Source organism: Faecalibacterium sp. i21-0019-B1, assembly GCF_042852915.1.
Lineage (GTDB): Bacteria > Bacillota > Clostridia > Oscillospirales > Ruminococcaceae > Faecalibacterium > Faecalibacterium taiwanense.
The window spans coordinates 1,134,616-1,192,286 of the sequence record NZ_AP031425.1 but is presented as its reverse complement, the minus strand read 5'-3'; the positions used below and the strand labels follow the sequence as shown (position 1 = coordinate 1,192,286).

49 protein-coding genes (2 of these 49 only partly in view) are annotated in these 57,671 nt (G+C 57.1%); 5 read left to right on the top strand and 44 right to left on the bottom strand.

All coding sequences use genetic code 11. The features are described from left to right. Together ACGHP1_RS05790 and ACGHP1_RS05785 are read right to left on the bottom strand one after the other, a co-directional pair. Positions 1-669, bottom strand: partial view of a cell envelope integrity protein TolA gene (locus ACGHP1_RS05790; RefSeq protein WP_390508288.1) — the 5' portion only. 75 nt of this gene lie to the left of the window's left edge; only the first 669 of its 744 coding nucleotides appear in the window; it begins with the start codon at positions 667-669; its stop codon lies off the left edge, out of view. A 25-nt stretch (positions 670-694) separates the two neighbouring features. Then, positions 695-895, bottom strand: a complete 201-nt coding sequence (locus ACGHP1_RS05785) for a helix-turn-helix transcriptional regulator (protein WP_156065480.1) — start codon at positions 893-895, stop codon at positions 695-697. A gap of 164 nt (positions 896-1,059) precedes the next feature. Here ACGHP1_RS05785 and ACGHP1_RS05780 point away from each other — a divergent pair, with 164 nt between their 5' ends. The 3 genes from ACGHP1_RS05780 (at position 1,060) to ACGHP1_RS05770 (ending at position 4,378) form a co-directional block, all read left to right on the top strand. Continuing rightward, positions 1,060-1,467, top strand: a complete 408-nt coding sequence (locus ACGHP1_RS05780; protein WP_390508286.1) for a helix-turn-helix domain-containing protein — start codon at positions 1,060-1,062, stop codon at positions 1,465-1,467. Between the two features lie 30 nt (positions 1,468-1,497). Beyond that, positions 1,498-2,394: a hypothetical protein gene (locus ACGHP1_RS05775; protein WP_390508284.1), complete on the top strand. Its 897-nt coding sequence runs from the start codon at positions 1,498-1,500 to the stop codon at positions 2,392-2,394. 895 nt (positions 2,395-3,289) lie between these two features. Further along, a complete protein-coding gene (locus ACGHP1_RS05770; protein ID WP_390508282.1) occupies positions 3,290-4,378 on the top strand; it encodes a site-specific integrase in 1,089 nt (362 codons plus the stop codon). A 154-nt stretch (positions 4,379-4,532) separates the two neighbouring features. On the opposite strand, the gene guaA is transcribed toward ACGHP1_RS05770, so the two are convergent. From guaA to coaD, 20 genes are all read right to left on the bottom strand, one after another. Further along, the gene (guaA, locus tag ACGHP1_RS05765; RefSeq protein ID WP_044953447.1) at positions 4,533-6,083 is read right to left on the bottom strand and encodes a glutamine-hydrolyzing GMP synthase; all 1,551 of its coding nucleotides are present in this window, start codon (positions 6,081-6,083) and stop codon (positions 4,533-4,535) included. Between the two features lie 102 nt (positions 6,084-6,185). Continuing rightward, a complete protein-coding gene (locus ACGHP1_RS05760; protein WP_120079525.1) occupies positions 6,186-6,818 on the bottom strand; it encodes a GyrI-like domain-containing protein in 633 nt (210 codons plus the stop codon). A gap of 265 nt (positions 6,819-7,083) precedes the next feature. Then, the gene (tuf, locus tag ACGHP1_RS05755; protein ID WP_005940209.1) at positions 7,084-8,289 is read right to left on the bottom strand and encodes an elongation factor Tu; all 1,206 of its coding nucleotides are present in this window, start codon (positions 8,287-8,289) and stop codon (positions 7,084-7,086) included. A 175-nt stretch (positions 8,290-8,464) separates the two neighbouring features. Beyond that, a complete protein-coding gene (fusA, locus tag ACGHP1_RS05750; protein WP_371287964.1) occupies positions 8,465-10,591 on the bottom strand; it encodes an elongation factor G in 2,127 nt (708 codons plus the stop codon). Between the two features lie 24 nt (positions 10,592-10,615). Further along, a complete protein-coding gene (gene rpsG / locus ACGHP1_RS05745) occupies positions 10,616-11,086 on the bottom strand; it encodes a 30S ribosomal protein S7 (RefSeq protein ID WP_005930552.1) in 471 nt (156 codons plus the stop codon). A 161-nt stretch (positions 11,087-11,247) separates the two neighbouring features. Then, positions 11,248-11,676, bottom strand: coding sequence for a 30S ribosomal protein S12 (gene rpsL / locus ACGHP1_RS05740; protein WP_005940205.1), 429 nt, complete (start codon positions 11,674-11,676; stop codon positions 11,248-11,250). 289 nt (positions 11,677-11,965) lie between these two features. Next, a complete protein-coding gene (gene rpoC / locus ACGHP1_RS05735; RefSeq protein ID WP_249235795.1) occupies positions 11,966-15,538 on the bottom strand; it encodes a DNA-directed RNA polymerase subunit beta' in 3,573 nt (1,190 codons plus the stop codon). A 128-nt stretch (positions 15,539-15,666) separates the two neighbouring features. After that, positions 15,667-19,509 (bottom strand): DNA-directed RNA polymerase subunit beta, encoded by a 3,843-nt coding sequence (locus ACGHP1_RS05730; protein WP_294648417.1) that lies wholly within the window; start codon positions 19,507-19,509, stop codon positions 15,667-15,669. Positions 19,510-20,007: 498 nt separating this feature from the next. Further along, a complete protein-coding gene (gene rpoD / locus ACGHP1_RS05725) occupies positions 20,008-21,087 on the bottom strand; it encodes an RNA polymerase sigma factor RpoD (protein WP_120079519.1) in 1,080 nt (359 codons plus the stop codon). Positions 21,088-21,137: 50 nt separating this feature from the next. Further along, positions 21,138-22,913, bottom strand: a complete 1,776-nt coding sequence (dnaG, locus tag ACGHP1_RS05720; RefSeq protein WP_005940187.1) for a DNA primase — start codon at positions 22,911-22,913, stop codon at positions 21,138-21,140. A 25-nt stretch (positions 22,914-22,938) separates the two neighbouring features. After that, on the bottom strand, positions 22,939-23,937 hold the full coding sequence (locus ACGHP1_RS05715; RefSeq protein WP_097774834.1) for a deoxyguanosinetriphosphate triphosphohydrolase: 999 nt from the start codon (positions 23,935-23,937) through the stop codon (positions 22,939-22,941). 167 nt (positions 23,938-24,104) lie between these two features. Next, on the bottom strand, positions 24,105-24,725 hold the full coding sequence (locus ACGHP1_RS05710; RefSeq protein WP_120019711.1) for a YigZ family protein: 621 nt from the start codon (positions 24,723-24,725) through the stop codon (positions 24,105-24,107). Positions 24,726-24,920: 195 nt separating this feature from the next. Beyond that, complete coding sequence (locus tag ACGHP1_RS05705) at positions 24,921-25,466, bottom strand: CAP domain-containing protein (RefSeq protein ID WP_390508275.1); 546 nt, start codon at positions 25,464-25,466, stop codon at positions 24,921-24,923. A gap of 617 nt (positions 25,467-26,083) precedes the next feature. Continuing rightward, positions 26,084-27,178, bottom strand: coding sequence for an acryloyl-CoA reductase electron transfer subunit beta (gene acrA / locus ACGHP1_RS05700; RefSeq protein WP_097774831.1), 1,095 nt, complete (start codon positions 27,176-27,178; stop codon positions 26,084-26,086). A 21-nt stretch (positions 27,179-27,199) separates the two neighbouring features. Continuing rightward, entirely contained in the window at positions 27,200-27,994 is a 795-nt protein-coding gene (gene acrB, locus ACGHP1_RS05695) for an acryloyl-CoA reductase electron transfer subunit gamma (RefSeq protein WP_005940175.1), read from the bottom strand. 17 nt (positions 27,995-28,011) lie between these two features. Next, positions 28,012-29,187, bottom strand: coding sequence for an acyl-CoA dehydrogenase family protein (locus ACGHP1_RS05690; RefSeq protein ID WP_005940174.1), 1,176 nt, complete (start codon positions 29,185-29,187; stop codon positions 28,012-28,014). A 104-nt stretch (positions 29,188-29,291) separates the two neighbouring features. After that, on the bottom strand, positions 29,292-30,164 hold the full coding sequence (locus ACGHP1_RS05685; protein ID WP_005940172.1) for a 3-hydroxyacyl-CoA dehydrogenase family protein: 873 nt from the start codon (positions 30,162-30,164) through the stop codon (positions 29,292-29,294). Between the two features lie 42 nt (positions 30,165-30,206). Continuing rightward, positions 30,207-30,992, bottom strand: a complete 786-nt coding sequence (locus ACGHP1_RS05680) for an enoyl-CoA hydratase-related protein (RefSeq protein ID WP_097774828.1) — start codon at positions 30,990-30,992, stop codon at positions 30,207-30,209. Positions 30,993-31,114: 122 nt separating this feature from the next. Beyond that, entirely contained in the window at positions 31,115-32,332 is a 1,218-nt protein-coding gene (locus ACGHP1_RS05675; RefSeq protein WP_097774827.1) for an acetyl-CoA C-acetyltransferase, read from the bottom strand. An 80-nt stretch (positions 32,333-32,412) separates the two neighbouring features. Beyond that, a complete protein-coding gene (gene coaD / locus ACGHP1_RS05670) occupies positions 32,413-32,919 on the bottom strand; it encodes a pantetheine-phosphate adenylyltransferase (RefSeq protein ID WP_044953444.1) in 507 nt (168 codons plus the stop codon). Between the two features lie 513 nt (positions 32,920-33,432). Here coaD and ACGHP1_RS05665 point away from each other — a divergent pair. Together ACGHP1_RS05665 and ACGHP1_RS05660 are read left to right on the top strand one after the other, a co-directional pair. Next, complete coding sequence (locus ACGHP1_RS05665; protein WP_097774826.1) at positions 33,433-34,779, top strand: butyryl-CoA:acetate CoA-transferase; 1,347 nt, start codon at positions 33,433-33,435, stop codon at positions 34,777-34,779. Positions 34,780-34,827: 48 nt separating this feature from the next. Continuing rightward, the gene (locus ACGHP1_RS05660; RefSeq protein WP_179860459.1) at positions 34,828-36,093 is read left to right on the top strand and encodes an AI-2E family transporter; all 1,266 of its coding nucleotides are present in this window, start codon (positions 34,828-34,830) and stop codon (positions 36,091-36,093) included. A gap of 354 nt (positions 36,094-36,447) precedes the next feature. Here the strand turns inward: ACGHP1_RS05660 and glmS are convergent, their stop codons facing one another. The 22 genes from glmS to cdaA all read right to left on the bottom strand — a co-directional run. Then, positions 36,448-38,268, bottom strand: coding sequence for a glutamine--fructose-6-phosphate transaminase (isomerizing) (glmS, locus tag ACGHP1_RS05655; protein WP_044953441.1), 1,821 nt, complete (start codon positions 38,266-38,268; stop codon positions 36,448-36,450). 301 nt (positions 38,269-38,569) lie between these two features. Next, positions 38,570-39,127 carry a hypothetical protein gene (locus ACGHP1_RS05650; protein WP_005940152.1) on the bottom strand — a complete coding sequence of 186 codons (558 nt, stop codon included), beginning with the start codon at positions 39,125-39,127 and terminating at the stop codon, positions 38,570-38,572. After that, positions 39,124-39,993 carry a DUF5685 family protein gene (locus tag ACGHP1_RS05645; protein ID WP_044953440.1) on the bottom strand — a complete coding sequence of 290 codons (870 nt, stop codon included), beginning with the start codon at positions 39,991-39,993 and terminating at the stop codon, positions 39,124-39,126. Before ACGHP1_RS05645 ends, ACGHP1_RS05650 begins: the two co-directional genes overlap by 4 nt. 270 nt (positions 39,994-40,263) lie before the next feature. Beyond that, complete coding sequence (locus ACGHP1_RS05640; protein ID WP_097774822.1) at positions 40,264-41,469, bottom strand: class I SAM-dependent RNA methyltransferase; 1,206 nt, start codon at positions 41,467-41,469, stop codon at positions 40,264-40,266. Between the two features lie 105 nt (positions 41,470-41,574). Continuing rightward, positions 41,575-42,144 (bottom strand): S1 RNA-binding domain-containing protein, encoded by a 570-nt coding sequence (locus ACGHP1_RS05635; protein ID WP_005940140.1) that lies wholly within the window; start codon positions 42,142-42,144, stop codon positions 41,575-41,577. Positions 42,145-42,183: 39 nt separating this feature from the next. Next, positions 42,184-42,489 carry a septum formation initiator family protein gene (locus ACGHP1_RS05630; protein WP_005940137.1) on the bottom strand — a complete coding sequence of 102 codons (306 nt, stop codon included), beginning with the start codon at positions 42,487-42,489 and terminating at the stop codon, positions 42,184-42,186. Positions 42,490-42,519: 30 nt separating this feature from the next. Then, positions 42,520-42,960 carry a hypothetical protein gene (locus tag ACGHP1_RS05625; protein ID WP_097774821.1) on the bottom strand — a complete coding sequence of 147 codons (441 nt, stop codon included), beginning with the start codon at positions 42,958-42,960 and terminating at the stop codon, positions 42,520-42,522. Beyond that, positions 42,957-43,241 (bottom strand): YabP/YqfC family sporulation protein, encoded by a 285-nt coding sequence (locus ACGHP1_RS05620; protein WP_005940132.1) that lies wholly within the window; start codon positions 43,239-43,241, stop codon positions 42,957-42,959. The genes ACGHP1_RS05625 and ACGHP1_RS05620 overlap by 4 nt, the downstream gene beginning before the upstream one ends. Before the next feature lie 48 nt (positions 43,242-43,289). Beyond that, entirely contained in the window at positions 43,290-43,547 is a 258-nt protein-coding gene (locus tag ACGHP1_RS05615) for an RNA-binding S4 domain-containing protein (RefSeq protein ID WP_005940129.1), read from the bottom strand. 70 nt (positions 43,548-43,617) lie between these two features. Beyond that, positions 43,618-43,887 (bottom strand): HU family DNA-binding protein, encoded by a 270-nt coding sequence (locus ACGHP1_RS05610; protein ID WP_005940126.1) that lies wholly within the window; start codon positions 43,885-43,887, stop codon positions 43,618-43,620. Positions 43,888-43,941: 54 nt separating this feature from the next. After that, positions 43,942-44,652 (bottom strand): MazG family protein, encoded by a 711-nt coding sequence (locus tag ACGHP1_RS05605; protein ID WP_044953479.1) that lies wholly within the window; start codon positions 44,650-44,652, stop codon positions 43,942-43,944. Positions 44,653-44,813: 161 nt separating this feature from the next. Continuing rightward, positions 44,814-45,221 carry a zinc ribbon domain-containing protein gene (locus ACGHP1_RS05600; RefSeq protein WP_097774820.1) on the bottom strand — a complete coding sequence of 136 codons (408 nt, stop codon included), beginning with the start codon at positions 45,219-45,221 and terminating at the stop codon, positions 44,814-44,816. Positions 45,222-45,390: 169 nt separating this feature from the next. Continuing rightward, positions 45,391-46,353 carry a nucleoside kinase gene (locus tag ACGHP1_RS05595; protein ID WP_338428588.1) on the bottom strand — a complete coding sequence of 321 codons (963 nt, stop codon included), beginning with the start codon at positions 46,351-46,353 and terminating at the stop codon, positions 45,391-45,393. Beyond that, a complete protein-coding gene (gene hemZ, locus ACGHP1_RS05590) occupies positions 46,319-47,788 on the bottom strand; it encodes a coproporphyrinogen dehydrogenase HemZ (protein ID WP_390508265.1) in 1,470 nt (489 codons plus the stop codon). Before hemZ ends, ACGHP1_RS05595 begins: the two co-directional genes overlap by 35 nt. Before the next feature lie 12 nt (positions 47,789-47,800). Beyond that, positions 47,801-48,418, bottom strand: a complete 618-nt coding sequence (locus ACGHP1_RS05585) for an MBL fold metallo-hydrolase (protein ID WP_097774817.1) — start codon at positions 48,416-48,418, stop codon at positions 47,801-47,803. Between the two features lie 5 nt (positions 48,419-48,423). Further along, on the bottom strand, positions 48,424-48,885 hold the full coding sequence (gene dtd, locus ACGHP1_RS05580) for a D-aminoacyl-tRNA deacylase (RefSeq protein ID WP_005940113.1): 462 nt from the start codon (positions 48,883-48,885) through the stop codon (positions 48,424-48,426). A 3-nt stretch (positions 48,886-48,888) separates the two neighbouring features. Further along, complete coding sequence (locus tag ACGHP1_RS05575) at positions 48,889-51,228, bottom strand: RelA/SpoT family protein (protein WP_390508262.1); 2,340 nt, start codon at positions 51,226-51,228, stop codon at positions 48,889-48,891. A gap of 1 nt (position 51,229) precedes the next feature. After that, positions 51,230-53,362 (bottom strand): single-stranded-DNA-specific exonuclease RecJ, encoded by a 2,133-nt coding sequence (gene recJ / locus ACGHP1_RS05570; protein ID WP_390508260.1) that lies wholly within the window; start codon positions 53,360-53,362, stop codon positions 51,230-51,232. Beyond that, positions 53,359-54,711: a 5-bromo-4-chloroindolyl phosphate hydrolysis family protein gene (locus ACGHP1_RS05565; protein WP_349137259.1), complete on the bottom strand. Its 1,353-nt coding sequence runs from the start codon at positions 54,709-54,711 to the stop codon at positions 53,359-53,361. Before ACGHP1_RS05565 ends, recJ begins: the two co-directional genes overlap by 4 nt. Positions 54,712-54,721: 10 nt before the next feature. Beyond that, positions 54,722-56,317, bottom strand: coding sequence for an NAD(P)/FAD-dependent oxidoreductase (locus ACGHP1_RS05560; protein WP_005940109.1), 1,596 nt, complete (start codon positions 56,315-56,317; stop codon positions 54,722-54,724). A 23-nt stretch (positions 56,318-56,340) separates the two neighbouring features. Next, positions 56,341-57,645, bottom strand: coding sequence for a YbbR-like domain-containing protein (locus ACGHP1_RS05555; RefSeq protein ID WP_097774813.1), 1,305 nt, complete (start codon positions 57,643-57,645; stop codon positions 56,341-56,343). Further along, positions 57,642-57,671 carry the 3' end of a diadenylate cyclase CdaA gene (gene cdaA / locus ACGHP1_RS05550; protein WP_005940107.1) on the bottom strand. It continues 870 nt past the right edge of the window, so only the last 30 of its 900 coding nucleotides appear in the window; its start codon lies off the right edge, out of view — the gene reads right to left on this strand; it ends in the stop codon at positions 57,642-57,644. Before cdaA ends, ACGHP1_RS05555 begins: the two co-directional genes overlap by 4 nt.

Genomic DNA, 57,671 nt, shown 5'->3' with positions numbered 1-57,671 from the left:
GTACTTGTGGAAGTTCTTTGCACTGTTGGACGCGCCAACGGGGACGGAGTTTTCAACCTCTGCCGCCATCCGGTCCGCGTAGTAAAGTGCTTCTTTGGCGGCTTCGTCGGCCTGCTTCCGCAGCATAATGGTAAGTTCTGCGGCAACGTTGTCCGGGAGGATCTTTCCCTTCGCCTTTTCCAGGGCAATTTTGTCCTCTGCGGCCTCTTTCCTGGCCTGGCCCTCCATCCGCCGGGCATTCTGCAATTCAGCTTCAAGCTCTGCAATGCGCTGGCCCTGGGCGTTCACCTTTTCGGTCAGGCTCTTGCGGGTATTCTCGTGGGCCTTGCGCTCAGACTGCAAACGGCCCTTCATGCTGACCGAGAAATCGCTGTCGATGTTCTTCTCGGCATCTGCAATACAGCCGTCAAAGGCCGTTGCGCAATAGCTGTCCGGGCCAAGGGCATCCAGAATGTTCTTGATTCGGCCCAAATACTCGCGTTCGGTGTCTTTGGAAACGCCTGCATTTGTCTGGATCTGCTGCACCGTGCAGTCATCCAGCTTTTCGGCTCCGTAGATTTTCCCCTGGATAAACGCTTCTTTGAAAGCAGCGTCCACGTTAATTTCGTAGACCTTCGACTTGTGTTTCACGCCGTTGGCGCCCTTCACGTTGATTTCGTACAGGTTCATTGTGTGTTCCTCCCTCCGTGTTTCGTTACGAAACACTAGAATCTAAAAAAATATCGTCGTTCTGGCAACCGACGGCCTTTTTGATTCTCACTGCTACATCGAACGAGGGATTTTTAACGCCCCTTTCGATGTTGGTGTAAGCCGAACGGCTGATACCCGCTTTCTGGGCCACTTCTTCCTGCGTCAGGTTGCGTTCGATCCGAGCGTTCAGCAGTGCCTTTCTCATTTTCTCGCCCTCCTTTCGTGTTTCGTTTGGAAACAATGCCATTATAGTTTCGTTTGGAAACATTGTCAAGTGGTTTTTGGGATTTTTGTTTCTTTTGGTGTCAATATGTTTACATAGGAAACATAGGGCGTTAAAATGTTTCTATACGAAAGAAGGAGGGCGTCATGTTCAGCGAACGACTAAAAAAGCTCCGCATGGAAAAAGGCATCACGCAAAAAGAACTCGCGGATCGACTGCACATTTCCAGGTCAACCATTGCGGGGTATGAATCGCTCGGAAAAGAACCAGACGGCGAAAAACTCTGCGCCCTGGCTGATTTTTTTGGGGTGTCCGTTGATTATCTTCTCGGCGGTACGGACAGCCGCGAACTTACAAGCCCAACGCCAGCGGCCGCCCAGCGCCCGGCGGAGGCCGCAATCGCCGGGGAGCTCAGTTCCCTGTCTGATCGGCAGCTCGACCGGCTCTTGGGGTATATTCAGGCGTTGAAGGAGCTGCCGGAAGGCGCCGCATCGCAGAACACGTCCATTGTGGAGAAGAACGCCTCAAGCGAGAACTCCTCCGCTGCGGGCTGATTTGGTTTTGGAAATGAAAGGGGGCTGCTCATGGCAGCGCATCGGTATCCGCACAAAATGAACGAACGTGAACGGCAGATGAAAGCCAGGCGGAGCAGGTTTGTTTCCCGTGGGTATCGCTCCGCCGGGCGGATGGTCACTTTCGGGCTGCTGCAAAGCCTTCACGGCTTTTCCCTGCTCGGCTTTCTAAAAAGCGTGGTCGTGGCAGCTCTCACCATTGCAGCCGTGTGCTTGTTCTTCGCCTATCTGCCAATGCTGGGCGTCCTCGCTCTGATCGCGGCCGTAGTGGTCGCCGTCGCACTCGTCCGGCGGCGCAAGCAGCAGGGCCCGGTGGAAGATCTTCCCGCCCAGGGCTCCCAGGCCGGGCCTGCGGCAGATGAAGCGCAGCGGCACGAACTTCTGCGGCACATGGAAATTTTGAAGGACTGCGAAGAACTGGTGAACTCCTCCAACAACTTTTCCACCGTGCTTTCCCGGTACGATCTCCTTTTGCAGGAGCTTTCCTACTTTGCCGCCTTTGAAGAAATCGGGCCGGATTATCTGCCCTCTTACGGTATCAACTTCAAAACGCCCGCCTCTGAACTCTGGAAGCGGTATTTTGATAACATGGCCGAATATCTGAATGCGGCCGTTGACAGAATCCTGGACGCAGAAATAGAAAAGGCCCTTGCGCTCAAAACCGCCGCCGGGCAAGAAAAGCACATGGCCGCATGGGTGGATAAGCTACAAGAACTGGAAGGTGTACCGGCCGGAACTCTGCAATACATCAACGGGCTGCCCGTGGCCGCTGCTCTCCGGGAGCCGAAGGTTTCCGTTTCCTGTCCCTGTGGCAATGAATTTCAGGGGCGGCCACACGCTCACAAGGGCTTCGTCCTCGTTTGCCCAAAGTGCGGCCAAAAGCTCCGCGCCAATACTTCAAAACCGTAACGCCTGCGATCCGCTTCAAAAAGGCAACGCCCACCAGACCGTCGGAAAGCGGCCTTGTGGGCGTTTTGTTTTTCTTTGTCTAGTTTTCCGCATCGGTTTGTAAAAGGCCACGACAGGGCTTCCCTGGGGCTTCTGGCGTCGCTCTGGCAAGTTACCGGCAAGTTAAACGGCCGCCCTGTGCGTTATTCGCGCGCCGCGCGCTTTTTCTCGCGCTGTTGCACGCTTTTAGCACGAATCGCACGTTTTGCGCGCATTCAATCACAAAATAGGCTATTTCCGCGCGTTTTCCGGCATCAAGTTCAACTTTTCGGATCGCACGGGTTGAACTCATTTTCCAAGCTTCTGTCAAGTTGTAAGCAACTGCCGGACCATTTTCGTCATGTCACGAAAAAGGTCTGCGCCATGTCTTCGTGGCGCCGCGCAAACGTCCGCCTCTCAATCTAACCCATAAGCTATATATTATATTATTAAGCTATATCTAAGATAATAATATCTAAGATTAAGTTAGATATTCTAGATATACATGGATGTAAGATAGGGGTTGTTAGGGGGAAGAATGCGGCAGCTTATGCCGTTGAAAACCGCGTTGAAAGCATCGTTTTTTGTCGTTGTTCCGTTTTATTTTGTCTGTTGAAAACTGCATTTTCTGGGTGGTAACGCGTTGGCAACGCGTTACCTGGTGCGAATGTTGAAAATTTGTTGAACCTTTTTCTTTCGTTTGTTCGTCGGTTTTTGATGTTCCATCCCTGTGAAGAAAATTCACTTTCAACATGAAATCTGTGTTTTCAACTTTTTAGCGGTAACGCGTTACCGCAAGCGTTACCAACGCGTTACCCGCGTTACTTGTTGAAAACTTTGTGGAAAGCTGTTGAAAAGCAGCAAATGGAGGGGTCTCATGCCTGCATATAAAAACCAGAAAACCGGTGAATGGTATTGCATCTTCCGCGTTACGGACTGGACCGGTAAGCGGAAGCAAATAAAGAAAAGCTGCTTTGCCCGCCGGGCGGATGCTCTGGCATACGAGCGCGAATACCTGGCGAAAAGCTCGCTCACCACAAAAATGAAATTCGGTTCCCTGGTGGAGCTCTACATGGCAGATGCAAAAACCAGGCTCCGGCCCACCACCTACGAAATGAAGCAATGGATCTTTGAAACGAAGATCCTCCCCTACTTCAAGGATCAGCTTGTGGATGAAGTATCGGTTTCGTCAATTCGCGCTTGGCAAAATCACCTGATCGACGCCAGGGACAAGAACGGGAAGCCGTATTCTGCCACCTACCTGAAAACCATCAACAACCAAATGAGCGCCCTGTTTCGGTTCGCCGGGAAATATTACGGCCTGAAAGAAAACCCCGTTTCCCTGGCCGGGTCCATGGGCAAAAGCAGCGCCGAAGAAATGCAGTTCTGGACGCTGGAAGAATTTCAGAAGTTCATTGCCGGGATGTCAGACCCTACGGCATACGCTGCGTTCAATATTCTGTTTTGGACCGGTATGCGGGAAGGTGAACTGCTGGCCCTCACCCTGGCCGATGTGGATTTTGAACGGAAGGGCATTTTTGTGCGGCACTCCTACGCCCGCCTGAATGGCGAGGACGTCATTTCAGACCCGAAAACCCGCCGTTCCAAGCGGTTCATTACAGTGCCGGACTTCTTGCTGGAAATCATTCGGGAATACGCTGCCAAGCTCTACGAATACCAGCCGGAAGAACGCCTGTTTGAATGCACCAAATACTGGCTAAAGGAGCAGCTGGAGCGCTGCTGCCAGCGCACCGGCGTGAAGGTCATTCGGGTGCACGATATACGGCACTCCCATGCCTCCCTGCTTATCAACATGGGCACGGACGCCCTTCTGGTGCAGCAGCGCCTTGGGCACGAAAAGGTTTCGACCACACTTGGCACCTACGCCCACCTGTACCCGGACCGTGCAAACAACGTCGCGGATCGTCTGGAAGCCCTGGCCTGCCCGGAGGAAAAGAAACCGTGATACCGGTTTGATTCTGCCCAGGGTGTTACTTTTCTGTTACTTCGGGCGCAAAAAAGCCCCGCCTTCAAGCGAAAATTCTTGAAAGCGGGGCTGTTTTTATACGCTGTTGTGTTCTATTTTTCGGGGGTCTAAAAAACCGGAAGGCAAATTTTCATTACTCGAGCTCAATGGTTGCCGGCGGCTTACCGGTGCAATCATAGAACACGCGGTTCACATGCTTGACCTCATTGACGATGCGGCTGGTGACAGTGCCCAGAACATCCCAGGGCATATTATAGCTCTCTGCAGTCATGAAGTCGGTGGTGGTCACAGCACGCAGGGCCACAGCGTAATCATAGGTACGCTCGTCGCCCATGACGCCCACACTGTGCATGTTGGTCAAGGCTGCATAGTACTGGCTGATCTCCTTATCCAGACCTGCCTTTGCGATCTCCTCACGCCAGATCGCGTCGGCATCCTGCACGATAGCCACCTTCTCCGGGGTCACTTCGCCGATGATGCGGATGCCAAGACCCGGGCCGGGGAACGGCTGACGGCTGACCAGATATTCGGGCAGGCCCAGCTCACGGCCAGCCTGACGCACCTCGTCTTTGAACAGGTTGCGCAGCGGCTCCACCAACTCCTTGAAGTCCACAGTGTCGGGCAGACCGCCGACGTTGTGGTGGCTCTTGATAACAGTGGACTCACCGCCCAGACCGCTCTCAACGACATCCGGGTAAATGGTACCCTGTGCCAGGAAATCCACCTTGCCGATCTTCTTGGCCTGCTCTTCAAACACACGGATGAACTCTTCGCCGATGATCTTGCGCTTGCGCTCCGGCTCGGTAACACCAGCCAGCTTTGCAAAGTAGCGTTCGCGGGCATCCACACAGATAAAGTTGATATCAAAGCCGTTGGCATTGCCCGGGCCGAATACAGAGCAGACCTCTTCCTTCTCGTTCTTACGCAGCAGACCGTGATCCACGAACACGCAGGTCAGCTGCTTGCCGATGGCCTTAGCCAGCATAGCTGCCAGAACGGAGGAATCCACGCCGCCGGACAAGGCGCACAGCACCTTGCCATCGCCGATGCGCTCACGCAGGGCCTTGACGTTGTTTTCCACAAAGGAGTCCATCTTCCAGTCGCCGGTGCAGCCGCAGACGTTGTACACGAAGTTGCGCAGCATCTTCTTGCCTTCCGCAGTGTGCAGCACTTCCGGATGGAACTGGACCGCGTACAGGCCCTTCTCGGCGTTCTCTGCCGCAGCTACCGGGCAGTTGACCGTGTGAGCAGTGATCTTAAAGCCGGGCGCTGCCTGCTCAATATAGTCGTTGTGGCTCATCCAGCAAATGGTGGAGGGCTGCACATCGGTGAACATCTTGCTGTTCGTGTCCACGAACACCTCAGTCTTGCCGTACTCGCGCTCCGGTGCGCGGCAGACATGGCCGCCCAGCAGATGCATCATCAGCTGGCTGCCGTAGCAGATGCCCAGCACAGGCACACCCCAGTTGAAGATTTCAGGGTCGATCGTGGGGGAATCCTCCAGATAAACGCTGTTGGGGCCACCGGTAAAGATGATACCCTTGGGGTTCTTTGCCTTGATAACCGACAGATCGGTTTTATAGGAATAGATTTCACAGTAGACATTGTTCTCGCGGACGCGGCGCGCGATCAGCTGATTGTACTGGCCGCCAAAGTCCAGCACGATGACAGTTTCATGCTGCATGAAGTTCTCTCCTCCCTTATCCATTCAATGTGTTTCTACAGATAAAATCAGTATAGCACATCTGCCAAATAAAAGCGACATCATTTGTGAATTTTCCTGTTTTTATTTTTCACGTATGGGATGCCGCAACACCGTTTTCAGTGTTCCCGGTGCAGCGCGGCGAGGATCACTCAGATAAATCTCGTGGTGGAAGCGTGTCTCTGAAAAATCAAGCCTATACCCCTGCTCTACGGCAAAGGCATCCATCTGCGCCAGCGTTTTCGGTTCTTCATCATAAGGGCCGATATGCAGGCACTGAACGCAAAGTCCCTCATCATAGGTCAGGAATTCCGCCTTGGAAAAATCCTTTTTCTTTTTTGCCGTTGCTTCCTGTACGGCCCAATCAAACGCTTCCGGCGTCACGAATTCTGGCAGTCGGATCATGGATGTCCACTCAAATGTTTCTTTATGTGCATAGTCAACGCCATCCACGCCCTTCTGATGCCACAAGCCCTCCAACGGTGGAACCACATATTCAAAATAGCCGTCCATCTTGTGGCTGCCCTTATAGCTCATTTTGATGGTGAAAGCAATGCCGTACAGCACTCCCATAGCCTCCTGATAGGCTCCACCCGGAGCATTCGGGTCGCCCTTGCCGTGCACTGCCACAAAATTCATACGCGGTATCGTAATCAGATGCGGTTTTTTCGGCGGGAGATAAAATTCCCTGTACTCTTTCTTATAATCAAACGGCATTACTCTTCACACCTTCCAGAAGTTCTCGCTGCTTCTTTTTGCTGAATTCCCTCAGCACCAGCCGATAGGACTTTTCCAGCATTTCCTTTTTCAGTATACCAGAACAACCTTGTTTTGTAAACAAAGAGTTGTGACATGCCGCAAAAAATCCCCTGCCCTTACGGACAGAGGATCTAAAGCAAAAAGAGACCTTCCCACTCTCCGGAATGGGAAGGTCTCTCGTAAGTTTAACCTTTAGCCTTAGGAAAGGCGCGAAGGGTCAAAATCACTCAATGATCTTGCCAACAACGCCAGAACCAACGGTACGGCCACCCTCACGGATAGCGAAACGCAGGCCCTCTTCCATAGCAACAGGGGTCAGCAGCTCAACGTGCATCATGACGTTATCGCCGGGCATGCACATCTCAGTGCCTTCGGGCAGAGTGATGATACCGGTCACGTCGGTGGTGCGGAAGTAGAACTGAGGACGATAGTTGGAGAAGAACGGGGTGTGACGGCCGCCTTCGTCCTTGGTCAGAACGTACACCTGAGACTCGAAGGTCTTGTGGGGGTGCACGGAACCGGGCTTAGCCAGAACCTGACCACGCTCGATCTGGGTACGATCAACACCACGCAGCAGAGCGCCGATGTTATCGCCAGCCTCAGCGAAGTCCAGAGACTTACGGAACATCTCCAGACCGGTGATGGTGGTGCTCAGACGATCGGGCTTGATGCCGACGATCTCCATAGCATCGCCAACCTTAGCAATACCACGCTCAACACGACCGGTTGCAACAGTACCACGGCCAGAAATGGTCATGACATCCTCGATGGGCATCAGGAAGGGCTTGTCTTCCTCACGATCGGGGTTGGGGATATAGGTGTCAACAGCGTCCATCAGCTCCTTGATGCAAGCATACTCGGGAGCATTGGGATCAGTGGAGGTAGACTCCAGAGCCTTCAGAGCGGAACCACGAATGATCGGGGTGTCGTCGCCGGGGAAGTCGTACTCGGTCAGCAGCTCACGGATCTCCATCTCAACCAGATCCAGCAGCTCTTCGTCGTCGACCATATCGCACTTGTTCATGAACACGACGATATAGGGCACGCCGACCTGACGAGCCAGCAGGATGTGCTCACGGGTCTGGGGCATGGGACCATCGGTAGCAGCAACGACCAGGATAGCGCCGTCCATCTGAGCAGCACCAGTGATCATGTTCTTGACGTAGTCAGCATGGCCCGGGCAGTCAACGTGAGCATAGTGACGAGCGTCGGTCTGATACTCAACGTGAGCGGAGTTGATCGTGATACCACGAGCACGCTCCTCAGGAGCCTTATCGATGTTGGCATAATCCATGAAGTCTGCGTCGCCCTTCAGAGCCAGGTACTTGGTGATAGCGGCGGTCAGAGTGGTCTTGCCGTGGTCAACGTGACCGATGGTGCCGATGTTCACATGCGGCTTAGAACGGTCGAACTTTGCCTTTTCAGCCATTGGAATATCCTCCCTTAATTTAGGTTTTGATATTTGGTTACAACAACCCTGCAAGATGCAGACATTGCATTGCAAGGCTATTCTACTAAATTTGCCCTGTAAAATCAAGTGCTTTTACAGGAAATTTTGCCGAGGTTACACTACCCCGGCAAAATCTTTATCCATTTTTCAGGAATCAGCCCTTGGTGCGGCCAGCGATGATCTGGTCAGCAATGTTCTTAGGCACCGGCTCGTAGTGAGACGGCTCCATGACATACTGGCCACGGCCCTGAGTCTTGGAGCGCAGGTCGGTAGCGTAGCCGAACATCTGAGCCAGAGGCACAAATGCATTGACGCGCTGAGTACCAGCCATAGCTTCCATGCCCTGGATCTGACCACGGCGTGCATTCAGGTCGCCGATAACATCGCCCAGATACTCATCGGGAACGATAACTGCAACCTTCATGATAGGCTCAGTGATGATAGGATCAGCCTTGCGCATAGCATCCTTGAACGCCATAGAACCAGCAATGGAGAAGGCCATTTCAGAGGAGTCGACCTCATGATAAGAACCATCCCACAGGGTAACCTTGACATCAACGACAGGATAGCCAGCCAGAACACCGGACTTCATAGCACCCTGGATACCGTTGTCGATAGCCGGGATGTATTCCTTCGGGATGGCACCGCCAACGATGGCGTTGACGAACTCGTAACCCTTGCCGGGCTCGTTGGGCTCGATCTTGATCTTAACATGACCGTACTGGCCCTTACCACCGGACTGACGTGCGTACTTGGTCTCCTGGTTGGCCTCTTTGCGGATGGTCTCACGGTAAGCAACCTGAGGTGCACCCACGTTTGCTTCAACCTTGAACTCACGCAGCAGACGGTCAACGATGATCTCCAGGTGCAGCTCGCCCATACCGGCGATGATGGTCTGACCGGTCTCTTCGTCAGTGTAGGTCTTGAAGGTCGGATCCTCTTCGGCCAGCTTTGCCAGCGCGATGCCCATCTTCTCGTTGCCGGCCTTGGTCTTGGGCTCGATGGCAACGCGGATAACAGGCTCGGGGAACTTCATGGACTCCAGAATGATGGGATGATTCTCATCACACAGAGTGTCACCGGTAGTGGTGTTCTTCAGACCGACAACAGCAGCGATATCACCTGCGTAGCAGCAGTCGATATCCTTGCGGTGGTTAGAATGCATCTGCAAGATGCGGCCCATACGCTCCTTGCTGTCCTTCACGGAGTTGTAGACAGTGGTACCTGCCTCAACCTTACCGGAGTAAACACGGAAGTATGCCAGCTTACCAACGAACGGGTCGGTAGCGATCTTGAAGGCCAGAGCTGCGAAGGGAGCGTCGTCGGAAGACGGACGGGTCTCCTGCTCTTCGGTCTCGGGATTCACACCCTTGATGTCCTCGACATCGGTAGGTGCGGGCATATAGTCAACGATAGCGTCCAGCAGCTTCTGCACGCCGCGGTTCTTGTAGGAAGAGCCGCAGGTCACAGGCACCAGAGTGTTGGCGATGGTTTCCTTGCGGATAGCCTTCTTCAGTTCCTCGCGGGTGATTTCCTCACCCTCGAGGTACTTCTCCATCAACTCTTCATCGTTCTCAGCAACAGCCTCGATCAGAATGTTGTGGTACTCCTCGGCCTGCTCACGCATATCCTCGGGGATGGGCTCAGTGCGCATGTCGTTGCCCATATCGTCGTAGTAGACCTCAGCGTTCATATCGACCAGGTCAACGATACCGCGGAAGGTATCCTCCTGACCGATAGGCAGCTGGATCGCCACGCCGTTTGCGTGCAGACGATCGTGCAGCATCTTGATGCAGCGGAAGAAGTCGGCACCCATGGTGTCCATCTTGTTAACGTACACCATACGGGGAACCTTGTACTCGTCAGCCTGACGCCAGACGGTCTCAGACTGCGGCTCAACACCGCCCTTTGCAGCCAGAACGGTCACAGAACCGTCCAGCACGCGCAGGGAACGCTGGACCTCAACAGTGAAGTCCACGTGGCCCGGGGTGTCGATGATGTTGATGCGGTGACGGTTCTTCTTGAATGCAACCGGATCCTTCTGGGTCTCAGAGTGGCTCCAGTAGCAGGTGGTAGCAGCGGAAGTGATGGTGATACCACGCTCCTGCTCCTGAACCATCCAGTCCATGGTAGCGCCGCCATCATGAACTTCGCCGATCTTGTGGTTGATACCGGTGTAGTACAGAATACGCTCGGTAGTAGTAGTCTTACCAGCATCAATGTGGGCCATAATGCCGATATTTCTCGTCATCTGAAGAGAAACTTCTCTGGGTGTAGCCATGAAATTAACCTCCTACAGAACAGATCAATAACGGAAATGAGCGAAAGCCTTGTTAGCCTCTGCCATCTTGTGAGTATCCTCACGCTTCTTCACGGCGTTACCAGTGTTGTTGGCAGCATCCATGATTTCAGCAGCCAGACGCTGAGCCATGGTCTTCTCACCACGGCTGCGGCTGTAGGCAGTCAGCCAGCGCAGACCCAGGGTCTCGCGGCGAGCCGGGCTGACTTCCAGAGGAACCTGGTAGTTAGCACCGCCAACGCGGCGGGTCTTGCACTCGAGGCTGGGCATGATGTTCTCCATCGCCTTCTCGAAAGTCTCCAGAGGATCGTTGCCGGTCTTCTCCTGAATCATGGAGAAAGCTTCGTAAACGATCTTCTGAGCGACGCCCTTCTTGCCATCCAGCATAACGCTGTTGACCAGACGAGTGACCATCTTGGAATTGTAAATAGGATCAGCTAAGACATCGCGCTTAGCAATGTTACCTCTTCTAGGCATCTTTCTTCCCTCCTTCACAGAATGATATCATCGGTACTCGAAAGTAATAAAACTCCCGTTGTGTCACAAAGAGCTGACCTTTACATAAACTGTTGCCCTCCGCTTTGCAAGCGGACTTGTTATTTATATAATGGAAAGCCGTTTATGGCGGTTGTCCTCAATTACTTCTTTGCAGCACCGGCCTTAGGACGCTTTGCGCCGTACTTGGAGCGGGCCTGATTACGGCCTGCCACACCCTGAGTATCCAGGGTACCACGGATGATGTGGTAACGCACACCGGGCAGATCCTTAACACGACCGCCACGGATCAGCACGACGGAGTGCTCCTGCAGGTTATGGCCGATACCGGGAATGTAAGAGGTGACCTCGATACCATTCGTGAGGCGGACACGAGCAACCTTACGCAGAGCAGAGTTGGGCTTTTTGGGGGTCATGGTACGAACAGCAGTGCAGACACCACGCTTCTGGGGGCTGTTCAGATCAGAATACTGTTTCTTCTGAGAATTGTAGCTCTTCAGCAGTGCGGGAGCGGTGCTCTTGGTAGCCAGAACCTGACGGCCCTTGCGTACAAGCTGGTTAAAAGTAGGCATTTTGTTTCTCCTTTCTTAATAATGCACATCGGACTTTTTTCCGACTTTTTTGCCGCACTATCCCCATGAGGGATGCGCAACAGTTATATAATACTCGCTTTACAGGCGGATGTCAACAGTTTTTGCAAAGTTTTTTGCATTTATTCCAGATTTTTTCTTTCAGTATTTTTTCGACGCAAAACGCACGGTTTTCTCCCCTGTTTCCGCTTTTCCGGGCATATAAAAACCGCCCTGCAGGCGGATGCCCACAGAGCGGTCCATTGTTTTATTTCAGAAGAAGGAACTTTGCTTACTGTACAGCAGCTGCCTGTTCGGCAGCGATCTCAGCATCGCGCTCAGCCTCACGGTTCTTCAGATCCTCACGGACTTCCGGCAGACCGGTACCTGCGGGGATCAGTTTACCAATGATGACGTTCTCCTTCAGGCCGGCCAGCGGGTCGACCTTGCCCTTGATGGCAGCTTCGGTCAGCACGCGGGTGGTCTCCTGGAAGGATGCAGCGGACAGGAAGGAGTCGTTTGCCAGAGCAGCCTTGGTGATGCCCAGCAGCACCTGCTGGTACTCAACCAGCTTCAGGCCCTCTTCACCAGCGTCGATGCGCTGCTGCAGATCGGCGTTGATGCTCTCCACTTCCAGACGGCTTGCCAGTGCACCGCCGATCAGGTTGGAAGAACCGGAATCAGTCACGCGCACCTTGCGGCACATCTGACGGACGATGACTTCGATATGCTTATCGTTGATTTCAACGCCCTGCAGACGGTAGACCTTCTGAACTTCGTTGATCAGGTAGTTCTGGACATCCTCCAGACCCTTGATTGCCAGAATATCCTGCGGATACAGAACACCTTCACGGGTGATGATGTCGCCCTTCTCCACACGGTCACCCGGCATCACGCGGGAATGCTGGGTGAACGGGATGGAGTAGCTCTTTACGACCTCGGCACCGTTCTCGTCCTTGCCGGTCACCTTGATAACGACATTCTTCTTGGTATCGTCCTGAGAAACGACACCAGAGATCTCGCTCATGATGGCCATGCTCTTGGGACGGCGGCTCTCGAACAGCTCTTCAACACGGGGAAGACCCTGCGTGATATCTTCAGCAGATGCGATACCGCCGGTATGGAAGGTACGCATGGTCAGCTGAGTACCAGGCTCGCCGATGGACTCTGCGGCGATAACGCCGACAGACTCGCCCAGACGGACCGGCTCGCCGTTTGCCATATCGGAACCGTAGCAGCGTGCGCAGACACCGGTCTTTGCACGGCAGGTCAGCAGGCTGCGGATCTTCAGCTTGGTAATACCAGCAGCCTCGATCTCGTTTGCATCGTACAGGTCGATCATCTTACCTTCCGGCACGATCACCTTGCCGGTGACGGGGTTGACCACATCGCCCACAGCGAAGCGGCCGATCAAGCGCTCGCGGAAGCTCTCGATCTTCTCCTTGCCCTCGTGGATCTCAGACACCCACAGGCCGTCGGTGGTGCCGCAGTCGATCTCGCGCACAATGACATCCTGAGAGACATCGACCATGCGGCGGGTCAGGTAACCGGAGTCAGCGGTACGCAGAGCGGTATCGGCCAGACCCTTACGGGCGCCACGGGCAGAAACGAAATATTCCAGAATATTCAGACCTTCACGGTAGTTGGCACGAATGGGCATCTCGATGGTGTGGCCAGCGGTGTTTGCCAGCAGGCCGCGCATGCCGGCCAGCTGCTTGATCTGGTTCATAGAACCACGAGCACCGGAGTCTGCCATCATATAGATCTCATTATCCTTGGGCAGGTTGTCTGCCAGAGCCTTGGAGACCTTATCGGTGGTAGCCTGCCAGATGGCGATGGTCTGGTTGTAACGCTCGTTGTCGGAGATCAGGCCGCGGTTGAACAGCCTGCCGACCTTTGCGATCTGCTGGTCAGCCTCAGCGATCAGTTCCTGCTTCTGCGGCGGGATCACAGCGTCGCACACAGCGACGGAGATTGCAGACAGAGTGGAGTACTTGTAGCCCTGCGCCTTGATGGCATCCAGCATCTTTGCACACTTGCGGGTGCCGTTGCGGGTCATGCAGCGGGAAATGATGTCGGGCAGAGTCTTCTTGGTCACGCGGAAGCTGACCTCGTACTCCAGCCAGTGCTCGGGATCAGTACGGTCGATATAACCCAGATTCTGAGGAACAGGGTTATTGAAGATGATGCGGCCGACGGTGGCTTCCACCAGACCGGTGCGCTCCACGCCGTCAATGGTCATGGTGCGGCGCACCTTGATGGGTGCGTGCAGGGTAACGATGTGCTCTGCATAAGCCATCAGGGCTTCGTTCTCATCGCGGAACACCTTGCCTGCGCCCTCGTCATTTTCACGAACGGTGGTCAGGTAGTAGCTGCCCAGGATCATATCCTGCGTAGGCACGGTAACAGGTGCGCCGTCAGAGGGCTTCAGCAGGTTGCCGGAAGCCAGCATCAGCATCTTGGCCTCACGGCAGGCATCCTCGCCCAGAGGCAGATGCACTGCCATCTGGTCACCGTCGAAGTCGGCGTTGAATGCGGTACATGCCAGCGGGTGCAGCTTGATGGCACGGCCCTCCACCAGCACCGGGTTGAAAGCCTGAATGCCCAGACGGTGCAGGGTAGGTGCACGGTTCAGCAGAACGGGGTGGCCCTTGATCACGGTCTCCAGGCTGTCCCACACTTCGGGCTTAGCGCGCTCCACCATCTTGCGGGCGGACTTGATGTTGTTGGCAATGCCCTTCTCCACCAGATCCTTCATGACAAAGGGCTTGAACAGCTCCAGAGCCATTTCCTTGGGCAGACCGCACTGATCCATCTTCAGCTCAGGGCCGACGACGATAACAGAACGACCGGAGTAGTCAACACGCTTGCCCAGCAGGTTCTGACGGAAGCGGCCCTGCTTGCCCTTCAGCATATCGGAAAGGCTCTTCAGTGCGCGGTTGTTGGGGCCGGTGACCGGACGGCCGCGGCGGCCGTTGTCGATCAGGCTGTCCACTGCTTCCTGCAGCATACGCTTCTCGTTGCGCACGATGATGTCGGGAGCGCCCAGCTCCAGCAGACGGCGCAGACGGTTGTTGCGGTTGATCACGCGGCGGTACAGGTCGTTCAGATCGGAGGTGGCAAAACGGCCACCGTCCAGCTGGACCATGGGGCGCAGGTCAGGCGGCAGAACAGGCAGCACATCCATGACCATCCATTCAGGACGGTTGCCGGAAATGCGGAATGCCTCAACTACTTCCAGACGCTTGAGGATGCGCACGCGCTTCTGGCCGGAGGACTTTTCCACCTCAGCAGTCAGCTCTTCACTCAGCTGATCCAGATCGATCTCCTTCAGCAGATCCTGAATGGCCTCAGCGCCCATAGCAGCCTCGAACTCATCACCGTAGTGGTCGCGCATCTCACGATACTCGCTCTCGGTGAGCAGCTGCTTCTTTTCCAGACGGGTAGCGCCCGGATCAGTGACGATATAGCTTGCAAAGTACAGCACCTTCTCCAGCAGGCGGGGGCTGATGTCCAGCATCAGGCCGATGCGGCTGGGGATGCCCTTGAAGTACCAGATGTGGCTGACGGGAGCGGCCAGCTCAATGTGGCCCATGCGCTCACGGCGGACCTTAGCCTTGGTCACTTCAACGCCGCAGCGGTCGCAGATCTTGCCCTTGTAGCGGATGCGCTTATACTTACCGCAGTGGCACTCCCAGTCCTTGGTAGGTCCAAAAATGCGCTCACAGTACAAGCCGTCGCGCTCCGGCTTCAGGGTACGGTAGTTGATGGTCTCAGGCTTTTTGACCTCGCCGTAGCTCCAGTTGCGGATCTGCTCCGGGGAGGCAAGGCCGATCTTGATGGAATCGAAAACGTTGTTTTCCATGAAACGAACCCTTTCTTAATCTCTAGTTGTCTCGATGATACAGGCGGCTTTCTTGTTCAGACCACAGGCCCCTCTCCCCTGCCGCAGCACGCGGAACAGGGGGCTTGAGGCTTGTGTTCTTTGTCTGATCAGAAATCTACTTCGTCAGAAGAAGCGGGAGCTTCGGCACCGGAGTTATTGTCCTCCAGCACAGAAGGATCATCGAAACCGGCATCGGCATCCTTAATATTATAATCGTTGAGCAGTTCGCTCTCCTGCACGACGTTCTCAGTGCCGGCAACATCGCGCATATCAAAGCCGGTCTCTTCGTCGTCGAAGTTCTGACGCATGTCGATCTCGTTGCCGTCCTTGTCCTGAACAACAACGTCCAGACCCAGAGACTGCAGTTCCTTCAGCATAACGCGGAAGGACTCGGGGATGCCGGGCTGCGGGATCGGCTCACCCTTAACGATGGCCTCGTAGGTCTTCACACGGCCCTCCACGTCGTCGGACTTGACGGTCAGGATCTCCTGCAGAGTGTAAGCAGCGCCGTAAGCTTCCAGTGCCCAGACTTCCATTTCGCCAAAGCGCTGGCCGCCGAACTGGGCCTTGCCGCCCAGAGGCTGCTGAGTGACCAGAGAGTAGGGGCCGGTGGAACGTGCATGGATCTTATCATCGACCAGGTGATGCAGCTTCAGGTAGTACATATAACCGACGGTAACGCGGTTATCGAACTTTTCGCCGGTGCGGCCATCGTAAACGGTGGTCTTGCCATCGCGGTCCAGCTCGATCTTGGAGAAGTCGATGATGTGTCCCTTCTCGCCCATGATCTTGGGGAGCTTCGTGGGATATGCAGGAGCATTCTCGCCATGCCACATCTCGCGGGCGGTATCAAAGGTATCGCCGATGTCGTTCTCACGAGCAGAGTCGAAGACGGGAGTCATGACCTTGATGCCGCATGCCTTGGCAGCGTAGCCCAGGTTGACTTCCAGCACCTGACCGATGTTCATACGGGAAGGCACGCCCAGAGGGTTCAGCACGATGTCCAGCGGGGTGCCGTCGGGCAGGTAGGGCATGTCCTCCTGCGGCAGAATGCGGGAAACGACACCCTTGTTGCCGTGACGGCCTGCCATCTTATCGCCAACGCTGATCTTGCGCTTCTGGGCAATATAGCAGCGGACGACCTCGCGCACGCCGGGCTGCAGTTCGTCGCTGTTCTCCGGGGTGAACACCTTGACATCCACAATGATGCCGTATGCACCATGGGGCACGCGCAGAGAAGTATCACGCACTTCGCGTGCCTTCTCGCCGAAGATGGCGCGCAGCAGGCGCTCTTCAGCGGTCAGCTCGGTCTCGCCCTTCGGGGTGACCTTACCAACCAGAATGTCGCCGCTCTTGACCTCGGCACCGATGCGGATGATGCCGCGCTCGTCCAGATCCTTCAGTGCATCCTCAGAAACGTTGGGGATATCACGGGTGATTTCTTCGGGTCCCAGCTTGGTATCGCGGCTCTCGGTCTCGTACTCTTCAATATGAATGGAGGTGTACACGTCCTCGCGCACGATCTTCTCGTTCAGCAGAACGGCATCCTCGTAGTTGTAGCCTTCCCAGGTCATGAAGCCGATCAGAGCGTTCTTACCCAGAGAAATTTCGCCGTTGCGCATTGCAGGGCCGTCGGCCAGCACCTGACCGGCCTTGACGCTCTCGCCGACCTCCACGATGGGACGCTGGTTGATGCAGGTGCCTGCGTTGGAGCGTGCGAACTTGACCAGAGGATAATCCTCCAGCTCGCCCTTGTTGTTGCGCACAACAACATGGTCGGCATCCATCTTCTCAACGATACCGTCATTCTTTGCCAGAACAGCGGTGCCGGAGTCGGTAGCAGCCTTGTACTCCATACCGGTAGCAACGATGGGCTGCTGGGTGACCATCAGAGGCACTGCCTGACGCTGCATGTTGGAACCCATCAGAGCACGGTTACAGTCATCGTTCTCCAGGAAGGGGATGCAGGCGGTAGCAACAGAGACCATCATTCGCGGAGAAACGTCCATGTAATCGACTTTCTCTGCATCAATTTCAAGGATCTCGTCGCGGCGGCGGGCAGACACACGGGGACGCACGAAGTGCTTGCCCTCATCCAGCGGCTCGTTGGCCTGTGCCACAACGTACTCGTCCTCGACATCAGCGGTCATATACTCGACCTCGTCGGTGACGACCTGTTCCTTCAGGTTGCCGTTCTCGTCATAGATCTTCTTGACCTTGCGGTACGGAGCTTCCACGAAGCCGTACTCGTTGATCTTGGCGTAAGATGCCAGATAGGAGATCAGACCGATGTTGGGGCCTTCAGGGGTCTCGATGGGGCACATACGGCCGTAGTGGCTGTAGTGAACGTCGCGGACCTCGAAACCTGCACGGTCACGGCTCAGACCGCCGGGGCCCAGAGCAGACAGGCGGCGCTTGTGGGTCAGCTCAGCCAGCGGGTTGTTCTGATCCATGAACTGGGACAGCGGAGAAGAACCGAAGAACTCCTTGATGGCTGCCACCACCGGACGGATATTGATGAGGGCCTGCGGAGTGATGACGCTCTGATCCTGGCTCTGCAGGGTCATGCGCTCACGGATGACGCGCTCCATGCGGGAGAAGCCGATGCGGAACTGGTTCTGCAGCAGCTCGCCCACGCTGCGGATGCGGCGGTTGCCCAGATGGTCGATATCATCGGTGGTGCCAATATTGTGGCCCAGACCGTTCAGGTAGTTGATGGAAGCCAGAATATCGGCGACCGTAACGGTGCGGCCGATCAGCTGGTCGTGGTTGCGGCGCAGCATCTCCTTCTGCTCTTCCACATCAGAGGTGGTGTCGAGGATCTTCTTGATCTCATCGAAGGAGCAGCGCTCGTTGATGCCGCACTCCTTCACGTCGAAGGAGAAGAAGCCCTGTGCATCCACACAGCCGTTGGTGATGACCTTGACCTTCCGGCTCTCTTCCTTCATGGGATCGTCGAGCTTCAGCACGACCAGATTCACACCGGCATTGTCAGCCTTCTCAGCCAGCTCGCGGGTGATCTTGGCACCAGCCTCGATCAGGATCTCGCCGGTCAGCGGAGCGACCACATTCTCAGCAGCCACCTGACCGGTGATGCGGCGTGCCAGAGACAGCTTCTTGTTCATCTTATAACGGCCGAAACGAGACAGGTCATAACGGCGCGGGTCGAAGAACAGCATGTTGATCTGGCTGGTAGCAGACTCCACCGTGGGAGGCTCGCCGGGGCGCAGCTTGCGGTAAACTTCCAGCAGGCCCTCTTCCTGATTCTTGGTGGTATCCTTTTCCAGAGTAGCGAGGATGCGCTCATCGTCGCCAAAGAAGTTCAGGATGTCCTCGTTGGTGGACAGGCCCAGTGCACGGCACAGCACGGTGACAGGCAGCTTGCGGTTCTTATCGATACGGACATAGAACACATCGGAAGCATCGGTCTCGTACTCCAGCCATGCACCGCGGTTGGGGTTCATGGTAGCGCTGTACAGGTCGTTGCCCACCTTATCCTTGGCATCGCCGTAGAACACGCCAGGAGAACGCACCAGCTGGCTGACGATAGCACGCTCTGCACCGTTGATCACAAAGGTGCCGGCATCGGTCATCAGCGGGAAATCGCCCATGAAGATCTCCTGATCCTTCACTTCGCCGGTCTCCTTGTTCAGCAGACGGGCGGTGACGCGCAGGGGTGCTGCATAGGTCACGTCGCGCTCCTTGCACTCCTTGATGCTGTACTTCGGCTCCTTATCCAGGCGGAAGTCCACAAAGCTCAGTGCCAGATTGCCGGTGTAGTCCTCAATGGTGCCGATATCGTGGAAGACCTCTTTCAGGCCCTCGTCCAGGAACCACTGATAAGAGTTCTTCTGGACCTCGATCAGGTTCGGCATACTGATGACTTCGTCGATGTGGGAGAAGCTCATGCGCTCGGTTTTGCCGAGCTTTACGGGCTTGACTTTCATCATAAAATCAACCACTCCTTACTTTTATACTCTACGGGATGTCGTATACACGGGTCAAATTTGAGCAGACACACATAATTCGACCCGCGTCGAAGGGAACCTTTCGGCGTTTTTCACAAACTTTTCGGTTTGACCCGTCCAGCCGCCGCCTGCGTATTCCCCTTTTTGGCGCACTAGTCCATTATGTGATACTAATGTAGTATACACCCTAAAAGCCTTGCTGTCAAGCCATTTTTCAGATTTTTGCCAAAACAAATTTATTTTTTCTTTCATTTTCGCACGCCCGGCAGCGTGTTGTGTTTTGCTGTTTTAGGGCTTGATTTTTTTATTTTGCACGTTCCTGTTCATAATCCCCTTGTGCAATTTGTCTATCTTTGCCCTTGCGGCCCTTTTTTGTGAAAAAGCAGCTCAGAAAAGCTCGCAGGCTTTTCTGAGCTGCAAATATAAAAATAATGTTTCCTCTAATATTGCCAGAGCGCAAGCGGCGGCAATTATAATCGTTCACTCATCCAGATAATCCCGCAGGCGTTTTGCACGGCTGGGATGCCGCAGCTTGCGCAGGGCCTTGGCTTCGATCTGCCGCACCCGCTCCCGGGTCACATTGAACTCCTTCCCCAGCTCTTCCAGCGTGTGCGCCCGGCCATCCTCCAGCCCGAAGCGCAGTGCGATCACCCGCTCTTCCCTCGGTGTCAGGCTTTTGAGCACGCTGAACAGTTCCCGCCGCAGCAGCTGCCGCCCGGCTTCATCCACCGGGACGCCTGCATCCTCGTCCTGAATAAAATCTTCAAGGTGGGCATCCTCTTCCTCGCCCACCGGCGTTTCCAAGCTGATAGGGTCCTGCGCCAGCTGCAGCAATTCCCGCACACGGTCCGGCTCCATGTCCAGCTGAACAGCGATCTCTTCCGCGGTAGGCTCCCGGCCATTTTTCCGCAGCAGGTCACCCGTCGTCTTTTTGACCCGGTTGATGCTCTCCACAAGGTGCACCGGGATGCGGATGGTCCTCCCCTGATCTGCAATGGCGCGGGTGATGGACTGACGGATCCACCACGTGGCATAGGTGGAAAATTTGAAGCCGCGCTCCGGCTCAAACTTTTCCGCCGCCTTCATCAGACCGAGATTGCCTTCCTGAATGAGATCCAGAAACGGCAGGCCCCGCCCTGCATAGCGCTTTGCCACCGACACCACCAGCCGCAGGTTCGCTTCGCTGAGCTTCCGCCGGGCATCCTCATCCCCGGCCTGCGCGGCACGGGCAAGCTCCGTTTCCTGTTCTGCCGTCAGCAGCGGCACCCGGCCGATCTCCTTCAAATAGGCCTTTACCGGGTCGTCCAGCGCCACCCCCTCTGCCGAAAGCTCATGTTCCAGCCTGCCGATCTGCGTTTCATCCAACGCAGGCAGGTCCGCTTCCTCTTCGGTCAGGTGCACGCCGCGGTCCTCCAGTGCCGTATACAGCTCGTCCAGCTGCGCCACATCGTAATCCTGTTCGTCCATGGCACGGCTGATCTGCTCCGGTGTCAGGGCATGGTGGCGTGCCCGCGCAGCCAATGTTCTGGCCAATTCCTCCGTTTGCGACAATTTCTGCATGGTTCCTGCTCCTTTCCTCTCCTGCTCCAGCCGGAGGGGAAAGCGGGGGATCATTCTTCTACAGGCACATTTCCCTGCTTCTTTTCGCGCATCGACTGGAGGTAATCACTCAGTTCCTCATTGGACATATGCGCCGCCTTGCCTGCCATGGGCATCCCCCGGGCAATGCGGTCCAGATACAGCCGGATATCATCCGGCGTACAATTCACATCGCTGTATTGTGCCGCAAGATGGCTCAGTTCATTCAGCGCTTCTTCGCTTACAAAAGCGCGCAGCGTGGTCAGGCTGATCTCAATGCCCTCCTGTCGGCAGCGCAGCATGGCTTCAAACAGCTCCTTCTGCTGCGGCAGCACGAACTGTTCTGCGGTCAGCTGCCCCTGCACCAGATCGATATAGTGCGGCTCCCGCAGCATGGCCGCCAGCAGTCGCTGCTGTGCGCTGGCAATGCCCAGCGCCTGACTGCCGCCCGCACTGTACGGCACGTTGATCTGATTCATCTCACCGGACTTGAGCGCCTGCTGCTTTTTCTCCCAGCGGTGCTTGCTGCCCGCCCTCTTCACGGCGGTCTCCAGCTGGGTCATGATAGCTGTTTTGGAGATGTTGGTCTCCTCAGCCAGACGCCCCGCATACACTTCCTGCTCGGTAGGGTTGGAGCGCTCTGCTAGCATATTCACAGCTTCCTTCACGTATTCCAGCCGCTGGGCATCCTGTGCCAGATCGTACTGGCTGCGCAGACGGCCCAGCCGGAAGTCCAGTGCATTGCCCACACCGTCCAGCAGGGCTTTGAATCGCTCTGCGCCATACTTTTTGATGTACTCGTCCGGGTCCTTTGCACCGGGGATCTGCAGCACGCCCACCTTTACCGGGCTGTTGCGGAACAGTTCCAGCGAGCGCAGCGTGGCCTTCTGGCCTGCTTCGTCCGAATCGTAGCTCAGGATCACCTCGTCAGCATACTCGCTGATGAGCCGCACCTGCTCCGGGGTCAGGGCCGTGCCGCAGGCGCACACTGCTGTGTCGATGCCTGCCTGATGCATACTGATCACGTCCATGTAGCCCTCGCACAGCACGAACCGGCGCACCGCGCTGCGCTTTGCGATCTGCAGCGCAAACACCGTCTCTGATTTGTGGTACACCAGCGTTTCCGGGCTGTTGACATATTTCGGTTTGGAATCGTCCAGCACGCGCCCACCAAACGCAATGATGTTGCCGCGCAGGTCAAAGATGGGGGTCATCACCCGCTTCCAGAACAGGCAGTAGATGCGGCCGGACGCACTGCGCTTGAACAGGCCGCTGGCATCCAGCTCCTGCTGATTGTAGCCCTTATCGCGCAGGAACTGATACAGCGCCTGTCCGTCGTTTGGCGCATAGCCCAGCCCGAACCGGACGATCGTCTTGTCGTCCAGACCGCGCCGCCGCCAGTAGGCACGGGCCTGCCGGGCTTCCTCCACGGTGGAGTTCAGGCAGGCGTGGAAAAACCGTGCCGCCTCCTTGTTCATGGAGAGGATGCGGCTGCGCATCCGGCCTGTTTTGTCGTCCTCCTGCGGCTCCGGCATACCGGCCCGCGCTGCCAGCAGCTTAACGGCCTCCGGGTAATCGATGCTGTTGATCTTTTTCGTAAAGGTAATGGCATCGCCGCCTGCGCCGCAGCCAAAGCAGTAAAAGCTCTGGGTGTCCGGGTAGACGTAGAATGAGGGCGTTTTTTCGCTGTGAAAGGGGCACAGGCCGCCATACAAACGTCCCTTGCGCTTGAGCTGCACATAGCTGCCCACCAGCTCCACAATGTCGGTGCGGCGGGTCAGTTCTTCAATGTATTCGTGTGGGATCATAGATCTTTCAAACGACCTTTCGGATTTATAGGACATGCCACTTCCGGGGCACAAACAATTCCTCAAAAGTGCGGATGGCAAATTCATCGCTCATGCCACTGATGTAATCGGTCACTGCGCGTTCTCCGCCCTCCTGATAAGCCAGCTGGATGTAAAAATTGGACATCCGGTCTACATGGTTCAGGTAGTAATCGTACAGTTCCCCGATCACCTTGTCCACCTTCTGCTCTTCCTGCTTGGCGGTCTTGTCCACGTACACGGTGGCGTACATGAAATCCCGCAGCGCAAGGAAGGCTTCGTTTTCCTCTGCGCCCACCTTCACATCCCCATCGCTGTTGGCAAGGATACTGTTGATCATGGTGGTGATGCGGGCAGATTTTGTCTGGCCCAGCACGGCGGTGCATTCTTTCGGCAGGGTGGCTGGGTCCAGCACACCGGCGCGCACCGCGTCCTCAATGTCGTGGTTCACATAGGCGATCTGATCCGCCATGCGCACGATGCGTCCTTCCGGCGTTGCCGCCCAGGTGCCCTTTGTGTGGGTCACGATGCCGTTGCGCACCTCCCACGTCAGGTTCAGGCCCCGGCCGTCCTTTTCCAGCTTGTCCACCACACGCAGGCTCTGCATGTAGTGCTTGAAGCCGTCCGGGCACAGCTCATTCAGCGCGCGCTCCCCGGCATGGCCAAACGGCGTGTGGCCCAGATCATGGGCAAGGCTGATTGCTTCAGTCAGATCTTCGTTCAGCCGCAGAGCGCGGGCAATGGTCCGCGCGATCTGCGAGACCTCCAGCGTATGGGTCAGTCGGGTGCGGTACAGGTCTCCCTCCGGCGAGAGGAACACCTGCGTCTTTTGTTTGAGCCGTCGGAATGCCTTGCAGTGCAGCACCCGGTCACGGTCACGCTGGAACACCGGCCGGATCGGGTCCTGCTCTTCCGGCAGCATGCGGCCGCGGCTCTGGTCGCTGAAGGTAGCCCACGGCGCGAAGGTCATATGTTCGATCTCTTCTGTGCGCTGACGTACATCCATACAAAGTCGCCCTCCCTTTTTGTCGCCATTCCCCCTCTCTGTTTCGGCACAGCCGATCCCAATTGCTGCGTCTGCGGCAATTGTAGCACACCCGCTTTGTCGAAGGGGGAAAAAGCCTGTCGGTTCGCAAAATAATGCTTGCTTTTTTATTTTTGCTGCTGCCGGGTTCAGAACGGTGCATAGAACGGGTCGGATACCGTCACCTGCGCGCTGCCGCGTGTCAGCTCCCGCAGCTGTTCCAGCAGCGGGCCTTCGGTGTGTTCCGGCATCTGCCAGCACAGGGTCACGCGATCCGTGAACTGCGGCGCGGCCTGTTTTGCTCCCGCTGCATCGATCAGCAGCGATGCACGCTCATAAAGGGAGTAATCCACCGTCACGCTCAGCTCCACCACGCTGCGCACCGTGACCACCTCGGCATTTTCCAGTGCACGGGCCGTAGCCGTGGTGTATGCACGCACCAAGCCGCCGGTGCCCAGCAGCACACCGCCAAAGTAACGGGTCACCACCACGATCAGATCCGTCAGGCCGCTGTGCTGCAGCACCTCCAGCGCTGGTGTGCCCGCCGTCTTGGCCGGTTCACCATCATCTGAATAGCGTTCCCGGTTGCCTTCCCTCAGGCGGTAGGCATACACATTGTGGCGGGCGGTGCGGTTGGCCGCACGCACCTGTTCCAGAAATGCAACGGCAGCTTCCTCGCTGTCCGCAAATGACAGCGCCGCAATGAAGCGGCTCTTCTTTTCTTCGTATTCTCCTGTGGCCGTGCCATGGATGGTGCGGTAATCCTCCACTGTGGTTCCTCCTGCATGTTATTCAAAACAAGTATAACATAAATCGTCCGTTGTGCAACCACTGCCGCATACGTTTTTGTGTCAAGGCCAGCTCCCTGTACCGCTGCCCACATGTCCTCTGCCAGAAAAAAGCGCAACAAAAAATCGGCTAAGCCTTGCAGCTCAGCCGATCTTTTGTTAGAAGAAAGCAGATGATTACTTGGTAAAGAGCTGGATCCACTGATGGCCCCAAGTGCTGGAGCTGTTGTAGTAGTAGCCAACACCCATTGCACGAGCTTCGGGATCCAGAATGTTTGCGCGATGGCCTTCGGAGTTCATCCAGGCATTCACGACTTCTTCAGGAGAAACGTTGCCCCATGCGGCATTCTCGCCAGCAGCGGCATCCGTCACGCCGTACTCGCTGAGAACAGTATACCACTTGGTACCATTGGGACGAACGTGAGAATTGACGGTTGCGATCTCTTCGGCGCGCTCCTGAGCGGCACTATTGTGGTTGCTGTCGCCCAGCTGAACGGGCTTCAGGCCAGCCTTTGCGCGCTCGTTGTTTACGCGGCGCAGGAACTCGTTCTGATAAGCTTCGTCCTGAAAGCTGATGTAGGAATTTTCTTCTTCGATGGAGGCAGAAACCGAAGCCTCAGCTGCGTTTGCAGTAACGGGCTTGAGAGATGCAGCACCAAAAACCACAGCCAGAGTCATAGCTGCTGCTGCGATATTCTTCAGGGCACGCATCTCGAGTTTCATAAGACATCCTCCGCAAGCTTTTGTATATAAAAGCTTTTTTGCATTCATGTGAATGCGTACTGCAACACGTTTGCAACTCTTCCGTTTCAATTGTGTTGCTTTTGTGCAACAAGAGTATTACAATAGTATCTCATCGTCAAGGGGTTTCTGTCGATTTTTTGAGAGGAAATGCAAAAGAAATCAAAATTTCCCGTTCCGAAAACGTTTCACAAGCGCAACAAGTTCATCCAAGATACCGTGAATTTGTTACGTACGTGTTGCACTTCACCGTTTTCAGGATTGTTTCGTCACACTTAACGTGTTGCATTTTGTTTTTCTACACCTTTTCTGCAGCGCTTTTCATGCATTTTTCTGTATGTTTATTCTCTTATATGCATATTTCAAAGTGTAACAGACTTTTGTGTGCGCTTTTCCGTTCCACTTCCCTCCCATCCCGCAGCCCTTTTCTGGGCTGCAGCCGGCCTTTGGCTGTACTTTCTGCAACAAAAAACAGCACAGGCAGCCTTTTCAGGGCCATCTGTGCTGTGCCGTATTCCTTACATAAAAAGAAGAGCGGCTCCGAAGAGCCGCCCTCCCACAATTCAGGCTATGCTATAAAAAGATCTCGCGTCAGTCGATCACTGAGCAGCCTTTGCTGCCTCGATCTGCTTGATCAGTTCGGGAACTACCTTGAACAGGTCGCCCACGATGCCGTAGTCGGCAACACCGAAGATGGGTGCGCCCTCATTCTTGTTGACAGCGATGATGCACTCGGAGTCCTGCATACCAGCGGTGTGCTGGATAGCGCCGGAGATGCCCAGAGCAACATAGATCTTGGGATGCACGGTCTTGCCGGTCTGGCCAACCTGATGGTCAGCAGTCATCCAGCCTGCATCGGTGACGGCACGGGAAGCGCCCACAACGCCGCCGCCCAAAGCGGCAGCCAGCTGCTCAGCCAGCTCAATGCCCTTCTGGACATCCTTGCTGATGCCGCGGCCGACAGAGACGATCACGTCTGCGCCGATCAGATCGACCAGCTTCTCAGCGGCCTTCTCAACGCTCAGGACCTCGGTCTTGATGTCCTCAGCAGCCAGAGCGAATGCGGGCTTCACGATCTGGCAGGCATCAGCCTTGGCCTGATCGAAGGGAGCCTTCTTCATAACGCCGGGACGCACGGTGGACATCTGCGGACGGAAGCGGGGGCAGATGATGGTAGCCATCAGATGGCCGCCGAATGCGGGACGGGTCATCTTCAGGTTGCGGTCTTCCATATCGAACTTCTGCTTGGACAGGTCGATGGTGGAGCTCTCCTTCAGGAAATCGATGTACTTTGCAGTGTCGATGTCCAGATGGGTAGCATCAGCGGTCAGGCCGGTGTGCAGACGAGCTGCGCAGCGGGGGCCCAGATCGCGGCCGATGTTGGTTGCACCGATCAGCAGGACTTCGGGCTTGTACTCGTTGACCATGTCGCACACGACCTTAGCGTATGCATCGGTGGTGTAATCCTTCAGCAGGGGGCTGTCGCAGACCATGACCTTATCGGCACCATAGCCGCCCAGCTCCTTGGCAATGCCTTCCACGTTGTCGCCCAGCAGCAGACCGGTGACCTCGCAGCCCAGCTCATCAGCCAGCTTGCGGGCCTCGCTCACCAGCTCGAAATCAGTGGGCATCAATGCGCCCTGGCGCTGCTCGCAGAAGACCCATACGCCCTTGTATTCGTTAAAATCAGCCATTGTAATCCTATGCTCCTTTCATCAGATCAGGTGCTTCTTGGCCAGGATACCAGCCAGCTGTGCGGCAGTATCGTCGCCCTTGAGCATGGTGCCTGCGCCCTTCTGCGGAGGAGTGAAGGACTTAAAGACGTTCGTCGGAGAACCCTTCAGACCGATGGTATCAACCTCGATCAGCGGATCGTCCTTCAGTGCGTTGTAATCAAACACTTCCATCGGCTTGTCGTAGCAGGTGAAGATGCCGTTCACGCTCATGTAACGGGGCTGGTTCAGCTCCTTGATGCAGGTCAGCAGGCAGGGAGTCTGCACCTTGACCATCATGTAGCCGTCTTCCAGCATACGCTTCACGGTCAGGGTGTTGCCATCCTTCTGGATGTCTGCCACGTAGGTGACCTGAGGCAGATGCAGCTTTTCAGCGATCTGCGGGCCGACCTGTGCGGTATCGCCATCGATTGCCTGACGGCCGCAGAACACAACGTCCTCGGGGCCAACGCCGATCTTGTTGACAGCAGCAGCCAGGATCTGGCTGGTTGCAAAGGTATCGGAGCCGCCGAACTCACGGCCGGAGACCAGAACAGCCTTATCAGCGCCGCGGGCCAGCAGCTCACGCAGCATGCCTTCTGCCGGCGGGGGACCCATGGTAACAACAACGACTTCGCAGCCGGTAGCGTCCTTGAGCTTCAGAGCAGCCTCCAGAGCGTTCAGGTCATCAGGGTTGGTGATGGTAGCCATCGAAGCACGGTCCAGAGTGCCATCGGGCTTGACGGACACCTTGCCGGAGGTATCAGGAACCTGCTTTACACAAACAATTGCTTTCATTGTAACTCTTGCCTCCCTTACTTCAGCAGCGCGCCGGAAATGACCATCATCTGCACTTCGCTGGTGCCCTCGTAGATCTCGGTGATCTTGGCATCACGCATCATGCGCTCGATGGGATAGTCACGGGTGTAGCCGTAACCGCCGAACAGCTGCAGGCAGCGGCGGGTCACATCGCTTGCGGTGCGGGCTGCGATCAGCTTTGCCTGAGCAGCCTCAACGCTGTAACGGACCTTCTTGCCATCCATAGCCTCCTGCTTCTTCAGAGCAGCAGCGTAGACCAGATACTTTGCAGCCTCAACGCGTGCCTTCATCTCAGCCAGCTCGAACTGGGTGTTCTGGAATGCGGAAATGCTGCGGCCGAACTGCTTGCGCTCCTTGACGTAAGCAACGGTCTCTTCCAGAGCGCCCTCGGCAATGCCCAGAGCCTGAGATGCGATACCGATACGGCCACCGTCCAGAGTAGCCATAGCCAGCTGGAAGCCGCGGCCACGCACACCCAGCATACGGTCAGCAGGGATGCGGCAGTCCTCAAAGATCAGCTCGCAGGTGGAAGAACCGCGGATGCCCATCTTGTCCTCAGCCTTACCGACGGAGAAGCCCGGGTCGGTGCGCTCCACGATAAAGGCGGAGCACTGCTTGGTGGGACGGCCCTTCTTGTCGGGCACGATATCGGTGACAGCAATAACGATAAAGACGTTTGCGTAGCCGGCGTTGGTGATGAAGATCTTGGAACCGTTCAGGATCCAATCACCGGTCTCGGGGTCCTGCTTTGCAAAGGTCTGCTGACCCTGTGCATCGGTGCCGGCACCCGGCTCAGTCAGGCCGAAAGCACCCAGCCACTCACCGCTGCACAGCTTGGGCAGATACTTTGCCTTCTGCTCGGGAGTACCATTTTCATAAATAGGAGCAGCACACAGGCTGGTGTGAGCAGAGACGATGACACCGGTGGTGCCGCAGACCTTGCTCAGCTCTTCCACTGCCATGACGTAGGACAGCACATCGCCGCCTGCACCGCCGACCTCAGTCGGGAAATAAATGCCCATCATGCCGAGCTTGCCCATCTTTTCGACGGTCTCTTTGGGGAAGTACTCTTCCGCATCAACCTTCTTTGCCAGGGGCTTGACTTCGTTCTCAGCAAACTCGCGGTACATTTTCTGTACCATCTGCTGCTGCTTGGACAGAGTAAAATCCATCGCTATATCCTCCTAACGGGTCTTTTTCATTTACCGGAATTGCCCGGTGCAAACAAATTCCTCCCGGCCGCGTTTCCACGGTCGGGAGAAACGTTTATCAGAATTTACAGCTGGTCAACAGGGGTCTTGGTGCGGTCTGCGTTGTAAACGTAGAAGCCCTTGCCGCTCTTGCAGCCCAGGTTGCCGCCACGGACCATCTTACGGATCAGCGGGCAGGCACGATACTTGCTGTCGCCGGTCTCCTTGTACAGCACATCCATGATGGCCAGGCAGATATCCAGGCCGATGAAGTCGCCCAGCTCCAGGGGACCCATGGGGTGGTTGGCACCCAGCTTCATAGCGGTGTCGATGCCGGCGATATCGGAAACGCCTTCCATCTTGATGAAAGCAGCTTCGTTGATCATGGGGATCAGGATGCGGTTGACGACGAAGCCTGCAGCCTCATTGACCTGAACCGGCTGCTTGCCGATGGCAACAGAGATCTCCTTGATCTTCTCAACGGTCTCAGCGGGAGTGTTGCAGCCTGCGATGACCTCGATCAGCTTCATGCGGTCTGCGGGGTTAAAGAAGTGCATGCCGACCAGCGGACGGCTAACGCCCTTGCCGATCTCGGTGATGGACAGAGAAGAAGTGTTGGAAGCGAAGATGCACTCGGGCTTGCAGATCTTATCCAGCTCGCCGAAGGTGGTCTGCTTGACCTTCATATCCTCAAAAGCAGCCTCAACGACCAGATCGCAGTCAGCGCACAGGTCTTCCTTCAGGCCCGGGGTGATGGCAGCAACGATAGCGTCTGCCTTTTCCTGCGTCATCTTTCCCTTGGCAACCAGCTTCTCGTAGCCCTTCTTGATCTTTGCCAGACCATTCTCGGCCCACTCCTGCTTGATGTCGCACAGAGCAACGGTGTTGCCCTCAACCTGTGCAAATGCCTTTGCGATGCCCTGGCCCATGGTGCCAGCGCCGATAACACCGATCTTCATAGGAAACCTCTCCTTTAATATCAAAAATTATGTAGTAATGGATTAGTTGTTGGTGAACACTGCCTTGGGCTTCGGCTTCTCACGACTCAGGAAGCAGGCCATGCCTTCCTTCTGGTCGTGGGTCTCGAAGCAGCTGCCGAACAGCTTTTCCTCGACCTCAACAGCCTTCTCGATGGGCAGGCTGATGCCGCCGTTGATTGCCTTCTTGCAGTTGCGTACAGCGATGGGTGCATTCTTTGCGATCTTGCCGGCCAGCTTCAGCACGTTCTCCATCAGTTCAGCCTGAGGATACACAGCGTTCACCAGACCAATGCGCAGAGCCTCGTCCGCCTTGATGTTCAGTGCAGAGTAGACCAGCTGCTTTGCCATACCCATGCCGACCAGACGTGCCAGACGCTGGGTGCCGCCGAAGCCCGGGGTGATGCCCAGACCCACTTCCGGCTGGCCGAACACAGCGTTGTCAGAGCAGATGCGGATGTCGCAGCTCATAGCCAGCTCGTTGCCGCCGCCCAGTGCAAAGCCGTTCACGGCTGCAATAACGGGGATGGGGAAGCTCTCAATCATCAGGAACACATCATTGCCCAGCTTGCCGAAGGCCTCGCCCTCTGCCTTGGTCATGGTGCTCATGGAACCGATATCTGCACCTGCCACGAAGCTCTTGTCGCCTTCGCCGGTCAGAACGATGCAGCGGACAGTCTCCTGATCCACAGCCTCAAAAGCTGCCTTCAGGTCTGCCAGAACTTCGGGATTCAGGGCATTCAGTGCCTTGGGGCGGTCGATGGTAATGATCTCAACTGCACCCTGCACCTCGGTTTTTACAAATGCCATTGTGAAAACCTCCTATTCAAATCTTATCAATTATCACAAACAGCCCCCGGACGGAGGAAAGGCTCTCCGGTTCCCTTCCCCGTCCGGGTCTGTCATTCAGTCAGGATTCCAAGAGGTGGAACTTAGTCCATCTCAACGATGGTAGCGCAGCCCATGCCGCCGCCGATGCACAGGGTAGCCAGACCCTTGTGAGCACCGCGATGCTTCATAGCATACAGCAGGGTGACCAGGATACGAGCGCCGGAAGCGCCGACCGGGTGGCCCAGAGCAATTGCGCCGCCGTTGACGTTCACCTTGCTCATATCAAAGTTCAGAGCCTGGCTGACAGCCACAGACTGAGCAGCAAATGCCTCGTTGGCCTCGATCAGATCCATGTCAGCAACGCTCATGCCGGTCTTAGCCATGACCTTCTTGGTAGCAGCGATGGGGCCCAGACCCATGACTTCCGGCTCAACGCCAGCCAAAGCACCTGCGACCCAGGTAGCCAGAGGCTTCACGCCCAGCTCCTTAGCCTTCTCCTCGCTCATGATGACCAGAGCAGCAGCGCCGTCATTGATGGCGGAAGAGTTGCCGGCGGTCACGATGCCGTCCTTGGTGAAAGCGGGCTTCAGCTTTGCCAGCACTTCAGGAGCGCTCAGACGGGGGCCTTCATCAGTATCGAACACGGTGTCGCCCTTCTTGCCCTTGATCACAACGGGAACGATCTCGTCCTTGAAAGCGCCGTCCTTGATGGCCTTGTCAGCCTTCAGCTGGCTGTTGTATGAGAACTCGTCCAGCATCTCACGGGTGATGGGGCTGTAGCCGTACTTCTTCTGATAGGTCTCGTTGGTGCAGACGTTCTCAGCGGTCATGCCCATGTGCTTGTTGAAGCCGCAGGCATCCCACAGAGCATCGTTGACCATGGTATCCACGATCTCGCTCTTGCCCATAGGAGCGCCCATGCGGTAGCCGTAACGAGCCTTCTGCAGTGCGAAGGGAGCCATGTCCATGTTCTCCATGCCGCCTGCGACCACGATATCAGCATCGCCAGCCTCGATCATCTGAGCAGCCATATTGACGCAGTTCAGACCGGAGCCGCACACCACGTTGACAGTGACAGCCGGGGTCTCGATGGGCAGGCCAGCCTTCAGAGCAGCCTGACGTGCAACGTTCTGGCCCAGACCAGCCTGAATGACACAGCCCATGTAAACATGATCGACCTGCTCAGGTGCGACGTTTGCACGGTTCAGGGCTTCCTTGATGACAATGGAGCCCAGCTCAACTGCGGGAACGTTTGCCAGAGTGCCGCCGAATTTGCCAATAGCGGTACGGCATGCAGATGCGATAACGATCTTTTTCATGTGAATAGCTTCCTGAATTGTGTATGTGTTACTTTTCGTAAGCCATTTTTATCAAAAACGCCCGTAAGCGCTTTTACAAATTAGGTCTCGGGGTCTTTTTTCTGCCGGATCAGCGCATACTTTTCGTTGACCGCCTTTTCCACATTGGGTGTGACGAACTTACCGATGTCGCTGCCGTAGTAAGCTGCCTCTTTTACAATGGTGGAAGAAAGGTAGCTCCACTTGATGCTCGTTGCCAGAAACATGGTCTCGATGCCGGGCATCAGTGCGTGATTGGTCTGCGCAAGCTGGATCTCGTTTTCAAAATCCGTCACCGCCCGCAGGCCCCGCACCATCACCGAAGCGTGCCGTTTCTTGGCGAACTCCACGGTCAGGCCGTCGAAGCTCTCCACCGAAACATTCTGGATGCCCTTGCAGCATTCCTTTAGAAGCTCCACGCGTTCCTCCACGGTGAACAGCGGATTCTTTGCGCTGTTGTTGAGCACCGCCACGATCAGATGATCGTTGATCTTTGCTGCGCGCTTGATGATATCGAGATGCCCTTTTGTGACCGGATCGAACGAACCGGGATAAACTGCTGTTGCCATCGTCTGGTGTCCTCCTTGAGCGCTGTGAAAAGCGCGTTTTGGTTCTGCCATGATAGCACTTTCCAGTCTTGGGTGCAAGATTTTTGTGCAAGCTGTACGTTTTATCGTTAAAATTTAAACAATCAATGTCATGCTGCATCGCAGCTGCTTGCTACGCTATAAGTAAACCATATCGTCAAAATTTTATCAAGTCCTTTTGCAAAGATTTTGGTTTTTCAGCACCAAACAATCGTCCAGAAACTCCGCGAATTTTGTCCATATTGCCAGTCGGTCAAAATTTTCTCGATAAACTATTGATTCTACACATTGTTAATGTTATAACTAAGTTGTGCAGATCTGCTGCCCTGTCCGACAGCTGCCTTCTGCTGGTTATCAGGATATCATCCGCCTGTGTCAGAGCTGTGTTCAAATTGCCAACAGGTGGTAAACATCCTGCAAAGATTTGTCCGTGCAGGAAGAGTAAATGATAAATTTACAATTCCTTTATGTTATTATAGGAGAGGATGGTTTATAATGGATTTTACGGAACTGTATGCTCAGAAGAAAATGACCGCCGCTCAGGCTGCCGCACTGGTCAAAAGCGGTGACTGGGTGGATTACGGCTGGGCTGTGAACACCCCTGTGGCGGTGGATGCCGAGATTGCAAAGCGTCTGCCTGAGCTGGAAGGTGTCAACTTCCGCGGCGGCATCCTGATGTGGGTGCCCGCGATCTTCCAGATCGACGATCCCGCTGCACACATGACATGGAACAGCTGGCATATGGGCGGCATTGAGCGCAAGGCCATTGCACAGGGCTTCTCCTTCTACTCCCCCATCCGTTATTCCGAGCTGCCCCGCTACTACCGCGAAAGCCCGGATCCGCTGGATGTGGCGGTGTTCCAGGTGACCCCCATGGACGAGCACGGCTACTTCAACTTCGGCCCCAGTGCATCTCATCTGGGTGCTGTGTGCGAAAAAGCCAAGAAGATCATCGTTGAGGTCAACAAGAACATGCCCCGCTGCCTTGGCGGCATGGAGAACTGCATCCACATTTCTCAGGTCACCGGCATCGTGGAAGGCGAGAACCCGCCCATCGGCCAGATGGCCGCTCCCGGTGCTGCTACCGAAGTGGATCTGAAGGTTGCCAACCTGATCGTTCCGCAGATCCCCAACGGTGCCTGCCTGCAGCTGGGCATCGGCGGTATGCCCAATGCCATCGGCAGCCTGATCGCACAGAGCGATTTGAAGGATCTGGGCGTGCACACCGAAATGTATGTGGATGCCTTTGTGGATATCGCCAAGGCCGGCAAGATCACCGGTGCATGCAAGCAGCTGGACAAGGGCCGTCAGGTCTACGCCTTCGGTGCCGGCACCCAGAAAATGTACGATTACCTGAACGATAATCCGGAGTGCATGTCTGCACCCGTGGACTACACCAACGATATCCGCAGCATCTCCGCACTGGATAACTTTATTTCCATCAACAACGCTGTGGACATCGACCTGTTCGGTCAGGTGAACGCCGAGACTGCAGGCCTCAAGCACATCTCCGGTGCCGGCGGTCAGCTGGACTTCGTTCTGGGCGCATACCTTTCCAAGGGCGGCAAGAGCTTTATCTGCCTGTCCTCTACCTTCTTTAATAAGAAGACCGGCCAGCTGGAGAGCCGCATCCGTCCCACTCTGGAAAACGGCAGCATCGTCACCGATACCCGTGCCAACATCCACTACCTGTGCACCGAGTACGGCTGCGTGAACCTGAAGGGCCTGACCACCTGGGAAAAGGCCGAAGCTCTGATCAGCGTAGCACATCCCGACTTCCGTGAAGACCTGATCAAGGAAGCCGAAAAAATGCACATCTGGCGCAGGAGCAACAAAATCTGATAAGTGCCGCGGGGATTCCTGCTGTCCGCGGCTGAAATGGAGTCTATCATGATGGACAAAAAGCCGCACATCAAGCCCTATCTCTACGGGATGTTGGCAGGATTTGGAGCGATCTCCCTGAGCATCATCTTCTTTTTCCTGATCTACCGCTTCGATGGTTTTGGTGATGCCATCTCCACGCTGACCGGCATTCTGATGCCATTCATCTACGGTGCCGTCATCGCCTACCTGCTCAAACCTGTATGCAACACCATCGAGAGCTTTCTGCGCCGGTTCATCCCGGAAAAGATGCATGGTCTGGTCAATGTGCTGTCCGTTACGCTGACCATCCTGTTCGGCCTGCTCCTCATCTACGCTTTGTGCATGATGATCATTCCGCAGCTCATTACCAGCGTGACCACCCTGTACTACACTGCGCAGCGCAACCTTGCAAAGTTCGTGCAGTGGGCGAATCATGTGGAGTTCATTGAGAACAACCAGCAGATCATGGACATGCTCAACTCTGCTTATGCTACCGTCAGCACCAATATCGACGATCTGATCAAGACCCGGCTCCTGCCCTCCATGCAGAACATCGTCAGCGGTGCCGCAGTGGGTGTGCTGAACGTAGTGACCATGGCCAAGAACCTGATCATCGGCATCATCGTGGCCGTGTATATGCTGGCCAGCCGCAAGCGCTTTGTGCAGCAGGCCAAGCTGGTGCTCTACAGCATCTTCAAGCCCCGCTGGGCAGAGCTGATCAAGGAAGAAGTGAAGTACGCCGATAAGATGTTCGGCGGCTTCATCAACGGCAAGATCATGGATTCCGCCATCATCGGCGTGCTGTGCTATATCGGCTGCCTGATCTTTAAGTTCCCCAGTGCCCTTCTGGTTTCCGTGATCATCGGCGTGACCAATGTGATCCCCTTCTTCGGCCCGTTCATCGGTGCCGTGCCCGCCACCCTGCTGATCCTCATTCAGAGCCCCATCAAGGCGCTGTGGTTCGTCCTGTTCGTTCTGGTGCTGCAGCAGCTGGACGGAAATGTGATCGGCCCCAAGATCCTGGGCAACACCACCGGTCTTTCCAGTTTCTGGGTACTGTTCGCCATCCTGCTGTTCGGCGGTCTGTGGGGCTTTGTGGGCATGATCGTAGGTGTGCCGCTGTTTGCAGTCATCTATGATGTGATCAAAAAGCTGGTCATCCACGGCCTGAAGCGCAACAAGGAGATCGACCTGCTGCAGACTTACCACGACAACTTCGGTGACCCGGAGGACGATGTTCCGGTAGAAACGTCTGCATCGGAAGCACCTCCTGCCGAAACAAATAATCTATAAATCACAATGCCCCGGCATTCCATGTGATACGCTACCCCTAGAGTAGACAGAGACAAAAACTCTGAGTACTCTGGGGGTATTTTCATGTCAAGAAAGAACAATCACTCTTCACGATTGACTGCTGCAACAGCCGCCGTTGCCAGCACCGTCTGTTCATCCAGATGCCGATGCAGGCTCATGTCGGTGCCATGAACCGAGCTGCACAAAAAATTCGCCGTCTCCTTGTGGAAACGGCGAACAAAAACCTTATATTATTTTTTCGTCTACTTGACAGAATGCACTTCAGTGATTCAGCACGGGTCCTGTTTTGTTATTTCTGTTTCGTGCAGGGCTTTCTGGCTGCGTTTTGTGCCGTCACTCCACGGTCACGCTCTTGGCCAGATTACGCGGCTTATCCACGTCACAGCCGCGCAGAACAGCCATATAATAGGCGAACAGCTGTAACGGCACAATGAGCTGCAGCGGCATCAGAATGTCCTCATACTCATCCAGCCGGATCACGGCATCTGCCACGCCTTCCGGCACCACAGCATCCTTTGTGGTAAACAGCAGCACCCTTGCGCCGCGGCTGCGGGTCTCCTTGGCATTGGAAATGGTCTTTTCGTACACCTGTTTCTGGGTGGCCAGTGCGATCACCGGCACACCATCGGTGATCAGGCTGATGGTACCATGTTTCAGTTCACCGGCTGCATAGGCATCCGAGTGCACATAGCTGATCTCCTTGAGTTTCAGGCTGCCCTCCAGCGAGAGCGCATAGTCGAACCCGCGCCCAATGAAGAAGCAGCTCTGGGTGTTCACATAGCGGCTGGCAAGGTACTTGATCTGCTCACAATCTGCAAGGCGCGGCTTGATGACCTCCGGTGCGCGCAGCAGCTGGGCCGTAAAGCGGCGGGTTTCTGCCTCGCTCAGCCGTCCGCGCGCGTAGGCCAGCCGCAGTGCAAACAGATACAACACGCACATCTGCACCATATACGCCTTGGTGGATGCTACCGCGATCTCCGGCCCGGCGTAGGTGTACATTACATAATCTGCGGCACGTGCAATGGAGCTGCCAACCACATTCACGATGGCCAGCACCGGCACGCCGCGGCTCTTGGCCAGCTTGAGCGCTGCCAACGTGTCGCTGGTCTCGCCGGACTGGCTGATGATGATGACCAGATCGTTCTTTTCCAGAATGGGGTCCCGGTAACGGAACTCGCTGGCAATGTCCACCTCGGCGGGCACACGGGCCAACGTTTCGATGGCAGATTTGCCCACCATACCGGCATGCATAGCCGTACCGCAGCCCACCAGATGCACCCGGCCAATACCGCGCAGCACTTCATCGGTCAGCTCCGGGATGCGCAGCACCGGCAGTCCGTCCTCTACACGGGGGCTGACCGTGGCCATAATGGCCGCAGGCTGCTCGTTGATCTCCTTGAGCATAAAGTGGGGATAGCCGCCCTTTTCGGCAGCTTCCATATCCCAGTCCACCGTCAGCTGCTGGCGCTCCACCGGCTCACCAAATTCGTTGTAGAAGCGGATGCCCTCTGTGGTGCAGACGGCCATATCCCCTTCTTCCAGCACGCTGTATTTCCGGGTATACTTGAGCAGTGCCGGAATATCCGAAGCCACAAAGTTTTCGCCCTCGCCCCAGCCGACGATCAGCGGGCTTTCCCGCTTGACTGCAAAAATGGTGTCCGGGTAATCCCGGAACAGCACGGCCAGCGCATAGCTGCCGCGCACCTTGGCAAGCGCCTGCTGCAATGCACGCAGCGGGTCACCGGTATAGCAGCTGTCGATCAACTTTACCAGCACTTCGGTGTCCGTCTCACTCTGGAAGGTATAGCCTTTTGCGGCCAAGCGCTCCTTGAGCAGGCCGTAATTTTCAATGATGCCATTGTGCACAATGCTCACACGCGGGGTCGAATGCGGGTGGCTGTTCACATCGCTGGGCTCGCCATGGGTAGCCCAGCGGGTGTGGCCGATGCCGCAGAAGCTTTGTGCCAGCTGCTGCGCCGCCAGCTTTTCCCGCAGGGCGGTGAGCCGTCCTTTGCTTTTTACCACGCGGATGCCGCCGTCCAGCGCAAGCGCCACACCGGCGGAGTCGTACCCGCGATACTCCAGCTTTTCCAGACCATCCAGCAGCACGTCCTGCGCACTGCGCTTACCGACATAACCAACAATGCCACACATACAAAATACCTCCATACCGACCGTTCCCGCGCAAAAAGGCGCAGTGATATCCAGTCAGCTTCCTAGTACAGTTTATGTTCTTGTATGGCTTTCTTTGAAGGGATCTGTTGCGGTATTGCTGCCGTTTTTTGCCCTTCTCTGCGGCTGGTCTAGCCCTCAGCCGGAGAAACATCCGCCGAATCTTTCGATGATTCCTCTCCTCGTCACCCTCGCGGCTGTCACCCGCGTGGCCCGGCGCTTTGCGTTACCTGTGTGCTGCGCTCTCCCCTTTCTGATGCCCCATTATAGCACAAAGGCTGGCTCAGCGCCAGCCCAAAGTTTTATGAAGTTTCGGCCGCCAGACCAGCCGGTACATCATGAGCATGTTATGCAATGCCCGGTCGTACAGCACAAAGGCAACATTGCCCATGACCAGCGTTGCCAGCGAGACAGCCAGCGCGGTGGTGCGCAGCTCCTGCGAAATGCTGCCTGCCGGCACCAGCAGAAATACCAGCCCGTACATGGCCAGCACTGTGCCGTTGCACAGCAGCAGCTTGCAGACAATGCGCAGAACCGCAGGGCGGATGCGCTCAAACTTCGGCTTTGCCAGCGGGTAATACCCCAGCAGGAACACAAAGATCAGCGCTACTTCCTTATCCGGCACGAACAGCAGTGCCAGCAGGCTGACTGCCGCATAGGCCGTCAAAGCCAGCTGCATCCCGCACTCCACGCACACCGTGGCAACAAGGAAGCCCGCCACTGCAGGCGCAATGAACATGGCAATGGGGATCACAGCTCCCAGCAGCATCAGTGCGACGCACAGCGCCGCCACAATGCCACAGTAAGCCATGGCCCAGCTTTTTTGATGGTTTTGCTTCATGGGATCTCCCAGTTTTCGCGCTCAGCACCGGCTTCCAGCGGTTCCACCGCATGGTGCAGGCCAAGCAGCATGATGTTATCCAGCAGGCCGCGGTTCAATTTGATGTCCAGCATACTGTACACGCGGATCAGATCGTTGGCGGCAGCCAGTGCCTGACGGCGGGCATTCTCCACCGCCGCAGCCTGTCCCCGCAGGTCGTTGACTACGAACACGTTGTAGCGGCCGCTGCTCTTGTCCATCTCAAAGCGCTCAGCCTTATCCAGCAGGTAAAAAATGCGGCCGATGCTGCTGCCGATGTAGCGCATGCTCTTGCGCTGGCTGGGGTCGTCGGTGGCAAGGGTGGAATACAGTGCACCGTAAATGTTGCTCATGGGTTCAGCGGCAAGAGAGTAGTTCTTGGCGCTCAGATTCATCTGCACCACGGCCTGATCCCGCTCCTGCACGAACAGCCGTTCCAGCGCCGGGTTCTCCTGCACGGCACGCTCATAGGCGCGGCGCAGCAGCAGACGGTCCACCGCACGGCGCAGGCGCTTGAGCGGCCGCAGCTCGCTGTATTTGCGGTCCTGCAGGTTGTGCCAGCCCAGCAGCACCTCCACCTGTGCGGCCAGCCGGATGCCCTGGGTCTGGCACATGAGCCTGCGCCAGGCCAGTGTGCCCGGGACCCGCTTGCGCTGGCAAGTGGCCTGCCGCCCGGCCAGACTGTCCGAAAGGATGGCAAACAGCACGCCGTTGCTCCGCAGCAGATGGCAGGAATATAATCCGTACGCCTCGTACAGCTGACGTCGCACCCCGCGCAGATAGCGCAGGTAGATATTGTAATCCCGGATGGTGAGCTCCGGCAGATATGGCCGCATCCTACCCTTCATACGCACCTTTTCCTCCTCGGAAGAACCGCAGAATAATAAGGTAAGTATAATCCATTTTCAGCCCGGGTTCAACCATCCTTTGTAAAAAGAGCATGAATTTGTCTCATCTTTGCCGCACATGGCACGGAACACAGCGTAAAACTTCCTGTATTTGCGTCCATTTCCATCTCCTGCCAATTCAGACCCCGCTTTGTTTTTTTCCGGTAATTACCGGCTGCAATGTAAAAAGCCGCACTGGACAGCTCCGGTGCGGCAGGTAACATTTTTCAATTACTTCTTGTTAAAGCGGTTCGGTGCAGTGCGCTTGCCATCAAAGCCGGACTTCGGCATCGGCTTTGCAGTGTGCTCAAGCTTGGGCGCGCTGTAGTACATATACAGCTGGCAGGGGATCATGCCGTTGTACATCTTGCGGCGCTTGTTGGCACGCTTGCCGTAGTGGGTCTCAAAATCCATATCGGCAGTGATCGCATACACGCCTGCACAGGGGTGTGCTTCCATCTGCCGGCCCAGCGTGCGGGCCAGCTTTGCAGCACCTTCAATGGTGCTCATGCGCTCGCCATACGGGGGATTCGTCAGCACGATGGCCTCCTGCTTCGCGGCAAAGTCGGCCACATCAGCCACTTCAAAGTGGCAGCGCTTTTCCACACCGGCCAGCTTTGCGTTGGCGTTGGCCAGAGCCACAGCGGCAGGGTCGATATCATAGCCAAAGGCTTCAAAGCCCACATCCAGCTTGGCCTCGGCCAGTGCCTTCTGACGCTGCTCGGCCCAGATGGCTGCCGGCACAAAGCCATAGCGCTCGGCGGCAAAGCGGCGCTTCAGGCCGGGGGCAATGTTCATGGCTTTCTGAGCAGCTTCGATCAGCAGCGTGCCGCTGCCGCAGAAGGGGTCCTCCACCAGACTGTCGCGGCGCACACGGCCAAGGTCTGCAATGGTAGCCGCCAAAGTCTCGCGGATGGGTGCCTCCATGGCGTTGCGGCGGTAGCCGCGCTTGTGCAGGCCGTCGCCGGTGGTGTCCAGCATGATCTCACACTGATCCTTGCGCAGCATGAAGCGGATCTTGTACTCCGCGCCGGTCTCCGGCAGCACAGAGGTGTGGTGCTTTGCCATCAGGCGCTTGACCACAGCTTTTTTGATGATGCTCTGGCAGGCAGGCACACTGGACAGCTGGCTGTTCAGCGAAGAGCCGGTGACCGGAAAGGCTGCGTCTGCGGGCAGCAGCTCCTCCCACGGGATATCGTACACGCCGTCGAACAGGTCATCAAAGGTGGCGGCCCTGTAGCGGGCCAGCAGCAGCATCACGCGCTCCACCGTGCGCAGATTGAGGTTTGCAGCAGCGATCATCTCTGCGCCGCCGGCAAAGCTCAGACGGCCATCGTCCACGCGGATATTCTCTGCGCCGATGCGGGTCAGCTCAAATTTTGCAGTGGATTCACACCCAAAAAAGCAGGGCGCGATCAGTTCAAATTTTGCAGGCATTGTGGTTCCTTTCTTTTATTACGGAAAAAACAGACCTGCCCGATCAAATGAGACAGGTCTGTTTCCGTTATTTTGATCAGGCTTGAAAAGCGCAGACCTTTCCGCTCAGCGGCGGCCACCGCGGCCGCGAGGCGCATAACCACCGCCGCGGCGGTTATTGGTCTCGTGATCAAGATCGGCCATCTTCTCTTCGCTCTGGCTCTTGAAGCGGCTCATCATGTCCTCAAAGCTCATGTTATCGGAACGGACGGGAGCCTTGGGCTGCCATACACGGGGTGCGCTGTCGCGGGCAGGGCCTCTGCCGCCCTCACGCGGGGGGCGGCCAGCGCCGCCGCGGCCTGCACCAAAATGACCACCCTCGCGGGGGCCGCCCGGACGGGGACCACCAGAGCGCGGACCGCCTGCAGGGCCTCTGCCCTCACGCGCCGGGCGCGGAGGCGGCGGCAGCAGGCGCTTGATGGACAGCGCGATCTTGCCATCCGGTGCAATGTTGATCACCTGCACCTTGACGATATCACCATCGTGCAGAACAGCTGCAATGTCCTGCACGAACTCGTTGGACACCTCGGAAATATGGACCATGCCTACACGGCCCTCCGGCAGTGCGACAAAAGCGCCAAACGGCTTTACACCGGTGACGCGGCCCTCGAATACGTTCCCTACCTCAATTGCCAAAACTCAATACTCCTTGTTTTCCATAGAATGGGCAGCAATTCAGCTGCCGGTCACATCCACAAAGATGCGCTCGTTGGGTGCAGCGTAATTGTAAGAATCCCGCGCGACCCACTCGGTGATCTGGTCTGCATCGCCGCTGAGAATGCGCTGCATCTCCTCGTTTTCAGTCTTTTGCTGGGCGATCTGCTCGTTCAGCGTGTCCAGCTCCGCACGTTTGGAGCTGATGGTGACCTGATTGGAAATGTATGCTGCCAGCATACTCAGCAGCAGCAGGACAAAAAACACCCGTACAAGCGTTTTAACGACCACTTTCTTCTTGCGTTTTCTGCGGTCCGGTGCTGCCATGATCTCTTCTGCCCCCGTTGCATTTGACTCTTACTTTAACACATATGAATTATACATCATGCGGCGCTGGTTTGGCAAGTTCTTTTTGCGCTTTTTTGCAGTTCTTTTTGCGCTGCGGCGTAGTTTGCGCGCCTTTCTCCGCCGGGCGCGCCGCCGCTCTGCCGGCCGGAGCACCCGGCGCTGTAAAACGCCTCCCGCTGCACGCAGCGGTGCACCCAGCACAAAGGCTGCTGCACCGGCACCGGCAAAGGCTGCCGCAGCCATGTACCAGCGCAGAACACCGGCACTGCTCTGCCCTGCTGCGTAGCTCTGCACAGCGGCCAGCACAGCACCCATCCACACCAGATCCGGCACAAAAGCTGCACGCCCTCTGGCCGGGAATACAGCCCGCAGTGCGCCGATACTGGCTCCCAGCACCGTGCAGGCAGCGATCTCCTGCCCAAGGGCTGCAGGCGGCAGTACCGGGATCATCGCAGCAGGCGGCGCAGAAAACCGCCCGCCGGTGCGCTGGCCGTATATTCCAGCGTGTCGATGCGGCCGGTGAACTTCGCCTCCCCGGTCTCCAGATCCAGCGCCGCCATGTTCAGCTGCGCCCCGGTCAGATGCAGCGTGCCCTTGCCCGTTTCCATGGCAGCGCTGTCGGCATTGCAGTGCAGTACCTTCTGCACACCGGTCACCGTCAGGCGGGCGCGGCTTTCCAAGATCAGATCGTGCGGCGCGGGCTGCGGGTCTCTGGGTGTTTTTTCCGGCATGGTTCGTCTCCCCTTTTCTGGTGCATCCTATGCACCGGACCGGGGCTTTTATGCCTGCTCGCCCTCTGCAATGATCTCGTACATCTCGCGGGCCACATCCTTGGTGCGCGGCTCCACATCCGAGAGCACCTTTACCTTGATGGGCCGGTTGCCGAAGGTCACCTCGATGATATCGCCCGCCTTGACGGCCTGACTGGCCTTGGCGATCTTGCCGTTGATGAGGATGCGGCCTGCATCGGCCACCTCGTTTGCCACGGTGCGGCGCTTGATCAGACGCGAAACTTTCAAATATTTATCCAGACGCATGGGTCTTCCTCCTGTCACAAAAAAAGCCGCCGCACCCTCTTGCAGGCAGCGGCGGCAAAGCAGATACAGCTTACAGGGTGTCCTTCAGGGACTTGCCGGGCTTGAACACGATGCTGCGGGAAGCGGCAATGGTGATCGGCTCACGGGTGCGGGGGTTGATGCCCTGACGCTCGGCGCGCTCACGCATCTCAAAGGTGCCAAAGCCGGAAATGGTGATCTTTTCGCCCTCAGACATGGCCTTGCTCAGTGCTTCAAACACAGCATTGACAGCCTGCTCAGCGCTCTTCTTGCTCATCTCAGTGTTCGCAGCAACCTGTGCGATCAGATCGGTCTTCGTCATAAAAATACCCTCCAGATTTGTTACTTGGTGTTCTTTTTTCTCTATCGGAGCAGGTCACTCGACCTGAGTACCGCTTTGTTCTTTCTGCGCCAGCAGTTCTGCACAATAGCGCTTGGATGCGAAGGTCAGCGCTTCCTCCGCGTCCACACCAGCCAGCCGCATGGCATTGGCCGCAGCAAACAGCAGTTCTCCCGCCGCCTGTGCGTCCTGTTCCCGGTTCCAGCCGTCCAGTGCTGCCTGCAAAGCCTGCCGTGCCGTTTCCGGCGCAGACTGCTCTGCCCCGCAGCGGTCGGCACGCTTCTGCAGCTTCTGGGCACGCATCAAAGCAGGCAGCGTAACCGGCACTGTGCCCAGCTCATCAGCCAGAGTGGTGCGGCCCTTTTCCTTATTTTTGAGCGCATCCCAGCCGTTTATACCCGCATTTTGTGCCGCCGAGGACGCAAAGATGTTCGGATGCCGGAACACCAGCTTCTCGCACACCTCACGGCAGACATCCTCAAAAGTAAAGCGCCCGCGCTCTTCTTCGATCACCGCGTGGAACGCCACCTGCATCAGCACATCGCCCAGCTCTTCCTGCATCAACTGCGGATCGTCAGCATCAATGGCCTCCAGCGCTTCGCAGGTCTCTTCCAGAAAGTTCTTCCGGATGGAAGCATGGGTCTGTACCTTATCCCACGGACAGCCGTTCTCCGGGTCCCGCAGGATACGCAGAATTTCCAGCAGCTGCTCTGCCGTATAGGGTGCCTTTGGCTGCCAGTCCAGCACAGCGCTCACCTGCCTTGTAAAAGATACTGTATATTGTATCGCATCTCATGCAGTTTTGCAAGACAAAGTGCGCAAATTTCCCGCATTTCGCCTGCATTTTCCGCTCGCAAAAACAGGACGGTGCCCTGTGGGGAGCGCCGCCCTGTTGCTGAACCGTTTTATTACAGCTGTGCACCGCACTTGTTGCAGAACAGTGCATCGTCCGAGACGGGAGCACCGCACTGCGGGCAGGCTTTGTGCTCTTCCGGCTGGTCAGCAGGAACTTCCTCGTGCACCACATATTCCGCCTCGGCAGCTTCCGCCGGGGTCAGGGATGCTTTCAGGCGGGCGATCTCCTGCTCGATGTTATCGATCATCTCGATATACTTATCCACCAGCGGCTGGTTTTCTTCCTTGCCCTTGGCCAGACTGTACACCAGTGCGCCCAACTGGCGCTGTGCCTTGAGCAGCTTGCCCTGCTCATTTACGATCAAAGCCTGAGTCTTGCCCTTTTCGGCCAGGTCCAGTGCAGCGTTCTTGCCTTTTTCGGCATATTCCAGACCCATTTCCTTGATCTTGTTGAAATCCATAAAAGACACCTCTCTTACTATCGGCCTGTTTATCGTGGACCATGTGCGGATGTTATCTCCATTATAGCGCACAGGCCGCTCGTTTGCAATGAACGGACCGCATTTTTTACAGTTTGGTGCCGGTTTGGAAACAATTTTTTCGCATTCGGCCTAAATTTACACGATAATTTCACACATCGGCATTCTGTGCCCTGCGGTCGGCTGCGCCGCCATAGAATTCCCGCAGCATGCTGTCCTCCGGCAGCAGCTCCAGCTCCAGCGGTGCCACATGCTCAAAGCGGCGGGCTGTCTCGTCCCACAGCTCCGCATTGTGGCCTTCCAGCGTGAACTGACGGCGCACCACGCCCAGCAGCTTGGAGATCAGGCCCAGCTCGTAGGTAAAGGAGGTATCCAGCAGAAAATCTGCCGTGGTCTTGAAGCCCTTGATATACCGCGTCTCACCGTCCAGCACGCGGTCCCACATGGCAAGGGTCTTTTCCGGGCTGCGGCCGCGCGCTGCAGCGTCCCGCAGGGTGCGGCGGCACAGGCGGATATCCTGCGTGTTGATGACGCGGCGGCCATCGATGCAGTATTCCTCCCGCAGGCCTGCATAGATGCGGTAGATGTCGTCGCCCTTTACAAGGCCGGTCAGCTCCGGGTTCAGCGCATGGATGCCCTCCACGATGCATACACCACCCTGTAGGTCGATGGGCTCCACCTCCGCCGAGCGCTTTTCGGCAGAGAAATCGTAGATGGGCAGCACGGTCTTGCCCATCTCGCTCAGCTCCCGCAGGCACTGCTTGATGAGAGGCAGATCCAGCGTATCGGGGTTCTCGTAGTCCAGCGTGCCGTCCGGCAGGCGCGGATAGAACTCTGCGCCTTTGAAGAAATTATCCAGACTGACCACCTGCGCCGGGGTCCCGCGCTTTTGCAGAGCCTTTGCAATACAGTGGGCGCTGGTGGTCTTGCCGCTGGCCGACGGGCCGGTGAGCATGACGATCTTTGCGCCGGAAAGCTGCACTTTCTGGGCGGCGTAATCTACCCTTTGGGCATAGCTCTGCTCACTCAGATCGGCAAGTGCCTGCGGGCTGCGGGCTGCCACATTGTACAGATCGATCTCAACCAGACGTTTGGGTACCCAAATCGTGATCATAAAAATCAGCCACTCCTTTTTTGCGTTCCAGCACCTCCGCAAAACGCTGGATATATTCGTTCGGATACTTAAAATTGAAAATGCGCTGCATCCGTTTTCCGCCGTCGGTCACCAGCTTGGTGCTGCCGCCTGCACCGGCGGAGAGGATGGTCTGGACTTCCTCCATGATATAGATGTTGTAATATCCCTCGTGGCCCGGCTTGCACCAGCCCACGTTCTCAAGGTTCTGCAGGGTGTTTTTCTGGCGGTAGAGGTAGTAGGGCCGGTAACCCGCCTCGGCCAGCAGGTTGCACTTTTCCAGCATGGCGGCGACGTCGGCGTAGTCGTTCTCCTTCTGGTCCTCAATGACGATGCGGGAAGCGCGCTTGAGGGTGAGGGTGTGCACGGTAATGTTCTCCGGGTCCAGCGCGATGGCCTGCCGCAGGCTGCGCTCAAAACTTTCCACCGTGTCGCCGGGCAGACCGGCGATCAGGTCCATGTTGATATCATCATGACCGGCCTTGCGCGCTTCGGCATAGCAGTCCAGAATGTCCTGCGCCGAGTGCTTGCGCCCAATGCCCGCCAGCACCTCGTCCGAGAAGGTCTGCGGGTTGATGGAGATGCGGGTAGCGCCGTATTCCTTGATGACCGCCAGCTTTTCGGCATCCGTGCAGTCCGGACGGCCTGCCTCCACCGTATATTCCACGACCTTCGAGAGGTCAAAATTCGCCCGGACCGTGCCCATCAGCTGCCGCAGCTGGTCGGCCGACAGGCTGGTGGGCGTGCCGCCGCCGATGTAGATGCTGCAAAGGGTAAGCCCCGCCTTGTCAGCCTGAATGCGGATCTCTTCCACCTCTTTGCACAGACAGTCCACATAAGGCTGCACCATCTTGCGGTCGCGGTCCAGATTGCAGCTGACAAAGCTGCAGTAGCTGCACCGGGACGGGCAGAACGGGATGCCGATGTACAGGCTGTAGGTCCCGGGTTCATTGCCCACTTTCAAAATCGGCTCCTGCAGGTCGGCAATGGCCTTGGCCATCTGGTATTTCTGCTGGGAGCAGTCGAACCGGTCAAGGAAAAAGTGGTCGATCTCCGCTTCCGTCCAGCCTGCGGCGCGCTTGTCGTGGATGAGCCGCACCGGGCGCACACCGGTCATTTTGCCCCATGGCGGGCGGATGCCGGTCCAATCCCGCAGCAGATCATAGGTCAGGCTGGCAAGGCTGAACTCCGGCGTTTCGCCGCCCTGTTCCACAGGCGCGGGCAGCGGTGCGTGTCGTTCAGCACTTCTGCCGTCCTGACGCACCAGTGTATGCAGGCCGTCCGGCGTTTTTTCTGCCCAGACGCAGTCCTCGGCGTTCTCCGGCGGGGTGAGGGTGAGCGGTGCCATGGGGTAAAACAAACGCACCAGATGCTCCACTTCGTAGCCGGAAGGCAGGCCGGTAATATAAATCTTCATGTTGTTCACTCTTTAAAATAAATCATTGTTGCCGCGCACAGCGCTGCGGATGAAGTAATTGTTGTCCAGTTCATCGCCAAAGGTGGAGAACTCGCCATGGCCGGGCAGCACCTGCGTGCCGCGCGGGATGGGCAGCTTTGCCAGTTTACGCAGACTCTCGGCCATCTGTGCACTGCTGCCGCCCTCCAGATCGGTACGGCCGATGCTGCCTGCAAACAGGGTATCGCCGCAGAAGAGATACTCGCCGCACAGCAGCACCACGCCGCCGGGCGTATGGCCGGGCGTGTGCCAGACCGTGAACTGCAGCTCGTCTACCGAGACAGTCTCCCCTTCTGCGTAGCCGCAGTCCGCTGCGCTCAGCGGATACATGCGGTCGCCTGCAAGGTCGGCAGCCTCACAGTAGAGCTTTGCGTTCCACTCGGTGCGCAAGGCTTCGGCGCTGCCCACATGGTCGTAGTGGCCGTGGGTGCACAGGATGGTGGTGAGCTGCGCATTGTTTTCCTTTAAAATTTTATCGTAGGTCTGCGCATCTGCCGCCGGGTCAATGACCACGGCATGGCCTGCGTCGGAAATGAGCAGGAAGGTATTGGTATACAGCGGCGCAGCGCCCGGAATATGAAAAGCCTGCATGGCGGTCACTCCTTTTTCTTCCACTCGTCGGTATCGATGATAATGGTGCAGGGTCCTTCGTTCACAAGAGCCACCTGCATGTCCGCGCCAAACTCGCCGTGCTGAACATCCTTCAAGCCCTGTTTGTTCATCTCTGCAAGGAACAGCTCGTAAGCATCCACGGAGAGCGGCGGCTTTGCGGCCTTGATAAAGCTGGGCCGGTAGCCTTTTTTCGTGTCGCCGTAAAGGGTGAACTGGCTCACCACCAGAGCCGAATAGCCAAGGTCCTTTGCGCTGAGATTCAGCTTGCCCTCTGCGTCCGGAAAGATGCGCAGGCCCGCGCATTTATCGGCAAGCTTGGGCACGATGTCCAGACTGTCGGTATCCCTGACACCCAGCAGGATCATAAGGCCCGGCCCGATGGCCCGCGGCTCACCGCCGTTTACCCGCACACTGGCGGAAGACACCGCCTGAATGACTGCACGCATGTTTTAGCTCCTTGTCACCTTGAGCACGTCCTTCACCTTGGAAAGTCTTGCGACCACGCGGTTGAGGTGCTCGGTATTGTTGATGCCGATGGTCAGGCTGACCATGGCGCAGTTGTTTTCCACCTGACGGGCGTTCACCGCATAGATGGGCACCCGGATATCCGCCAGCGCAGCCAGCACATCCTGCAGCAGCTCGTTGCGGTTCAGCGCAATGATCTCAATGCCGGCCTTATAGCTGTCCCTGACGCTGTCGGCCCAGTACGCCTTGACCCAGCGGGGGGCGTTGGTGGGATCCTTCATGCTGGAAATGGCATTGGCGCAGCTCTGCTTGTGGATGGAAACGCCAAAGCCGCGGGTGATAAAGCCCACGATGGGGTCGCCCGGCAGCGGGCTGCAGCACTTGGCAAACTTGATGGGGGTGTTATCGAAGCCTTCCACCACCACGCCGTCGGTAGCGTGCACACGGCTCAGGTCCACCTTGGGCAGGTCTTCCCCGGCCTTTTCCTCCGAAGCTTTCAGCTTCTGCCACTCCTCCTTGAGCTTGGGCAGGCAGTTGGCAATGGTCATGCCGCCGTAGCCGATGGCGGCATAAAGCTCCTCGGCATTGTTCTGGCGCAGGCGGCGGGAACAGCTGTTGATAAAATCGTCCAGCTGGTCGTCCGGAAGGATGATCATTTCCCTGCGCAGCTCACGGGCCAATGCATCACGTCCCTGCGTGATATTTTCCTCGCGGCGCATCTTTTTGAACCAGTTTCGGATCTTACTCTTCGCTTCGCTGGTGCGCACGATCTTGAGCCAGTCGCGGCTGGGGCCTTTGTCCGCCGGGCCAAGGATCACTTCGATGATCTCGCCGGTGGAAACGATGTGGTCGATGGGCACCATGCGGTTGTTCACCTTGCAGCCCACCATGCGGTTGCCCACCGCCGAATGGATCGCATAGGCAAAATCGATGCAGGTAGCGCCGGTGGGCAGGTTGATGACATCGCCCTTGGGGGTAAAGGCAAACACTTCCTCCGGCAGCAGGTCGCTCTTGAGGTCGTGCAGCAGATTGCCGGAATCCTCGCTGACGCGCTGGTTTTCCAACAGCTGGCTCACCCATGCCAGACGTTCGTCCAGCTTGTCGTGGCCATCCAGACCTTCTTTATACTTCCAGTGGGCCGCAACGCCGTACTCGGCCTGCTCGTCCATCTTGCGGGTGCGGATCTGCACCTCAAAGGGGATGCCCTCGTGGCCGATGACGGTGGTGTGCAGGCTCTGGTAGCCATTGGGCTTGGGAGTGGAGATATAGTCCTTGAAGCGGTTGGGCAGCGGATGGTACATATCGTGGATGAGGCCCAGAGTGCTGTAGCACTCGGCCAGCGTATCCAGAATGACACGCACCGCATAGATATCGTAGATTTCATCAAAGGACTTGTTCTGCATGATGGTCTTGCGGTAGATGCCGTAAATGCTCTTGACGCGGCGCTTGATGGTAGCGCCCTCAATGCCGCTTTCGGCCAGCCTCCGCTCGATCACACCGGACACCTTTGCAAGGAACTCCTCGCCTGCACGCTCACTGAGCATCCGGCTGATCTCCTCGTAGCCCACAGGGTCAAGGTAATGCAGGCTGCGGTCTTCCAGCTCTTCCTTCACGTTCAGGATGCCCAGACGGTTGGCGATGGGGGCATACACCTCCATAGTCTCGCGGGCTTTATCGCGGCGCTTCTGTTCCGGCCATGCATCACCGGTGCGCATGTTGTGCAGCCGGTCGCACAGCTTAATGATCATCACGCGCACATCGCGGCTCATGGCCAGCAGCATCTTGCGCAGGTTTTCAGCCTGCAGTTCCTCAATGTTAGAGAACTGGATCTTGGTCAGCTTGGTCACGCCGTCCACCAGCAGGGCAACTTCCTCGCCAAAGGCGGCTTTCAGGTCGTCCAGCGTAGTGGGAGTGTCCTCCACCACATCGTGCAGCAGGGCCGCAGCAATGCTCTCGGAGTCCATGCCAAGATCCAGCACCAGTCGTGCCACAGCCAGCGGATGGCAGATATACGGCTCGCCGCTGCGGCGGCACACCCCCTTGTGGGCAGTGTTGGCAAGGTTATATGCCTTTTCGATCATCTCCATATTGTAGGAGCGGCCACTGGCCTTGATGGCCTCGCACAGCTTTTCCCAGGTAACGATCTCCGGCCGCACCTCCGAAGGCAGCGCGCCTTCCGGGGCATCGGCCAGCTGTGCTGTTGCAGAAACGGTAGCCGTTTCCTGCACCGGTACCGGCTGATGCAGGTGGGTCTTTGCGGAGTAGAGATCCTCTTCCCGCACCGGCTTCGGTGCAGGGACAGCAGTTTTCTTTCCCTCTGGCATTTTACATTCCCTCCAAACATTTCAGGACCGGGGCATCCGCAAGGTTCTTTTTGCTCTGCGCAGGCACAAGCTCCAGATATTTTGCCCCACCCTTTTCCACCGTGGCGATCAGTCCCACCTGTTCCAAGGCCGTCACTGCCACCAGTGTTTTGCCTGTATTTTCCTCGCCCAGTTTTGCGCACAGCGGCTGCAGATCTTCTGCGTGCCAGCGGCGCGCCTGCAGCTCACGGTACACTGTGACGATATCACTACGCTCAGGCGTAATAAGCTTTTTCTGTTCCTCAGTCAGGGGTGTGCCGCGGCGCAGCGCCACCACAAAAGCAGCCTGCTCCGCAAGCGTTGTGCCCAGCCCTGCCGGATGCAGGTCCAGAATGCGGCCCGAAAGCTGTGCGCCCCGGGGCGAATCGTAGACCGAAAGGTTCAGCGCAGCATCCACCACATCGCCCATGGCATAGGGCAGCTGTTCCGGCGGCATACCGAACCACACGGCATACACGCTGGCATTACCCTGCCGCAGGCGCAGGCGGCTGTGCCTGCCCTCCGATACCGGGTATACCCCATCCAGCACGGCGTTCTGCAAAAGGAACACCGGGGTCGGGTTCTCGGCCCCATAGGGAGCCAGCTGGTCGAGCTTCCGCACACTTTCCACGGTCACACGGTCCAGATGGATGGGCAGATCGCACTCCAGCGGGGTGGTATGCAGCACCGGGCATTCCCGTGCTGCCCAGTCGTTCAGGCGGCGGCGCAGAGCGGGCAGATTTTCTTCCCGCACCGAAAGGCCCGCAGCCATGGCATGGCCGCCGTAGCGGATGAGCAGATCTGCGCAGGCACCAATGCAGGCATGCAAATTGAAGCCCTGCACGCTGCGTCCGCTGCCCTTGCATTCGCCGTGCTCGTCGATCGTCACCACGATCACAGGCCGGCCGGTGCGTTCCACCAGCCGGGATGCCACGATGCCAATGACACCGGGGTGCCAATCGCGGCCCCACAGCAGCATCACGCGGTCTTCCAGCCGCTCCGGTTCCTGTTCCAGCAGTTCCTGCGCAGCCTTGAAGATCTGCAGCTCTGTCTCCTGACGCTTTGTATTGATCTCGTTCAGTTTATGGGCCAGCTCTGCGGCGCGGTCTGGGTCCTCACACATCACCAGCTGCAAAGCCGTAACAGCGTTGTCCATGCGGCCAGCCGCATTGATGCGGGGCGCAATGGCGTAGCTGACATTTTCTGCGGTGACCGGTTTGCCCGCAAGGCCCACCTCTTCCAGCAACGCTTCCAGACCCGGACGGTCCGTGTTCTGCAGCTGGCGCAGGCCCGCCTTGACAAGGGTGCGGTTTTCGCCGGTAAGCGGCATCACGTCCGCCACAGTACCCACAGCGGCAAGGTCGCCGCAGTAGTCCAGCATTTCTTCCGGCGGGCAGCCATCCAGTGCGGCACACAGCTTGAATGCCACGCCCGCACCGCACAGGCCCTTGAAGGGACTGGTGTCGTCCTCACGACGGGGGTCTACCACGGCAATGGCCTTGGGCAGAGTTTCCGGCGGCAGATGATGGTCGGTAATGATCAGGTCAATGCCCAGTTCAGCGGCATAATCGGCTTCTTCCACAGCAGAAATGCCGTTATCCACCGTCACGATCAGCTTGCAGCCCTTATCGTGGATGGAACGGATGGCATTGCGCGAAAGGCCGTAGCCGTCGCCCTCGCGGCTGGGCAGCATGCATTTTACGGTAGCCCCCATGCCCTTGAGATGCTGGTACAGCAGGGCCGTGGCCGTCACGCCGTCCACGTCATAATCGCCGAACACCACAATGGTCTCGCCCTCGTCAATGGCCCGCCAGATGCGCTCACAGGCCTTGTCCATATCGGTGAGCAGCGAAGGGTCGCTCAACTCTTCCTCACCGGCAAGCAGGGTCAGTGCTTCGGTAGGGTCGGTAATGCCGCGGGCCGTCAGCACGCCCGCCAACAGGGCATTTTCCTTCTGCTGGGCGGCAAGGGCGGCCGCATATTTTTGCTCGCTCCACGGCTCGTCGTTCTGTGCGTTATATTCCAGTTCTTCGGTGGCCTGCTCCGCAATCGCCTGCGTCAGCTCCCGCAGCGCGGCACGGTCCAGCGGCTTCAGATTCCATGCACGGTAGGTCATTCAAAATTTCCTCCCGTCAGGCCGTCGTTGGCCAGCATTCCCTGCAGGGCGGCGATCTCAGAAGAGACATCCATCGCTACATCCGAGAGCAGCGTATCATACAGGGTGTCGTAGGCCTGATTCAGCGTGTGAAGGATGCCCGCGATATCGCGACGGATGGTCTCGGCGTTTTCGCCCTGCTGGCCCTGCACATCGTTGTAGGTGTGCAGCAGCTTGAGGGTGGTGGGGATATAGTATTCCGCAAAGCGGCGGGCCTTGGGCAGGCTTTCCGGGTGTGCTTCCAGCCAGTCACAGATGGCAGTGGTGGTGGTCTGCATATGGTCCAGCTCTTCGCGGCCCTGCGCATCCTGCATCAGCTGTTTTTCCTGCTGCAGCACGGCGGCAAAGCGGCGCGCCGTCTCAAGATTGAGCGGCACATCGTCTGTTTTTTCTGTCGCCGGTTCCGGCTGCGGCGGTGCCTTGGAGGCTGCGGCAGCTTCCTGCGCGGCACGGTAATCCTCAGCAGTCAGGTAAAGCTTTTCCGCTTTTTCGTCCACCCATGCACTCAGCCAGCCATTGCGGATGAATCTGCGCACCCGCTTGAGGGCACGGGCCTTTTTCTCGTCCACGGCTTCCAGCGGCAGGCCCTTTTTGCAGTCAAAGCCTTCTGCTGCCTCGGCCAGACGGAGCAGCGTCTTGCTGGCCTTCAGGCGGGATGCACCGGCAGTGATCATCCACACGAACACGGCGGTGACAGCCGCAAAGCACCAGCCGGTGATCCGCACCGCCCCCAGCGCAAAGCTGCCCATGGCTGCAGCATTTTCAGCCATAAAGCTGTCCTGCAGAAGAGCCTGCAGAACCGCCGCATTGGGCGTAAACAGGCCCGCCGCACCCAGACAGGAAACCGCCGTGATGCCAAAGATCACCGTAAACGTGATGCCGACTGCCAGCAATGCGCAGCCTGCGCTGTACCGCTTTTTGGCACTGGCGCGGATCTCGTCTGCCGGGGTCGTCTCTGCCTTGCCGAACATCTGCCGGAACCAGCCGGAAACACCTGCGGCCTGCGCGTTGATACAGTCCTCATTCAAGCCCTGTTTTTTCGTATTCTGCGCATTCTGACGGCTGCGGTAGTATTCCTCCCGACTGCTGCGGAACGCCTTTGCCGCTTCGCCAAGGCCAAAGTTTGCAGCATTCACCGCCGCACGGCCCACACCATAGGCGCGGTCACCAATGTCCTCCCCTTTGCCCTCAAAGCCATGGGCAAAGGCATCCGACACGGTATCGCCAAAGGCGCGCAGCTGGTTTTCCAGCTCCTGCTGCACCTGACGGCCCTCATTTTCTCTCATTGTATCGTTTTCACGATCGTTCATCGAATTCTTCTCACCCTTCTGCCGGTGCATACCGGCTGATGATGGCGCGGGCCACCCGCAGGCCATCCACGGCGGCGCTCATGATGCCGCCCGCATATCCGGCACCCTCGCCGCAGGGATACAGACCTGCCAGCTGGGTGCATTCAAAATTTTCTTCCCGCTTCAGCCGCACCGGGCTGCTGGTGCGGGTCTCAAGACCCGTAAGGATCGCTTCCGGCGCGGTATAACCCGCAATTTTGCGCTCGTAGGCGCGCAGGCCCGCCCGCAGCGTTTCGGCCAGCTCCTGCGGCAGCAGTGCGCCGAGGTCTGCCGCAGCAACGCCGCGGTCATAGGTAGGCTGCACGCGTCCAATGTTCAGCTGGCCGCGCCCTTCCAGAAAGCTCTGGATGTTCTCTGCCGGAGCGGCATACTCCCCTGCACTGCGCCCAGCGGCGTAGGCTTTGGCTTCCAGCTCCCGCTGGAACGCGATGGCCCGGCGCGGATCGTCTGCAAAGTCCTTGCCTCCCACGCTCACCACCACGGCCGCGTTGGCATTTTTGCCATTGCGGGCGTGGAAGCTCATGCCGTTGGTCACTACACGGCCTTCCTCGCTGGCCGATGCCACCACCTGCCCGCCGGGGCACATGCAGAAGGTGTAAACGCACCGCTCCCCCACATGCTGGGAGAGTTGATACTCGCCCCGCGGCAGAGCCGGATGCCCGGCAGCCTCGTGATATAAGCTCTTTTCGATCTCACTCTGCAGATGCTCGGCGCGGAAGCCCACGCTGAACGGCTTGCATTCCAGCTGCAGGCCGCCGTCCATCAGCATCCCGAAGGTATCGCGGGCCGAGTGGCCCACCGCGAACACCAAAGCTTCGCAGGCAAAGGTGCCATTTGTGGTAAAAATGCCGGTGAGCTGACCATTTTTCTGTTCAAAGCCGGTCAGGGCCGTGTTGAAATGCACCTCACCGCCCAGAGCTTCGATCTCCTTGCGGATAGAGGTGATCACACCGCGCAGCAGGTCGGTGCCCACATGGGGCTTCTGCTTCCAGGCGATCTCCTCCGGCGCACCGTGCTGCAGGAACACCTCGGTAACAAAGCCGCACAGCTCATCGCCGATGCGGGTGGTCAGCTTGCCGTCCGAAAAGGTACCGGCACCGCCCTCGCCAAATTGAATGTTCGCATTCACATCCAGTTCGCCGGTAGCAGAAAAATGTTCCACCGCCTTTACGCGCTCGTCCAGCGCCGGGCCGCGCTCCAGCACAATGGGCTGATAGCCCTGCCGGGCCAGCAGCAGCGCTGCAAACAGGCCCGCCGGGCCAAGGCCGCACACCACAGGCCGATGTGCCAGTGGCTGGATGCCATTCTGCACCGAAAAATCCACCTTCTGCTGCAGAGAAGCATCACCACAGCGGGCTGCAAAAGCCGCTTCCTCGGCAGGTTCTTTCAGGGTGACAGCCACGGTATACACCAGCTTGGGCTGGCCATGGCGGGCATCCACCGAGAGCTTTGCCACGCCCAGATGCTGCACCTTTCCGCGCGGGATGCGGGCAGCGTGCAGGGCTTTTTCAAATGCCTGCGGCTCTCCGGCAGAGAGCGGCAGACGGATGTTGCGAACCAGAATCATGTTATCGTGTGTTCCTTTTTGTTTCAGTTGCTTTCGATGCGGCACTGCAGCACATAGCTGCCCAGTGCAAAGATCTTGCCGTTGGAGGGCACATACAGGCGGCAGGCAATGTTCTGCTCGCCGGTCGCCACCGAGAAATCCTCGGCATCGATCTCAATGACCACCTGCTCCGGGGTCAGCGTTTCGATCGCGCCCTTGGGGCCGCAGAGCGTTACATTCATCAGGCGTTCGGTCTGCACCGTCAGCTGGTAGGTAGAGGGCAGGTTGACCACCTGCACGCAGGTATTGGGCAGGTTCATGGTCTTGGTTCCCAGATTGGAGCAGTCAAAGCTGACCGTTATGGTGGAAATGTTATCCAGCAGATAGATGTCTGCGGGCAGGTCGATGGGCAGCTCATAGCTCTTGTTCAGTGTAAAGGTGGAAAGGTCGATATTGCCGATGGGCAGCGTGGACAGCATATCGATCTTATCTGCCGGACCTGCCACCTTGAGCTGCTTGCGGCTGAGTGCATATACCAGCATCGAATCATCAAAATCACGCGGTGCATTGATGAAATTCACGTCCACCGGCAGCGTTGCCATCTTGTACACCTGCAAGGTCACATCCACGCTGTTCTCTTCCAGCTCCGTGTACTCAAACTTGACTTCCTTGCCGCCGGAGGTATAGAAGCGCAGCGGCGTGTTCAGCGTGATGGACTCGGTCAGTTCGCCGCTGTAGGTCACCTCTGCAGTGCAGGTAGCAACTTTATTCAGCTCACTGCTGGGGCCGGAAAGGGTGATATTCTCCTTGGAAACATCCGTACTATAAAGGATATAACCGTCCGCGATGGTCAGGTAGTTGGTGGTAATGGTAACGGGCAGGGTCTTTTCCTCCACCACGTCAAACACCACATCCACCGTGTTGTCATTGCCTTCCATGGTCACAGTCACACCGTTCAGCAGGCCGTTGGCACCGCGTACCAGCAGGCGCAGGGTCTTTTCGCCGCTGTCGCGTACGCTGGAAAAATCCGGGTAGACCACAAAATCGGAAGCCGTCAGCCCGCCGATGGTGTAGCCGTCGCCGGAGATTTTCAGGTTCACGGTCTTATCCTCGGCGCTGACGATGCTCAGGCCCCGGGAGGTGTAAGCAGCGGAATCGTAGGTATAATCCACCGGTACATTGTAGATGGTGTTGCTGGTGCCTGGCTGGACGATGATCGTGACCACCATCCATGCAACGATGGCACCCAGCACCGAAAGTGCCAGCCGGATGCGGCGGTCGTCCAGAATGTTTTTCTTATGGGCGACCGCAGGCTTTGCGCCATTTTTCTTGTTGGGTTCGTTGTTCATTGCGCATCGTCCTCCTTCTGGCTGAC

Coding starts and splice junctions, on each gene's coding strand:
- ACGHP1_RS05630 (WP_005940137.1), bottom strand. CDS start 42,489: ATGGCAGCACCGGACCGCAGAAAACGCAAGAAGAAAGTGGTCGTTAAA.
- ACGHP1_RS05665 (WP_097774826.1), top strand. CDS start 33,433: ATGGATTTTACGGAACTGTATGCTCAGAAGAAAATGACCGCCGCTCAG.
- recJ (WP_390508260.1), bottom strand. CDS start 53,362: ATGACCTACCGTGCATGGAATCTGAAGCCGCTGGACCGTGCCGCGCTG.
- guaA (WP_044953447.1), bottom strand. CDS start 6,083: ATGCAGCATGAAACTGTCATCGTGCTGGACTTTGGCGGCCAGTACAAT.
- glmS (WP_044953441.1), bottom strand. CDS start 38,268: ATGTGTGGCATTGTTGGTTATGTCGGTAAGCGCAGTGCGCAGGACGTG.
- ACGHP1_RS05610 (WP_005940126.1), bottom strand. CDS start 43,887: ATGACGAAGACCGATCTGATCGCACAGGTTGCTGCGAACACTGAGATG.
- ACGHP1_RS05785 (WP_156065480.1), bottom strand. CDS start 895: ATGAGAAAGGCACTGCTGAACGCTCGGATCGAACGCAACCTGACGCAG.
- ACGHP1_RS05775 (WP_390508284.1), top strand. CDS start 1,498: ATGGCAGCGCATCGGTATCCGCACAAAATGAACGAACGTGAACGGCAG.
- rpoC (WP_249235795.1), bottom strand. CDS start 15,538: ATGGAAAACAACGTTTTCGATTCCATCAAGATCGGCCTTGCCTCCCCG.
- ACGHP1_RS05615 (WP_005940129.1), bottom strand. CDS start 43,547: ATGCGTCTGGATAAATATTTGAAAGTTTCGCGTCTGATCAAGCGCCGC.
- ACGHP1_RS05680 (WP_097774828.1), bottom strand. CDS start 30,992: ATGGCATTTGTAAAAACCGAGGTGCAGGGTGCAGTTGAGATCATTACC.
- ACGHP1_RS05690 (WP_005940174.1), bottom strand. CDS start 29,187: ATGGATTTTACTCTGTCCAAGCAGCAGCAGATGGTACAGAAAATGTAC.
- rpoD (WP_120079519.1), bottom strand. CDS start 21,087: ATGCAGAAATTGTCGCAAACGGAGGAATTGGCCAGAACATTGGCTGCG.
- ACGHP1_RS05760 (WP_120079525.1), bottom strand. CDS start 6,818: ATGCCGTTTGATTATAAGAAAGAGTACAGGGAATTTTATCTCCCGCCG.
- hemZ (WP_390508265.1), bottom strand. CDS start 47,788: ATGAAGATTTATATTACCGGCCTGCCTTCCGGCTACGAAGTGGAGCAT.
- ACGHP1_RS05640 (WP_097774822.1), bottom strand. CDS start 41,469: ATGCCTGCAAAATTTGAACTGATCGCGCCCTGCTTTTTTGGGTGTGAA.
- ACGHP1_RS05715 (WP_097774834.1), bottom strand. CDS start 23,937: ATGGATGTACGTCAGCGCACAGAAGAGATCGAACATATGACCTTCGCG.
- ACGHP1_RS05560 (WP_005940109.1), bottom strand. CDS start 56,317: ATGATTCTGGTTCGCAACATCCGTCTGCCGCTCTCTGCCGGAGAGCCG.
- ACGHP1_RS05575 (WP_390508262.1), bottom strand. CDS start 51,228: ATGCCAGAGGGAAAGAAAACTGCTGTCCCTGCACCGAAGCCGGTGCGG.
- coaD (WP_044953444.1), bottom strand. CDS start 32,919: ATGGCAACAGCAGTTTATCCCGGTTCGTTCGATCCGGTCACAAAAGGG.
- ACGHP1_RS05565 (WP_349137259.1), bottom strand. CDS start 54,711: ATGAACGATCGTGAAAACGATACAATGAGAGAAAATGAGGGCCGTCAG.
- rpsG (WP_005930552.1), bottom strand. CDS start 11,086: ATGCCTAGAAGAGGTAACATTGCTAAGCGCGATGTCTTAGCTGATCCT.
- ACGHP1_RS05685 (WP_005940172.1), bottom strand. CDS start 30,164: ATGAAGATCGGTGTTATCGGCGCTGGCACCATGGGCCAGGGCATCGCA.
- ACGHP1_RS05625 (WP_097774821.1), bottom strand. CDS start 42,960: ATGATCCCGGTACTGCCGCCTGCAGCCCTTGGGCAGGAGATCGCTGCC.
- ACGHP1_RS05585 (WP_097774817.1), bottom strand. CDS start 48,418: ATGCAGGCTTTTCATATTCCGGGCGCTGCGCCGCTGTATACCAATACC.
- ACGHP1_RS05595 (WP_338428588.1), bottom strand. CDS start 46,353: ATGATCACGATTTGGGTACCCAAACGTCTGGTTGAGATCGATCTGTAC.
- ACGHP1_RS05555 (WP_097774813.1), bottom strand. CDS start 57,645: ATGAACAACGAACCCAACAAGAAAAATGGCGCAAAGCCTGCGGTCGCC.
- tuf (WP_005940209.1), bottom strand. CDS start 8,289: ATGGCTGAAAAGGCAAAGTTCGACCGTTCTAAGCCGCATGTGAACATC.
- ACGHP1_RS05675 (WP_097774827.1), bottom strand. CDS start 32,332: ATGAAAAAGATCGTTATCGCATCTGCATGCCGTACCGCTATTGGCAAA.
- acrB (WP_005940175.1), bottom strand. CDS start 27,994: ATGAAAGCAATTGTTTGTGTAAAGCAGGTTCCTGATACCTCCGGCAAG.
- ACGHP1_RS05770 (WP_390508282.1), top strand. CDS start 3,290: ATGCCTGCATATAAAAACCAGAAAACCGGTGAATGGTATTGCATCTTC.
- ACGHP1_RS05780 (WP_390508286.1), top strand. CDS start 1,060: ATGTTCAGCGAACGACTAAAAAAGCTCCGCATGGAAAAAGGCATCACG.
- ACGHP1_RS05600 (WP_097774820.1), bottom strand. CDS start 45,221: ATGGATTTCAACAAGATCAAGGAAATGGGTCTGGAATATGCCGAAAAA.
- ACGHP1_RS05705 (WP_390508275.1), bottom strand. CDS start 25,466: ATGAAACTCGAGATGCGTGCCCTGAAGAATATCGCAGCAGCAGCTATG.
- ACGHP1_RS05620 (WP_005940132.1), bottom strand. CDS start 43,241: ATGCCGGAAAAAACACCCAGAGACCCGCAGCCCGCGCCGCACGATCTG.
- ACGHP1_RS05645 (WP_044953440.1), bottom strand. CDS start 39,993: ATGAAGGGTAGGATGCGGCCATATCTGCCGGAGCTCACCATCCGGGAT.
- fusA (WP_371287964.1), bottom strand. CDS start 10,591: ATGGCTACACCCAGAGAAGTTTCTCTTCAGATGACGAGAAATATCGGC.
- ACGHP1_RS05660 (WP_179860459.1), top strand. CDS start 34,828: ATGATGGACAAAAAGCCGCACATCAAGCCCTATCTCTACGGGATGTTG.
- dnaG (WP_005940187.1), bottom strand. CDS start 22,913: ATGATCCCACACGAATACATTGAAGAACTGACCCGCCGCACCGACATT.
- dtd (WP_005940113.1), bottom strand. CDS start 48,885: ATGCGTGCAGTCATTCAGGCGGTGTCTTCCGCCAGTGTGCGGGTAAAC.
- ACGHP1_RS05730 (WP_294648417.1), bottom strand. CDS start 19,509: ATGATGAAAGTCAAGCCCGTAAAGCTCGGCAAAACCGAGCGCATGAGC.
- ACGHP1_RS05650 (WP_005940152.1), bottom strand. CDS start 39,127: ATGAAGCAAAACCATCAAAAAAGCTGGGCCATGGCTTACTGTGGCATT.
- rpsL (WP_005940205.1), bottom strand. CDS start 11,676: ATGCCTACTTTTAACCAGCTTGTACGCAAGGGCCGTCAGGTTCTGGCT.
- acrA (WP_097774831.1), bottom strand. CDS start 27,178: ATGGCTGATTTTAACGAATACAAGGGCGTATGGGTCTTCTGCGAGCAG.